Raw genomic sequence first — 43,362 nt, forward strand, 5'->3', positions numbered from 1 at the left:
GCCTTAACCGTCACGGTTTCGAACAAGGGTTACCGCTTCTTAGCGGAGACGATGAGATCTCCTTGGGTCACGTCAACCGACTTTCCCCCGAAACCAGTCCTCCTAACTTCCAGAGCCACTGGTGGTATTGGACCTCCCCTTCTTTTGCAGGGTTATCCGGCTCTGTCAGCCAACTTGGTATGCCGCCTGTTCCGGGTTTTGCCTTCGCATCCTCCGCACCTCTCCTCGCGGACAAAGCACTATGCGTCAGCTATGCACTTCCGCCACCTCGCGGTGTGCTAGAGACTTTCACTCCTTAGTCGATTGCGCTGCCAAGCGCACAAAAGGCCGTCCCGCATGTAACGGAACGGCCGGTGCTGCCATTGCCAGTCGAAGAGAACTTAGAGCTCGAACTTCTCGGACTGACGCGCTTCTTCTTTCAGCAAAGTATACATACCGCTAGCCTCGTCCTTCTTGGTCGTCTCCACAATCCGTTCAACACGAACGGTGACGATTTTCTGGCCGTACCCAATCTTCAGCTCGTCGCCGACTTTGACGGTGCTGCTTGCTTTGGCTTCACGATCGTTGATCCAGACGCGCCCTTGCTCGGAGACGTCCTTCGCGACGGTACGCCGCTTGATCAAACGCGATACTTTGAGAAATTTATCAAGACGCATGATTACTTAATTGCGTCCTTCAGTTTATTGCCGGCTTTGAACGCTGGAACCTTGGATTCTGCAATTGTGATCGGGTTGCCTGTTTGCGGGTTACGGCCAGTACGACCGGAACGCTTACGCGTTTCGAATGTGCCGAAGCCGATCAGTTGTACTTTGTCGCCGCTTGCAAGTGCATCTGTAACTTCACCCAGGAAGCCGTTCAATACGGATTCCACGTCACGCTTAGTGAGTCCGCTCTTAGATGCAATGTTGTTGATCAAGTCAGTCTTGTTCATTCTTCAATTACCTCCTAAATGAATTATACTTTTAGGCAGCTAAACGCCGCCGCATAGCTGATTCCCTCAAGTGGTACTATTCTGCAGTTAGCAAATAAATCCTGCTTTTTGGAAAATATTTTCGGAGTTTGTGAGGAAAAAAGCCGAAATTTGACGAATCTCTTTCTCTATTTACTAGGGAAGCCGTTTTGCTTCTTCCCAGTAACGATCCATCTCTGTTAAATCAGTGTGGTCAAAGGTTCGGCCGCTTATACGAAGCTGTTCCTCAATATATGAAAATCGTTTCTTAAATTTTTGATTCGTACGTGCTAGAGCCTCTTCGGGATCTGCTTTTATGAATCGCGCCGCATTTACAGCTGCAAATAATAGATCTCCAAGCTCACCCGCTTGTTCCTCCGCATCCTTGCTAGCGATCGCTTCACGCAGTTCAGCAAGCTCCTCGGCAATCTTGTCCAGCATCGGACCTGCCGTATCCCAATCGAATCCAACCTTCGCCGCTTTCTTCTGAAGCTTATAAGCTTTCATCAGTTCTGGCAGACCTGGCGGAATGCCGTCCAGCTGCGACGCTTGGGACACATCGATGCCTTTGCGCTGCTTCTCCTCGGCTTTCATCTGATCCCAATTCGCAAGCGCTTCGGCTGCGTTATTGGCGTCGGTATCGCCAAATACATGAGGATGGCGGAACAGCAGCTTCTCATTGAGCGACTGAATGACATCATAGACGGAAAAGGTTCCTACTTCCTCTTCCATCTGGCTGTGCAGCATCACCTGCAAAATGACATCGCCGAACTCTTCGCGCATGCCGTCAGGATCGTCGTTATCGATGGCTTCGATCGCTTCATACGTCTCTTCGATGAAGTTCTTGCGGATCGAGAGATGCGTCTGCTCATGGTCCCACGGGCAGCCTTCCGGACTGCGAAGAATCGCAACGATCTCATGCAGCCGTTCAAACGTGCGGTTGCGAAGGGCGTCGTCGGACGAACGAGGCAAGTAAATCAGAGAAAGATTACCGTAGCCGGGTGTGCGGTCCAGTTCGTACAACGGCACCGTCAGGATCTGCTCCTCGCCGGGAACGCCAAGCGCATGACCAATTACGATCGGATGATCGTCAGGCAGCAGCTCCATTAGCGAAAGCTTGACGTCAGAGGCGGTGTACTCGTCGTACACTTGTCCAATAACGGTGTGCAGATCAGTCCGGATCAGCGAAGACTTCAGCTCAGCCGCGTCCAGCAGCTGAAAACCTTCGATCGGGTCAAATCCGAGCCTTGTAAAAGCTTGATCGAGGAAGCTCTCGCCGCCGAGAATGTGCAGTTCAATGTCGTGCTCCGGGCATCGCTCCCGCAGCAGCTGCACGCTTCGCTCCGCCACCATCGGATGTCCAGGAACGGCGTAAATGACATTACCCTTGGTTGCAGCATTCTCAATCAGCTGTGTGGTAATCGCTTCGTAGACGTCCGGGAACGAATCCATCTGCTCGTAGATGGTGTCGAACGACTCGTAGCTCAGCTTGTTGTCGTGGAACAAGCGCATCATCGGATGCTTGTCCGTACGCACATAGCGGTGCTCCGCTTCCTGCAGCCGGCGCCAAACGCCCAGCGTCAGCTGATCTTCGTCCCCGGAGCCGAGTCCGACGACGGTAATGGTTGTTGGCATATGTATTCCTCCTTGGAAGGTTGGTGATGATCGATTGCGTGTATGATATTAGGATAAAACCTAAGCTAGTCGCGCGGGAGCAGCCGCAAGGCCTGCAGCTTGGCGGCGAGCGCGCCGCCGCCCGGGAGCGCGCGCAGCTCGCGCGCGGTGATGCCGCCGAAGCGAAGCACGGCGGCGAGGAACACCGCTCCGCCGAGGGCGACGCCCCCGAGCGCGAGCGCAGCCGCCGCCGCACGCGGCGGCAATGGGCCGAGCAGCGAGGCTGCGCCGCGCTCGGCCGGAACGAGCACCGCGGCCATGACCGCGAGTGCGAGTGCGATGCCCGCGGTGCGCCGCGCGGGCATGGCCGCGCCGGCGGCGCGGCGGACGGCGCCCGTGCCGAGCAGGGCGGCCGCCATGAGCGCCGCGATTCCGGCGCAGGCGGCGCCGGCGATGCCAAACGCCGGCACGAGGGCGGCGTTGAGCGCCGCCTTCAGCGCTGCCGCGGCGAGCATGAACAGGGCGGGGGCGCGAACCGCCCCGAGCCCTTGCAGCACCGCCGCGGTTAGCGCACTGACGGTGCCGGCCAGCGCCGTGCACCCGACAAGGGCGAACGTACGCGTGCCTTCATCGTCCGCGTACAGCATCACATTGATGGGCTCGGCCAGCGCCGCGAGCCCGATTGCCGCGGCTGCGCCGAGCGCCCACGCGAAGCGCAGCACGAAGGTCGCGTGCTCCCGCATCGCAGCCTTGTCGCCGTGCAAGCGCGCGGCCGCAAGCGCGGGAATGAGCGCGGTGCCCATCGCGCCAGCAACCATGACGACCAGCTGCACAAGCGGCTGGCCCCGGCTATAGAGGCCGAAGAGCGCCATCGCTTCGGCCTGTTCATCGCCCGCGGCGCGCAGAAGCCGCGGCACTGTAAAAGAATCGACGACGCCTAGCATCGGCACGGCAAGCGCCCCGAGCGTCACCGGTATTGCAAGCATAATGAGTCGGCGCATTAAGGCTTGAAGGCTCGTCCATTCGCCAGAGGCTTGACCACCGAGACTTCCAAGCCGTCTCACGACCTGAACGCCACGCCGCTCCCGCAGCCATATCCCAACCATGACCGCAAGCCCGGCCGTCCCTCCGATTGCCGAGCCTGCTGTCGCACCGGCGGCGAGCTTCGCATCGCCCCAGCCGTAATGCCAGCCGATCGCCAGCAGCGTCAGCATGCCCGCAACGCGAACGGTCTGCTCCGACAGCTGCGAAGCAGCGGACGGCAGCATTTCATTCCGTCCCTGATAATAGCCGCGCAGTGCAGCCATAACAGGCACAACCCACAGCGCGAGCGCAGACATTCGGATCGCCTGCGCCGCTTCCGTATCGCCCATCCATGCGGCGACCACGTCAGCCCCGCCCCACATCGGGACAAAGAGCACCGCGCCGTAGCCGAACAACAACATGGCGCTGGCCCTTAATATTCGCCCCGCCCCGCTGTGATCGCCATGCACCTCCCGCTCGGCAACAAGAATCGATATCGCAACCGGGAACCCGGACGACACAATCGCCAGCAGCAGCTGGTAGAGCGGAGCTACCGCGTTATAAATGCCGAACACGCGGTCACCGGCTATATTTTGCAGCGGAATCTTCTGGAGCGTCCCGAGCGCTTTGCTAATGAGCGCCGCGGCCCCCATAAGCGCGGCTCCCTTAAACACGACTGCCCGTCCACCGCCGAAGCCCGCACTCCTGCTCGAGCTTGCTCCAATCTCCTGCCTATATTTCAACAACCTGCACCTGCCTATCTCTTCTCCTGCTCCCATTATACCCCAAAGTGCAATGATACAGAAAAAAGCTCCCAAGAAGACCGCTCTTCAAGGAAGCTTATTATGTGCTACTGCTCCATTTGCTTCGCGAGGAAACCGGCTGCCGTTTCTGCCATCTTCGTTTCCATCTGCGACATCTTCGTATTCTCATCCTTGCTCAGCAGGACGACTGTACCGATTGGATCGCCGCCCGCCACGATAGGCGCAGCCACGAAGGAGCTGAACGTCTCGCCGATATCCTTCACCACTTCAAACGAGCCGCCGCCCGCTTCCATCACGGTCTTGCGGTTTTCCATACAGTTTTCCAGCATCGATCCGATCTGCTTCTCGAGGTAGTCCTTCTTGGACGCTCCCGCTACTGCAATAATGTTATCCCTGTCTGTAATCAAGGTAATATGACTCGTGCTCTCCGAGAGAGACTCCGCATATTCCTTGGCAAAGTCGCCAAGCTCCCCGATCGGGGAGTATTTCTTCAAAATCACTTCTCCATCGCGATCAACGAATATTTCCAGCGGGTCGCCCTCGCGTATACGCAGTGTTCGGCGAATTTCCTTCGGGATAACGACCCGGCCGAGATCATCGATACGACGGACAATTCCAGTTGCTTTCATGTTCTAGTTGCCCCACTTTCCTTGAAGGTTTTGAATTGGACTGGAGTTAACGCGCTTGCTGCAATTTCTATGGTTCAAGAGGAGAGGATCCTTGAATAAGGTGATTATCGATCTGACCATAGTATTCATCCCCTCCCAATTTCTTATGCACGTGGAAAAGGGGCTAAAGCCTTGATTCACCGCGGCTGGAGAGATCTACCACTTCAGTCCTGGATGCAAGTGCGCGGCCTCCATTAACAGCTAGCCTGCACTAATTAGTTGGAAATATCCAAAGAGGTGGCTAAAAACGAAAAAACTGCCGCTCGAATGAGAGCGGCAGCCCGGTGCGCCTAGTTTCTAATGCCGATTATGGGGCGCGAACTCACGAACGCCGGATTCGATCCGTTGGATTCGATCCGGCAGCTTGAGCCACAATGGATATATCCATTATAGAAGGCCGAAATCGGCTTGATTTGTGGTCTATAATGGAAAAATCCACTCATTTCTGCTTAAAAGCGGCTATAATCGCCCTTTCAGCCAAAAATGAGTAGAAAAATCCAATATAGCTTCGGAGAAGCAGCTATTTTGGAGAAAATGAGTGGATTTATCCAATATAGCGGGTGGGGTGGGGCCGTTGTGCTGGATCCGGCAGTCGCCGCAGCGAGGCCACGCGGCCAATCCCCCTTTGCGGAGCGCGCTCCTGCGGCGGTCGCTGTGCTGTGCTCCGGCAGTCGCCGCAGGCGGCGCTGAGCCGTGATCCGGCCAATCGCTCCGGCCTGTCCCCGCAGCGATACCACGCGGCGAATCCGCCTACCAGTTTCACTGCTCTTTCGGCACCTTCTGCGATCGCTACAGGGGCAACACCCTCATCCCCCGACGCTCTAACGAAGCGCGGCAGAATGCCGGAAAAACATAATCCTCACGATATGACCGAACAGCCCCAGCAATCGTTTATTGAAGTTACTTCGCGGATTTGCGTCTTGATGACTTGAAGCATTTTTCGTTCTCGTAGCGGTCCCTGTCTTCGTCTCCTTCGGCATCCTTCGGTCACTCCCCCGTGTTTAATGCTTCAACAACAGCCCAAGCTCCCGCTTCAGCGCCAGAAATTCCGGCAGCTCGCGCACCTCCGGTGTCCGCTGAGCCGGCAGCATAACATCAAATGTCTTCAAGATCCGCCCGGGACCTGCTCCCATGACGACGACTCGCTGCGACAGGAATACCGCCTCGTCGATGTCGTGAGTGATGAAGAGAACGGTCGTCTTCTCTTTCTCCCACACCTCAAGCAGCATCTCCTGCATTTCAAGCTTTGTCTGCGCATCAAGCGCGCCGAATGGCTCATCCATAAGCAGCACCTTCGGCCGATTGGCAAGCGCCCTTGCGATGGCAACCCGCTGCTTCATGCCGCCGGACAGCTGCTTCGGGTACGCATTGGCGAACGACTCCAGCTTGATCACTTTCAGAAAATGATTGCTGATCGCCCGGCGCTCCAGCGTCGATATGCCCTTCAGCTTCGGGCCGTACTCGATGTTCTCGCGCACTGTGAGCCACGGGAACAGCGTGTAGCCCTGGAACACCATGCCCCGCTCCGCTCCCGGACCGATAACCTCTTCACCGTCCAGTGTCACCAAGCCTTCGCTCAGCTCATCGAGCCCTGCCACAATGCGGAGCAGCGTTGATTTGCCGCAGCCGGATGGGCCGACGATCGTCACGAACTCGTTCGTCCGCACGTTCAAATCGATGCCGCGCAGCGCTTCAAACCGGCTTTTCTTCGTTTCGTACACTTTGCTTAGGCCGCTAATCGCAATCTCGCCCCGCTGCGCCGACGCTTTGTCTGTCTCTACCGCGCGGACGCTTCTTCCCGCTTTATCCTGCAGCGGAGCAGCCTCCGCTGTCCGTTTTGCCGCTTCCATGGCACTCACTCCTTAATCAGTCGCTATCGTTTAATGCGGAATGACGGGCTTCTAAGCTTCTAAGCTTCTGCTTCTATGCCCAAGGGAACAGCCGGCGGTTCAAGAACGCGAAAATCCGGTCGCTGATAAGCCCGAGCAGCCCGATGACGATGATGCCGACGAAGATTTGATCGGTGTTGAGGAACCGCTGCGCCTTCATAATGGCGTAGCCGAGACCGCTATTGACCGCGACAAGCTCCGCGACGACGAGGTACGTCCATGCCCAGCCAAGGATGAGCCGGAGTGTGTTCATAAGCTGCGGCTGAATAGCCGGGATAAGCACCGTTTCGATCGCCTTCCACCGCCCGGCACCAAGTGTGAACGAAGCTTGCAGCAGATCATGTGAGACGCGCCTAGTATTGTCGGCCACCATCAGCACGAGCTGGAAGAAGCAGCCGATGAAGATGAGGAGGATTTTCGCCCATTCCCCGATACCTGCCCATACCATGATGAGCGGAATGAACGCGACAGCCGGCATGTAGCGAATGAACTCCATCGGCGGCTCGACGAATGCCTCGCCGTACTTGAACGTCCCGGCGAAGATGCCGATCGGAATGCCGATGACACAAGCGAGCAGGAAGCCCGCCGATACACGGAAAACGCTGATGCCGATGTGATGCCAATACTCGCTGGTGCCGAGCATATGGAACATCTCGACGAACACTTTATCCGGCGTCGGCAGGAAGACCGGATTGACCGATTCTGTATAGCTGAGCAGCGACCAGACCGCGAACAGCAGGAGGAAGGAGAAGCCTGCCGTGAATGCAAAAGGCCGGTTGCCAATATCTTTGAAGATTTGAAGCCGGTCCGGCTTTCTCTTCTTCGCTCTCGTTGCAGTTGCTGGTGCAGCCGCTGATGCGGTAGTTGTCGTCGTTGTCGTTGGCGCGGTCATAGCGCTCACTCCTTCGCTGCTTTTTCAACAAACGATGAATCGAAGAGGGCGTCAAAATCTTTAATTTCATCGACCATATCGAGGTTCTTCAGGAAGTCCGCCGTCTTCTGCGCCGTGTAAGGTAGCGAAGTGTACTCTTCGCGCTTGCCGAACGCCGTAACGTTGTCTTCCTTCGTGAACAGCTTGATGCTCTCAAGTCCAAGCTTGAAGTCTTCCGGCGTTGTCTCCGCCTTCTTCGCCATGAGCTCGATCGCTTCATCTTGGTGTGTCTTGAAGTACTCCAACGCATCGAACCATGCGTCAACGATCTTCTGGATGTCATCCGGGCGATTCTTCACGACATCATCGCGGAACACGAGCAGATCGGGAATAAGTCCCGGCGTATCCTTCGAGGAGAAGAGCACCTTGCCCTTGCCTTCCTTCACCGCTTTGGTCTGGAACGGCTCCCATAGGACGGATGCGTCTGTTTTGCCGGAGATAAACGCTGGACCTGCATCGTTAACCGTCATATTGACGTAATTGACATCCTTCTCGGACAATCCGTTCTGCGCGAGAGCCGTCAAAAGGAGAAGATGATCGACTGTACCAAGCTCGGTCGCTACCGTCTTGCCTTTCAAATCCTTGATCGACGTGATGTCAGGCTTGCTTACAATTGCATCGCCGCCGAAAGAGTTATCGTTGACGAGTACCGCTTTAAGACCAATGCCCTTCGATGCCGGAGCTAACGTATCGCTCAGCGTCTGGCTGTTGGCGTCCACCTTGCCCGTCGAGAGCGCTTGGAGGGAATCGCTGTAGACCGGGAACCACTTGAGATCGACTTTGACGCCATGCTTGTCGAAGAAGCCTTTCTCATCGACGAGGAACCAGAAGAACCAGCCCGGCCATGGGCTGAGCGCAATCGTAATCGGTGAATCATCCACGCCTGTCGAAGCGTCTTTCGAGCCCCCGCAGCCAGCGAGCGTAATAAGCATTGCAGCAAGTACAGCTACCGTAACCGTTCGTTTCATCCTTCTCTTCATTCGTCCCCACTCCCATCGTTTTCTCTATTGCACCTCAAGGCAGCCCCGCAGCAGGCGGGAACCTTTGTACAAGAATAGAAAAAGCCTAAGGAGAGTTCATCTCCCAGGCTTTTATCCTTCCGTGTATATGAAGCGAGGGCTTCATACGCCATCTCTCGGACCAGCTAGCACTTTAGCGCAGTGCTACGGAACCCTAGACAGCTTGTTGTTCCCTATCGGAATGCGGGGAACCGATATTTTGTTTGTTAGATTATCTAACATCTATCTGTATAATAAAAGGATGGTTATGGGTATGTCAACACTTGTGTTAGGTTTTATTACACATTTACATGAGCTACACAGTCAAGTAATGCCGGATGACCTCATCATTCAAGTCGGAGAGACCGCCTTCCCAGGCGATCGAACCTTTCTCGATGATGTAGAAATAGTCGCCGACGCTCTTCACGAACTCCAAGCTTTGCTCCGCAAGCAGAATCGACATCTCCCCGCCCGACTTGATCGAGCGGATCACATCGCGGATATCCTCCACGATGGACGGCTGAATGCCTTCGCATGGCTCGTCGAGCAGCAGCAGCTCCGGTCCCGCTGCGAGCGCTCTGGCAAAAGCAAGCTGCTGCTGCTGGCCGCCGCTCAAATCCCCGCCCCTGCGGTCATACATCGCAGGAAGCACCGGAAACTTGGCGATCGCGGACTCCGGTATCGCGAGGTGCCGCTTCTTCCCCTTGGCTGCTTCCAGTCCGAGCAGCACATTCTCGAACACCGTCAGCTGCGGGAATATCTCACGCCCCTGCGGCACGTAGCCGATCCCTTTCTTCGCCCGCTCACCCGGCGGCCGCTTCGTGAGATCATTGCCTTTGAAAGTCACCGTTCCCCGGCGCGCCTTGAGCACGCCCATGATGCTCTTCATGAGCGTCGTCTTGCCGACTCCGTTGCGCCCGAGCAGGCAGACAACCTGCCCCGGCTTCACCTGGAGCGTCACCTGCCTTAAGATGACGCTCTCTCCGTATCCCGCTTCAAGCTGTTGAACGGCTAGCATCGGCATCCCGCCTTTTCCCTAAATACACTTCTGCCACGCGGTCATCGCGCTGCACCTCTTCCATCGACCCTTCCTTCAGCAGCCGCCCTTCGTGCATGACCGTCACCTTGCTCGCGAAGCTGCGCACGAATTCCATATCGTGCTCGACCACGACAATCGACTGCGTCTTGCGGATATGCTGCAGCAGCTCGCCGGTTTTCTCCGTCTCCCGGTCGGTCATGCCTGCAACAGGCTCATCGAGCAGCAAAATCTCCGGCTCCTGCAGCAGCATCATGCCGATCTCGAGCCACTGCTTCTCGCCATGCGACAGCCCGCCTGCCCGCCAGTCTGCTTTCCCTTGCAGACCGACCATCTCCAGCTGCGCCGCTAACCGATCCGTTTCTCCCGATCGCAGCTTGGCGCGCAGTGCGGCGAAGACGCTTCGATTCTGCTTCATCGCGATTTCGAGATTGTCATAGACGGTCAGCGATGGGAAGATCGACGGTGTCTGAAACTTCCGGCCAATGCCTAGCTCCGCAATCTGATGCTCCCGCTTGCGCGTAATATCCACGCCGCCTCGCAGCATCACTTTGCCCGAAGCCGGCTTCACTTTGCCGCAGATCACGTCCAGCATGGTCGTTTTGCCAGCGCCGTTCGGCCCGATGAGAAACCGCAGCTCGCCGCGCGTCAGCGTCAGGTCCATCCCTTGTACCGCCTTGAAGCCGTCGAAATCAACGGTCACACCGTCACACTGCAGGATTACGGACTCCACTCGTTCGCTCATCCGACTCCCTCCCCTTTCTTCTTCCAATCCCTCTTAACTGGCCGATCAGCCCGGCAGCGCCTTTTGGCAGGAACACGACAACAACGACAAACAATGCACCAAGGAATAACGTCCACATATCCGGATAAGACTCGCTGAACGTACTCTTCGCAGAGTTGAGCAGCACCGCTCCAAGAACAGCACCGCCAAGCGTGCCCCGACCGCCAATAGCTACCCAGAGCACCATCTCGATCGACGGCACGATGCCCATCATCGACGGCGAGATAATGCCGACATGCAGCACGAACAGCATACCCGCAAGACCTGCGAGCCCAGCCGATATTGCAAAAGCGACCATCTGGTAGATCGCCGGATTGTATCCGATGAAGCGCACCCGGTTCTCGCCGTCCCTGATCGCGCGGAGCACTTTGCCGAAGCGGCTCTTAACAAGGAATCGACAGAGCAGGAAAGCGCCAATGAGCACCCCCACGGTTACAAAATACAACCAGCGTTTCGTTTCCGGAGATGCGAGCGAATAGCCGAACAGCTTGCTGTAGCCCGTCACGCCGTTGGTTCCGCCCGTGTACGCTTGCTGCCCGACGAACAGCGTCGTCGTGATGATAACAAGCGCCTGCGTGAGGATTGTAAAGTAGACGCCGCGAATTCGGTTGCGAAACGTCACATAGCCGAGGATAAGCGCAAGCAGTGCCGGCAGCAGAATGCCTGCGGCAATCGCGAAGCCAATGGACTCGAAGGGCTTCCAAAACCATGGCAGCACGGTTAGGCCGCTCCAATCCATGAAGTCCGGCAGCCTGCCTCCGCTCGCCGCAAGCTTCAAGTACATCGCCATCGCATAGCCGCCCAAGCCGAAGAATACGCCGTGGCCGAGGCTGAGTATGCCCGTATAGCCCCAAATCAGGTCGAGCCCCAATGCAACAATGGCATACGCCAGAAATTTAGCCAGCAGGTTAAGCCGGAAGTCGCTTAGCATAAGCGGCGCGCAGAAGAGAACGGCCGCCGATGCAGCATAAACCGCCAAGAGCCATAGCCGCCGGGATGTCCATGTTCGTAGCTGCATGCCCACACCACCTTTCGCCGAGGATCGCATGTCGCAACCTCCGCTTATTAGTTATCAAGCGATCGTGAACGCATCGCCACAAGCCCGCTTGGCTTCCACTGCAGGAATGCAACGATGCACAAGAACACAAGCACCTTCCCGAGCGAAGCCGTCGTCCAATATTCGAACAACGTATTCGACAAGCCGATTCCGACCGCGCCGAACACGGTGCCGACGAGCTTGCCTACGCCTCCAAGCACGACGACCATAAAGGCGTCGACAATATAATAAGTGCCGATAGACGGCCCGATTGGTCCAATGAGCGTTAGCGCGCAGCCCGCAATTCCGGCGATGCCCGAGCCGATCGCGAAGGTTACCGCATCGACGCGGCGCGTCGAGATGCCGAGGCAGGCCGCCATCTCCCGGTTCTGCATGACCGCCCGCATCCTACGTCCGGAGTGACTACGGTAGATGTACACATACATGAGGAACAAGCAGACGAGCACGAGACCGAGAATAAACAACCTTTTGTATGGTAAGACAACATCACCGAGCACTGTCATACCGCCGTTCAGCCACTCCGGACTCGTGACGCCGACATTCGGCGCGCCGAAGATGCTGCGTGCAATCTGCTGGAGCATGAGACCGACGCCCCAAGTGGCAAGCAGGCTGTCGAGCGGGCGCCCATATAAGAAGCGGATGAGACCCATTTCGAGGACAAGACCGAATAAGAAAGCGACGATGAAGCTCGCAGGGATAGCGAGAACGAAGTACCAGCCGAAGAGCGAGGCTGGCATGTAGGAGGTGAACAGATTTTGCACAACGTAGGCGGTGTACGCCCCGATCATAATGAGCTCGCCATGCGCCATATTAATGACCTTCATGAGCCCGAACGTAATGGATAACCCCAGCGCAATCAGCAGCAAAATCGAGCTGACGCTAATTCCGTTAAACAGCTGCAGTACGACAACGTCCATGCACCCACCCCTTATCGTCCAACAAGCGAAAACGGCCGCACCGCCGGGCAGCGGCGGCACGGCACGATTTTCATCATGGAGGGATTCTTACTTGCCTTCGCTGAGGCTAGCCGCCCACGTGTAACCTTTCAGGAACGGATCCGGCTTCACCGGGTCGCCTGAATTCCACACTTCCTTGAACTGGCCGTCCGTCTGCACCTCGCCGATACGGACTGTTTTGTACAAGTGCTGGGTATCGCCGTCAATCTTCACTTTACCTTCCGGCGCGTCCCACTCGAGGCCTTTCGCCGCGTTTTTCACTTTCTCGACGTCCGTGGAGCCCGCCTTCTCAACTGCTGCAGCCCACAGGTAAACGGCATCGTAGCCCGCTTCAATCGGGTCGGCCGTCACGCGGTCCTCGCCGTATTTCTTCTTATAGTTCTCAACGAATGTTTTGTTGGCAGGGGTGTCTGTCGTTTGGTAGTAGTTCCATGCGGCGTATGTACCTGCGAGGACGTCTGTGCCGATACCGCGAATTTCTTCTTCCGCAACGGAAACGGACAAGGTCGTGAGGTCTTTGGAGGTAATGCCGGCATCCTTCAGCTGTTTGAAGAACGCGACGTTGCTGTCGCCGTTCAGCGTGTTGAACACGACATCCGGCTTCGCTTCTTTAATCTTGGCGATGACTGTGGCGTAATCGGTATGGCCGAGCGGCGTATACTCTTCGCCTGCGAGCTCTCCGCCTTCGACCTTAAGCTGTTCTTTGATGATTTTGTTTGCTGTGCGCGGGAATACGTAGTCTGAACCAAGGAGGAAAAATTTCTTGCCTTTGTTCTGGAGGAGCCAGCTGACTGCGGGCACGATCTGTTGGTTCGTTGTAGCGCCTGTGTACATGATGTACGGTGATTGCTCCAGTCCTTCATACTGCACCGGATACCAGAGCAAGCCCTTCAGTTCCTCGAATACGGGCAGCATCGCTTTGCGGCTCGAGGACGTCCATCCGCCGAACACCGTCGCGACTTTATCTTCGGAGATGAGCTTTCGCGCCTTCTCCGCAAAGGTCGGCCAATCCGATGCGCCGTCTTCGACGACCGGCACGATCTTCTTCCCGAGCACGCCGCCTTTGGCATTGATTTCGTCGATCGCCATCATTTCCGAGTCTTTCACAGACACCTCGCTGATCGCCATCGTGCCGCTGAGAGAATGAAGAATGCCGACTTTAATTTCCCCGCCGCTGCTTGAGCTCGCCGAATCTGTCGTCTGTGCGGCCTCATCCGTTGATGCGGCTTTATTATTGTCTGTACCGCACCCCGCAAGCGCCAAGCATAATGCAATAAGCACTGCCGCACCGCTTTTAGCCTTCCTACTCTTCATTCTCCCACTCCCAATCCCTATTTTTTCTCTATTCCGAACGTTTTACTGGATATGGCTTCCAACGTTCGTGGTCTCATTATAGAATCCGGTTTAGATTCATGTCAATAAACTTTACACAAAAGAGCTAAATATTTCTTTTGTTGCGGATGTGCCGAGACGGAATATCATATTTATGTTAGATTTAATTACATATAATTTGATTAGAAAAGCATTGAGTTATCGACTGACATAACTCAAACCTAACATGTGCGTCCTCCTCAGAAATGCGAAAAGCCGGACAAGCAAGTTGTGCAATTTATTCCATTTCCCTGTTGCCATCCATGCTGCCTCGCCAATTGGAAAACCAAAGCGCACAAAAAAACGGACAAGCAGATCCCTCTGCTCATCCGGCTCCACTTTCCACTTCTGCTTCTGCCTTACTTACTTCACGAATGCAATGCAAACTGGCTTGTTCGTCTCGATGCTGTACCCTGTCGGCTGCAGCTCGCCTGTCGCCTGATCGATGCGATACGTGACGATATTGCTCGATTCCTGATTCGCTGCCACCAAATACTCCCCATCCGGCGAAATCGCGAAGTTACGCGGCGTCTGCCCGCCGCTTGGCGCGAACTGCACGAGCTCAAGCGTACCACCCGCATCCACTCGATAAACCGCGATGCTGTCATGCCCACGGTTCGATGCATATAGGAAGCGTCCGTCAGCAGTCACGTGGATATCTGCGCAAGTTGTCGCATCCGTGAACGACTCCGTCAGCGTCGAGATGACCTGCTTCAGCGTCAGCTGCGACTGCTCCGCTTCATAACTATAGACAGCAACGGTGCAGTCGAGCTCATTGATAACATACAGAATCGGCTGCTGCGGATGGAACGCCATATGCCTTGGACCCGCTCCCGGTGCTGCAGCTGTCGCCCCTTGCTTCACCAGTTTCTTCGCTTCCTGGTCGATACGGTACGAGACAACTTCGTCTGTGCCGAGGTCAGCTACAAGCACATAACGTCCTGCCGGATCGACTGTCGCCGAGTGCGGATGCGGCGCTTCTTGGCGATCGTCGCGCGGGCCGCGGCCTGAATGCACAATATGATCGGCAAGCTCTACCGAGCCGTCCTCTCCGATTGCATACAAACAGAAATTGCCGCCTGTATAGTTCGTCGCGACAAGCAGCCGCTCGCTTGGATGCAATTCGACATGACATGGCGAGCCGCCGAGTGTGGATGCGTCATTAATCGACGTAAGTCCGCCGGTATCGCCTGTCAGCGCGTAGCTCAGCACGCTGCCCGGCTCCGCGCCAGTCTCGCTTACTACATAGAGATGAGTGCCTGCTTTATTTACTCGTAAGAAGGATGGATTAAGAACGCCCGCCAAACCGGACAACCGGCTGATCGCGCCAGTCTCCGTATCAAGCAGCATGGCCGAAATGCCTTCCTGCTCCGCTGAGGTATAGGAACCTACAAAGAAAAGCTGCTGCGCCACTGTATGACCTCCCAAGAAATAGTTGTATAAAAGTCAAAACAAGCCCAGCCCTTGAATGCGCAGGCTGAGCTTGTCTTGTTGTTACCGGAAGCTTCTAGGATCGCCCTATATTACTTCGTTTCTGTTTTTGTGCTGTTATTCGTAGTAGCGTCTTTGTTCGTGTTCGTTGTGCCGCCCGAGTTCGTTGTACCCGAATTCGTGCCGCCGGCATTATTACCCGTACCAGCCGCTGGTGTTTCTGCCTTCGGCAGATCGATCTTCGTAATTTGCTTCGGAAGCTCGTCCGTCATGAACTTGTTCAAGTTCGTGGATGCGAGCGAGGACTTGAGTTCTTCCTTATCCGCAGCCGTCAGCTTATCGAACGCAGTCGGTGTACGCTTCTCAACCTTCATGACATGGTAGCCGTACTCCGTCTTCACAGGATCGCCGATTTTGCCGATTGGCTGTTTGTTCGCCGCATCTTTGAATTCCGCTACCCAGCTCTTCGCTTGTTGGTCTTCATACAGACCGCCGTTATCCTTGGAGCCTGGATCTTCGGAGTATTTCTTCGCAAGTGTTGTCCAGTCGCCGCCCGCATCCAGCTGTGCTTTTACTTCTTTTGCAAGCTTAAGCGCATCTGCATCTTTACGCTTCTCTGCGCCTGTTGTTGTATCGACAGTCGTAATCAGAATATGACGAACGCTGATAACGTTATAGTCGTCTTTTACCGTGTCGAATTGCTTCTTCACTTGATCGTCCGTAATCTTGCTCTCTTGGTCCTTCATGATCGTCGAAATCATCGTGAAGAAGTAACGGATGTCTTTCTCCGTAAGTCCTGCATCGTCCACTTTCTTCTTCGTTGCCTCGTCCGCATCTACCGCTTGCTTCAGCTGCGTATAGAAGGTATCGACATTTTTCTTTTCTTCATCTGTCTGTTTCTTATCAGCAAGTGGCTTGTACAAAATTTTGTACCCGATATATTCACGCAAGAACTGCTCCTGCAGCTGCGGAATGCTTAAGTACATTTCCGTCTGCGGTTGAACGACGCCGAAGAACGTGGAGTAGAGCTTGAACTCCTTGTCCGTAACGGTACCGTCCTTATACGTTGCAATCGTCTTGCCTTCGCCGGCTCCTGGAACTCCGCCGCTTGCCTCCTCGTTCTTCTTGCCGCAGCTTGCCATCAGCGTGATGACAAGAACGCCGGCAAGGACAAGCAGGAGCGATTTTCTCCATCCTTTAGTGCGTAGCATTCTGTAGTTCCCCTTTCGATTGAATGGTGTCTTTATAATGCGTCAAAAATCGTTCCAGCAGCTCCAGCTTTTGCTCCACCTGAAGCCCTTTGCCCCTTAATTGCATAAGAGGATAAGGCTCTTGTCCGGTCGAGCGCTTGAATCTGTTCTCCAGCTGCAAGCAAAGCATGTCAACCTTCTTGTTGTCGAACCGCTGCTTCTCCCGTTCAGCGAATTTCAACGAGACATCGTCGCCTTTTCCGCTAATTTGTTCGATTCCGCATGCAGCACCGAACACTTTCAGACGGGCAACGGACAGTAAATTGTCGACCGCCTGCGGCAAATCGCCGAACCGGTCCACAAGCTCCTCGCGCAAATCGTCAATTTCCTCCAATGCACGCACCGCAGCCACTTTCTTATAAATCTCTATCTTCTGTATGCTATCGTAAATATAGGAAGACGGCAAGTAGGCATCGATGCTCATATCGATGACCGTGCTTACTTCCTTCACCGGCGCTTCGACTTCGCCGTCCATGCCGGCCTTGCGCTTGGCAATCTCATCGGCGAGCATTTGCGAGTACAGGTCGAAGCCGACGGACGCAATGAAGCCGTGCTGCTCCGCACCGAGCAGGTTGCCCGCTCCGCGGATGGACAAGTCGCGCATCGCGATCTTGAAGCCGGAGCCCAGCTCCGTGAACTCCTTAATCGACTGCAGCCGCTTCTCGGCCACCTCAGTCAGCACTTTATCCCGCTGATACGTGAAATACGCGTAAGCGATCCGATTCGATCGGCCGACCCGTCCGCGCAGCTGATACAGCTGGGACAAGCCCATCTTGTCCGCATCGTGGACGATGAGCGTATTCACGTTCGGAATATCAACGCCTGTCTCAATGATGCTGGTGCTGACAAGCACATCCGACTCCCCGTCCAGGAAGTCCAGAATCGTCTTCTCGAGCTCCTGCTCGGACATTTGGCCATGGCCGACAGCGACGCGCGCATCCGGCACGAGTCCGTTGATCTGCTCCGCGATTTGATGGATGCCCTGCACGCGGTTATAGAGGTAGTACACCTGGCCGCCTCGCGCCAGCTCGCGCTCGATCGACTCCCGGACGAGCGACGGACTATACTCGACGACATACGTCTGAACCGGGAACCGGTTCTCCGGCGGCGTCTCGATGACCGACAGGTCGCGCACGCCGAGCATTGACATATGGAGCGTCCGCGGAATCGGCGTTGCCGTCAGCGTCAGCACGTCGACGTTCGTCTTCAGCCGCTTCAGCTTCTCTTTGTGCGACACGCCGAAACGCTGCTCCTCATCGACAATAAGCAGCCCCAAATCTTTAAAGATAATATCCTGCGACAGCAGACGGTGCGTGCCAATAACAACGTCGACCGTACCTGCCTTCAGCCCTTTCATCGTCGCGGTCTGATCCTTCTTCGAACGGAATCGGCTCAGCACCTGCACGTTGAACGGGAAGCCCGAGAACCGCTCGCGGAACGTCTCATAGTGCTGCTGCGCGAGAATCGTCGTCGGCACAAGAATCGCGACCTGCTTGCCCTCGATTGCCGCTTTGAACGCCGCACGCACCGCTACCTCCGTTTTGCCGTAGCCCACGTCGCCGCAGAGCAGCCGGTCCATCGGACGCGCCGTCTGCATATCCTTCTTGATCTCGCTGATCGCGCGAAGCTGATCCGTCGTCTCATCGTACGGGAACATGGCTTCAAATTCATTCTGATAGGACGTATCCTGGCCAAAAGCAAAACCCGTCGTCGCTTGCCGCTCCGCATACAGCTTAATGAGCTCATCAGCAATATCCTTGACGGACGACTGCGCTTTGCTCTTCACCCGTGTCCATTCGCTGCCGCCAAGCTTATAGACCTTCGGCTCTTTCTCTTCGTTGCCGACATACTTCTGAATCAGGTCAATCTGTTCGATCGGAACGGACAGCTTGTCGCCGCCCGCGTACATAATATGCATGTAGTCCTTATGAATACCGGCAATTTCAAGCGTGCCGATGCCCATATATTTGCCGATGCCGTGGTTCTGATGAACGACGTAATCGCCAACCTTCAGCTCCGTATAGCTCTTAATGCGCTCCGCATTGTCGATCTTCTTGTCGAGGCGGCGCGCCTTGCGCTGCTTCTGCGAGAACATCTCGCCCTCGGTAATGACGATCAGATGAATGGACGGCAGCTCAAAACCGCTCTGGAGGTTCCCCTCGAGGAGCGTAGGCGGTTCAATGCCATAGTCGTGCAGCACCCGGCGCATCCGGTCCATCCGCTCGGCGTTGCCAGCTAGCATAATGACAGTCGCGCCTGTTTTGCGCCAGCGCTCCATCTCCGCCTTCAGCACGTTCATTTGGCCATGGAAATTCTGCATGGAGCGGCAGACGACGTTCAGGATATTTTGCGGCTGTGTATGCGGTATTTGCCTTAAGAACAAGGATAAGAACAACGTTTGGAACGGACGATGGAACAGGACGTCATCCGCTGGGCGCGCCAAAGCAAGCGCAGGCAGCGCCTTGCCATGCGTCATCAGATGCGTCGCCCACTCCGCTTCATCCCGCTCCAGCTGGCGGCCCGTCTCAATCAGGCGCGTCGGCTCGTCATAGATGAGCAGCGTGTCCTTCGGCATATAATCGAATAAGGTTTGCCGCTCCGGATAGAGCAGCGAAATATATTTATAGATTTCCGGAAAATAATGATGCTCCCGCAGCTTCTCGATCTCCGAGCCGATCTCCGACCGCAGCCGGTCCTTCGCCGTCCGGTCCGTCATCTTCGCCAGCTGCTGCTCAAGCAGCGACGCAGCATGTTCCGCGGCATTCTCGAAACGGCGTCGATCGGCCATTAACTCTTGGCATGGCGGCACGCTATAATGCTGCAGCTTCTCAATCGACCGCTGATCGGTCTGATCGAACGTACGGATCGAATCGATCTCGTCGTCGAACCATTCGATCCGGTACGGATGCGGCGAAGTCAGCGGGAACAGGTCGACGATACCGCCCCGGACACTCATTTCCCCTTTGCCTTCCACCTTATCGACACGCTCGTAGCCGAGCTCTACCAATTGCCGTAAGAACGCTTCCAATGATAGCGTCTCGCCTACGCGCAGCTCCGCCCGCGCGGACGCCATTACGCTGCTAAGCGGCAGGTAGCGACGGACGCCGGAGAACGGCACGACAACAATCCCGCGAAACCCTTGGGACAGCCGGATCAATACATCCATCCGCTGAGCCAACGTTTCCGGGCTCGATATAGCTGCTTCCGCAGCGACTAATTCATTGGCTGGATAGAGCAGCACCTCGTCCTCGGATAAGCACTCCACCAAGTCTTCCGCGATCTTCTGTGCCGCGAACATGTTGTGGGTGACGACCAGCATCGGGCGATCGAACTCATGCTTCAGCGCCGCGATCATCACTTGCCTTGATGAGCCTGCCAGCCCGGAAATGAGCTGCTCCTGCATCCCTTTCTTGATCCCGGATACGATGGATCCAAAGTCCGTATCCGCAGTGTAAGCTTCCAGTAATGCTTTCAACTTCAGCGGCACCTCGTTTCTTTCAAAAAAACCAATCCCATCAGTAGGTTCACGCAGGAACCTTAGGAACCGTATGAATAGTTAAAAAAAGAAGCCTCAGCCATGCGCCAAGGCTCTTAAAGTCCCGCACTAACCGTGCAAACCCGCCTGCTATTGCAGCGGATTCGATACAAGCAGCAGCTCCGGGTTGTTATCAATTGCCTCGCGACAGTAGTCGCAAACCACGTTGACCGTAACGTCCCCGTTTGGATTATAGGCTATTATATCGCTGCGCTCTTCGGGGGTCAAGAAATGGAAACCGAGTTGAATCTCCGACACATGGTCGCTGTTGATCGACCCCATGGCCGATTTACAGTGCCGGCAAACGTAATTTACAGCCATATGTATGCCTCCTGAGTAGTTGTTATACCCTGGCCCTCGAACTTTCTCTAAACAGTGAGCCTCTCTCACTGTTCAGTTGTACTTCCAAGTTCGCTGCCCTTGGTATGCATTCTACCCTCAGTATGCCCGCATACGGCGATATTTAACGGTTATATTTGGCCATCGTCCGCTCGAATGAATTCGTCAGCGCGAACTCTGCGGCATCGCAGGACTCTTCCACCATGCTCTTCAGCAGATCGGCTTCGCTCTTCGGGAAATTCGAGAGGACATAGTCCGATATGCTCATGCCCGGCTGTGGGCGCGAGATACCTACGCGAATCCGATTGAAGTTCTGTGTGCCCGTATGTTGAATAATCGATTTAATGCCGTTATGGCCGCCTGCGCTGCCTTGGTAACGAAGACGGATCTTGCCCGTCGCTGTATCCATATCATCATAAACAATAATGGCATCCTCGAGATCGGCTTTAAAATAATCCATGAAGCCTCGTACCGTCTCACCGGACAGATTCATATAGGTCATCGGTTTAATAAGCGCGACCTTCGTGCCGCCCACGTTGCCTTCACCGATCAAGCCCTTACATTTGCTCTGCGTTACATTGATGCCCCAGCGCTTCGCGAGCATATCTACAACCATAAACCCGACGTTATGCCGCGTCCCTTGATAGGCGGTGCCGGGGTTGCCGAGTCCGACAATCCATTTCATGCTGAACCTTCACTCCTGCTCTGCTACAAAATATTCATGCTGCTTGCGCAGCGATACTACCTGCTGTCCAATATTTTCTACAGACCGAGGCGAATTACCTGCGACTTTACATAGAAAAAAGTAAAAAAGGGCTGCTTCTTGCCTGCAGCCCTTGATCCTTATTTTTCAAATCTGACTGCGTGCATCTCTGCTTCATGCGAGCGCTGCTCGGCTTCGTGTGCTTCCACGGCCTCGTCGTGCGCTTCCTCTGCTGTAAGCTCGAGCTGAGGCGCCAGAATCGTTACGATCACTTGGTCGCTGTCCATCTTCGTCGTTACGCCCTCCGGCAGCTGGATGTCCGACAGCAGCAAGTTCTCGCCAATGCCGAGGCTTGCTACGTTGATCTCAATCTGCTCCGGAATACGATCCGGCAAGCATTGAATTTCCAGCTCATGCAGCATCGGCTGCAGAATGCCGCCCTCGCGAACGCCGACGGAATCGCCGACAAGTTCAAGGCGTACCGGTGTCTTAATCATTTCATTCATGTTCACTTGATGGAAGTCTACGTGAATGACATGGCGCGAGACCGGCTCCCGCTGTACTTCATTCAGCATCACAGGCTGCTTGCCTGCGCCAGGGATATCGAGCTCCAGCAGCGAGTGCGGGTGGGAGCGTAGCAGCGCAGCCAGCTCCTTCTCATTCACTGTTACCGTAATCGGCTTGCTCAGCTTCGTTCCATATACGACGCCAGGTACATTGCCCTGCTGTCTCATTTGTCTCAATTGGCCTTGGGTCGAAACCGTCCGTTCTTGTGCACGAAATGGTATTGCCATGTGGAACCCTCCTTGCGAAATAGATTCCATATATTCATACCCATTCCTGACCTGAAATAAACGAACGCCGTTATCCCTTGGACTGGCTTTCCTTGCGCGCCTTGGCACGTCCGCGCAGCTTCTCCGCGTAGCCCGGCTTGTTCACCTGACGCTCGCGGGCGATTGCTACGTCGTTCTCCGGCACGTCCTGCGTAATCGTCGAACCTGCTACCACATATGCGCCGTCGCCAATTTTCACAGGTGCAATGAGGTTAACGTTGCTGCCGACGAATGCACGGTCGCCGATCTCTGTGAGCGACTTGTTATATCCATCATAATTGACTGTGATGGCGCCGCAGCCGATATTCACGTCTTTGCCGACCTTCGCGTCACCCACGTAAGCCAGATGAGATACTTTCGTGCCTTCGCCAAGCTCTGCATTCTTGATTTCGACGAAATCGCCGATTTTCACGCCAGTACCAAGCTTCGCACCCGGACGCAAATAAGCAAATGGACCTACGGCACACTCATCGCCGATGAACGCTTCTGTCGTGACCGATTGCTTCACCGTTACGCCGTTGCCAACCTTCGTATCCGTCAGATCCGCGTTTGGTCCGATGATGCAGTCTTCCCCGATTACCGTACTGCCGCGAAGAACCGAGCCCGGATAAATGACCGTATCCGAACCGATCTCGACATCTGCTTCAATATAAGTCGCTGCAGCATCGATAATCGTTACGCCGTTAATTTGGTGCTTACGCACGATACGCGCGCGCATCAGCGCTTCTGCTTCGCCGAGGCCGACGCGGTCGTTCACGCCGATACCTTCGGAGTAGTCCGGCGTGCAGTATGCACCTACCGTTTCGCCTGCTTCACGCAGAATTTCCATGACATCCGTCAGGTAGTACTCGCCCTGCGCGTTCTGGTTCGTCACCTTCGCCAGCGCTTGGAACAACTTCTTATTGTCGAAGCAGTACATGCCCGTGTTAATCTCCGTAATTGCCGCCTGCTCCGGCGTGCAATCCTTCTGCTCCACAATGCGCAGCACATTGCCCGCTTCGTCGCGGATAATGCGGCCAAGGCCTTGCGGATTCGGCACTACAGCCGTCAACACGGTAGCTGCCGCTTCATTCTTCGTATGAATCTCGAGCAGCGACTTGATGGTGTCCGCTGTAACAAGCGGCGTATCCCCATACAAAATAACCGTCGTTCCGGACTCTTCGCCAAGCAGCGGCTCTGCCATACGCACGGCGTGGCCTGTACCGAGCTGCTGCGCCTGAAGCACGAACTCTGCGCCGTCGCCCAGATACGATTGGACCGTTTCCGCACCGTGGCCAACAACAACGACGGTACGCTCACAATTTGCTTCTTTGACCGTTTGCAGCACATGCCCAACCATCGGCTTGCCGCATACCGGGTGAAGTACTTTATATAATTTCGATTTCATTCGTTTGCCTTGGCCTGCTGCGAGAACAATTGCCATTACTTTCAAAGGAACTCCTCCTCCTATAAATAGGGAGTTTAACTGGAGGTTAAACTCTCCCTCTTCCGAAACGCTCACCTTATCTGTTTAACCTTAATTGGCTATTATACGCAAATTCGATAAATGCTCTACTGATGATAGCGTATTACAAGGCAAAAGAAAAGAGAGCCCCGCAAGGCTCTCTTCACTTATTCGAAGTACTCTGTTGCTTACGCGCCTTCTTCGATTACGTCTTCTTCTGTTGCAGCACGCTCGTATTCAGCGAGTACGGCAGCTTGAATCTTCTCCCGTGTCGTCGATGAAATCGGGTGAGCGATATCGCGGAACTCTCCATCAGGAGTACGCTTGCTTGGCATTGCCACAAACATTCCATTGTTACCGTCTATCACGCGAATATCGTGAACGACAAATTCATTGTCAATGGTAATCGAGGCGATTGCCTTCATCCGACCTTCGGAATTAACGCGGCGGAGTCTAACATCGGTTATTTGCATCTGTGTTCACCACCTTTATCCATCTAAGACTTGGTGTAGTACTTCCACATCTCAATGCAAAATCCTTCACAAATACGGAAAATATTTGATAAGATTTGAAGTTTTTTTCTGGAAAAAATATTATCTCACACGATTCGACTTATATCGATACGATGAGCTCGATTTCGACAAGGACATCCTTCGGAAGCCGCGCCACTTCTACGGTCGAGCGTGCTGGCTTATGATCGCCGAAGTACGATGCATAGATGCTGTTCAGCGCAGCGAACTGGTTCATATCTTTAATAAACACCGTTGCCTTCACAACATCTGCGAACGTTGCACCCGCTTCTGCGAGCACCGCCTCCAGGTTGCGGAACACTTGATGCGTTTGTTCCTCGATGCCGCCTTCTACGAGCACGCCTTCTGCGGTAAGCGGGATTTGGCCGGATGTGAACAGCATGTTGCCGAGCTTCACGGCTTGGGAGTAAGGACCGATCGCGGCTGGCGCTTTATCGGTTGCAATCATTTGCGGCTGTGCTTTCATGTGCAAGAAATCCTCCTCTAGTTTACGTGTTCTGCAAAATAGTTCCCCGGTATAACCGTCGTCTGCTTCGACTTCATATCGACAGCGGTCAGCTTCGCCAGCGACACATAGTCTTCGAACAGCCGTTCTTCGCTCTCCAGCTCGCCGGACTCGACGAAGACGCCGACTCCCGCTACTTTCGCGTTAAATTCAAAGAGCAGATCCATCATGCCCTGAATCGTTCCGCCGGCCTTCATGAAATCATCAATAATGAGCACGCGGGCATGCTCCTTCAGCGCGCGCCGCGCAAGCGACATCGTCTGAATCCGTTTATTCGATCCCGAGACGTAGTTAATACTCACCGCGGAGCCCTCGGTCACCTTGTTATCTCGGCGCACGATGACGACCGGCAAGTTCATGCATGCCGCAGTCGCGTGTGCGAGCGGAATACCCTTCGTCTCGACGGTCATAATAACATCAATATCTAAGTGGGCAAAAGCGGTAGCGAACATGCGGCCCACATCCGACAGCAGTCCTGGCTGGCCAAGCATATCGGTCATGTACAAATACCCGCCTGCGAGCACACGCTCCGGCTGTTCCAGCTGCCTGCAAATGTTATTCATAATGGAGAGCGCCTCTGCGCTGCCCATCTTCGGAAAATACTTCACACCGCCAGCCGCACCGGCCAGCGTATGCAGCTCACCCAAACCTTCTTCCTCGAACACTTCTTTAATAATCGCCAAATCCTCGCTGATGGATGACTTGGCAGACTGATAGCGATCAGCAAATGCTGTTAGAGAAATTAACGTATGGGGGCGAGTAAGTAGGTATTGCGTCATTTCTACTAACCTTGCACTTCGTTTCAATTTCTTCAAAGCGTCCTCACCCCTTGCTAAATCCGAATATTATAATGACAATATACCATTTTCATACGGATTTAATCAAGACGCATGTAGGGCTCATGTCAGCATTCTTACCACGTATACTTCTTTGCAGAAACCGCGGAGTCCATTATAGATCCGTGACACCTTCGCTTCCTTGCTCACAAGGCCGAAAACCGTCGGTCCGCTGCCTGACATCAGCACGCCGTCCGCACCAAGACGCTGCATAATCTCCTTCATCTGAAGCACTTCCGGATGGAGCTGCAGCGTTACCGTCTCCAGCACATTGCCGAGATGCGCGCACACGTCTGCGAACGAGCCGTTCGAAATCGCCGACAGCATGTCCTTCGTCGACGGATGATGTTTCAGCTCATTGGCACGCAGCTTGCCATAGACGTCTGCCGTCGAGACGTTAATAGGCGGCTTCGCTAGAATAACCCAGCACTGCGGCGGATTGCTGATCCGCTCAAGCTTCTCCCCGCGGCCGCGGGCGATTGCCGTTCCGCCTGTGACGCAGAACGGAACGTCGGAGCCGAGCTCCGCACCAAGCTCGCACAGCTCCTCTTCCGAAATACCAAGACCCCATAGCCGGTTCAGCCCGCGCAGTGTTGCCGCTGCATCGCTGCTGCCTCCGGCAAGACCCGCTGCAACCGGAATATTTTTATCCAAGTGGATATAGACGCCCTTGCGCACGTTGTAGCGGTCCTTAATCAGCCTTGCAGCCTGGAACGCCAAGTTCTTCTCATCCAGCGGTATGTATCCGGCCTGACTCGATATGATAATCGTATCCCGCGGCAGCTCCTCCATCTCGAGCCGGTCCGCCAGGTCGACCATCGTCATAATCATCTCCACCTCATGGAAGCCATCCTCTCGCTTGCGCATTACGTCCAGCAGGAGATTGATTTTGGCCGGCGCTTTCTCATAAATCTTCATAATATGCTCACCCGTTCATCTTCGTTAGAAAACTGATATATCTCTATATTTTATCAAAAGGTCATAAGAAAAGCTAAGATGCGTTTTTAGGCTCATCTTAGCTTCTTTCGAAATCGCTTATTAATGCGGATAGTGGTTTGGCTGCTGCTGCGCCGGCTGCGCCGCTTGGTGCATGTACGCCGGGACGGTTACGCGGCTGGCCGGAGACTCCGTGCGCGAATTAGCGGCATAGGACTGCTGCTGCGGCATATAAGTCGTTCTGCCTGTCTGCTGATTCTGAGGCTGATAGGCGGCGGTATACGCGGCTGACTGTTGCCCTTGCTGCTGTGCTTGGTACTGCTTCGCTACAGCCTGCTCAGCGAGCTGAATCGCGCGCTTCACCATGTTGCCGGCATCCTTCGCTTTAATCGCTCCCCAGCCTTCCTTCTGGACGGTGTCGTAGAAGCCCAGCTCCTTCGCCAGCTCCTTCTTCATCTCCTCGCTCATCATACGGTTTCTGCGGGACACACAATCGCCTCCTGTAAGATTGCTCGTTCAAATGCGCTGAGCCCATTCTCGGATCGTATCTTTAGTATGTGTACCTGCCGGACCTTCTCATACAGCCGTATGTATATAAAAAAAGTGCAGATGCTGCCAGGTTGGAGCAAGCCCGCTCCTACTGGCGACATCTGCACATGTACTGCAATTGCAATTTTGTATTTCAGCTGCAATTCACTGTATATACGTAATGCGTACCTGACCATCATCGCTGTCGACCGTCACTTCAACGGACTCCGTCAAAATGTCAGCGTAGCTGTAGGAGACACGCTTGAATGCATGCTGATCCTGATCAAGCCTGACAATAAATACAGAAGGGTAGATTTCTTCTAACACACCGGTCCGTTCAATAGTCTTTCGACGACCACCGTTTGCACGAAGACGTATTTTGGATCCGACATGGGTTTCCAAACTGCGTTTGATTTCCAATAGCGCATTTTTTGCCATTGTGCACTACCACCTCTTTCCTTGTCCATTATAACCAATGAGAGGTGGTTTGTCAAAAAATAATAATTATAACAGCGGTCTTAACACCGTGTCAATAATTATTAAGTTTGTTTTAGCAACTCATGTATATTTTATCCTTGCACAGCCATATTATACGGTTGGCTTCACGCCAACAAGCGCTTTCGGCTTCGGCATGCCCACTCTAAACTTGCCGAGTGTCTCAATGCCTCCAACGCCGTCGATGCCGCTAATCGTGCCATGGATGACGTCAGAGAGGTTGATGGTTTCCCGGATGGACGTGTAGCTCGCTTTAATGGCGACATAGACCGGGTCAAGCGCGTGAATGAGCACGCGGCCTGGCGAGCTCGCGAAGTTCGAGCCGGACTGCAGCAGCGCCTCGTAATGGGACTGGCAGGCGCCGGCGATGACGATCAGATTGTCTCTGCTCTTCTCATACTGACGGGCAATACGGACGGCGTCGACAAAGTTCTGCGAATTCTTGTAGCTGGCGAGGTTGTGCAGCTCATCGCGATTGCTTGTTTTGAGCACGCCGTCATGGCCTGTAATGACGATAATATCCGGCTTGATTTGCGGGAGCAGGCGGTATACGACATCGGCCATCTGCGACTCGTGCACATAAACGCCATAAGCAGGCACTCGCATCTGTGTATACAGTTGCATGCTCTTCTTCATATAATTATTGTCCCCATCGAGATGAAGGACTTTTCCGGGCACCTCAAAATAAGGGTGGTTTTCACTCTGCGCGCGTGCAAGCTCGCGCTCAAGCGCCTGCCGCTCTCGCTGCTCCTGCATCCGCAGTGTCGACTCATTTGCTTTGATGCGAGCCTGCCTGGCGGCGCCTGACGATTCCGGATCGTTCACTACCGATAAATCGACAATAGGCGCGTCTGCAAGCAGACGATAGTCGGTTCCCTTCAAAACGGCCGTTTGTTCTAGCATTGTCGCAACACGAAAAAGGACGTCCCCGCCATAGGATTTGCGGACGACCAGGTCCCCTTGCTTCATGGGCAAATCACCTCTTCGTCTATCCTATGGGGAGACGCCCTTGAAGGTGCGCTTCCGATTAACTTTTTAGCCTTTAAATCCGGCCGCCAATAATGCCTTGCTGAGCGCCGCGAATTCCTCCAGCGACAGCGTCTCGCCGCGGCGTATTGGATCGATACCGCAGCTGTTCAGCAGCGGTCCAAGCTGCTCGCGGTTCGCCTTGCCGACGAAGGCGGTCAGATTGTTCGCCAGCGTCTTGCGGCGCTGCGCGAAGCTGGCCTGTACCGTGCGGAAGAAGTGATCCTCATCCTCCACGTCAACAGCCGGCTTCTCGCGCACCGACAGCTTAATAACAGCCGAATCGACATTCGGCTGCGGAATAAACACCGTGTGCGGCACGATGCAGACAAGCTCAGGCACGCAGTAGTATTGCACGGCGACGCTGAGACTTCCGTAATCCTTGCCGCCTGGTTTCGCAGCCATCCGCTGCGCGACTTCCTTCTGGATCATAACGACGATATTCTCGAGCGGCAGCTTCTCTTCAAGCAGCTTCATCAGAATTGGCGTCGTTACATAGTACGGCAGGTTCGCAACGACGCTGACGCCGGACAGGCCGGCGAACTGCTTCTCCATCAGCTCGGACAGATTCAGCTTCAATACATCGCCATGCTCGACATGTACGTTCGGCGAGTCCGCAAACACATCCTGCAGAATCGGAATGAGCCGGTTATCGATCTCGATCGCCGTAACACGCCCCGCTTCCTGCGACAGCTGCTGCGTGAGCGCACCGATGCCCGGTCCGATTTCCAGCGCTCCTTTCGTCTTATCGAGCTCCGCTGCACCGACGATTTTGCGCAAAATATTTTGATCGATCAGGAAGTTCTGACCGAGACTCTTCTTAAATGTAAACCCGTACTTCGCGATAATGTCCTTCGTCCGCTTCGGCGAACCGACATCGACGCTCGTTCTTGTTCCCTCTGTCATGGCTGATCTCCTTCGCCTTCGTTAGACTGCTCCATCGTCGCGAGCGCCTGGTCAAACTCCTGATGCGTAATTCGGAACATCTGGCAGCGCTTGAAGAACTGCTTTCCGTTCGCGTATCCGATGCCGAGCAGATTGCCCATTGCAAGCCGCCGCTCCGATGCCTGCGGGTGTACAAGCAGCCCTGCACGCATCAGATCGTCCATCGTCACTTCCGCCAGCGTGCCCGTTCCAGGGGCAGCTTCCGTGCGCAGATTCGCCAGCGCGCGCCGAATCGCTTCAGGCGACGCATTCTCGACGCCAATGTCGCCCTTGTACAGCGCCTCCTCCTGCGGGAGAAAGGCATGCTTGCAGCCAGGCACGTGCTGCGCGACGATCTTGCGGATTCTCTCACCAGCATGGTCAGGATCCGTGAATATAATAACGCCGCGACGCTCCATCGCCAGCTTCACGCGCTTCAGCACCGCTTCGCCGATCGCGGAGCCGCCGGTCTCGATCGTCTCCGCCTCAACGGCGCGCTTGATCGCGACTGTATCGTCTTTTCCCTCTACGACAATGATTTCTTTAATCATAGGGTCCTCGTTCATTCCTTCCCTTCAAACAACATACAAAAAGAAGAGGCATCGCCTCTTCTTATGATGGCATATTTACGTGCAAAATACGATATGAATGAAGAAGAAATACCCATACACTGCTGGCCGTATCTCTTCTTACAGCGCTTCTGGCTTCTTTGGTCCTAGTATGTAGACCGTGTAACCACGCTTCAAACCGAATCTGTCGGCATACGACTCGCTGTCGAAGTAAACATCGATCTTGTTTCCTTTGACCGCACTGCCCGTATCTTCCGCACGACGGAAGCCGATGCCCTCGATATATACCCACCAGCCGATTGGAATGACCTTCGGATCAACCGCAATTGTCCGGCCTTCCTGTACACGTGCGCCTGATGCGGTAATACCGTATTCCGGATGGTTCTTCCCTTTGCCTGTCGATGCGACGCCGGCCGAATAGGCCGTCAGTGTCACGTTGCGAAGTACCTTCTTCGAACTGAACGTAACTCCACGCTTCGTCATCGTTGTAACGGCTGGCGATTTGGCCGACAGCATCGTTACCTTCGGCTCAGGCTTTTTCGTGCCTATGGCTACGATTTGATTCACGGCAGAAGACTTCGTCATCTTCTCCACGAGTGTCTGTGATACAAGAACGCCGTCCTGGAACACTCTCTCGTACCGTTTCACAATCGCGCCTTGCTTACCCGTCTGGACAAGCTTTTCTTTCCCAAGTGCCAGCTTCGGATCATCCTGTTTCACAACTGTGAAAGGAACAGGGATCGTACTCTCGGAGTACGCCTTCGAGATCCGAGTAACTGTAATTACCATATTTGGCTTTAGCGAAGACGTTAATGGAGGTACGACTTTATCTTGATTGCGTACCGTTATGTTAGCCTGATCCATCACCGCGGCTACCGTTTTTTCTGTCGTGTACAACGTCTTTGCTTTGCCGTCTGCCCTTACAACTAAAGGTACCGCTTGATCGATTACGACGCGGTCGCCATCTTCAATTCCGCCTTCCAGCGGCATCGACACTTTATCATAAGCGCCGACAGTAATGGCTTGTTCATCCAGTAGGCGTTGAAGGGACCATTGTTTTGTCGAAACAATCGTTTCTCGTCCATTCACTACTACGGATACGTGCTTATCAGCCGTCCCGTGCAACAACACCAAAAACATGAAAGTCATAGCGATTGAGATCAGAGCGCTTAGAACAATTAAACGCACGTTCTCATGCTTCCATCGCAATGCGAAAGACATGCTGGATGATCGTTTCCCATGGGTGTCCTTCATCTGGAGTGCTCCCATTTCTTCGGTCCTCCTTACATAGCCCCGCCGCCTTGTTACGCATGATACTTAGACGCGACTATTGAGATTTGGCGTGCGAGCCGCACGCATTTCCAATCTATCTTCACCTCCGTGCCCGTTCCATGATACGCCCTGTGTCGTCACATTATGCTTTCTTTCAAACAAAAAAGAAGCCCGACGACAGAGGATCTGTTTCGTGGCTTCCCATTTCGACACGGGTAGCATGGATTGCATGCACGAGGTTGATCTCTCTTCATTACGCTGGCGAGGTTAGCTGTCGGATTCGGGCGTGAGAGTCGCCCTATTCGCTCGTGACGTGTTAATAATGCTTTCAAACACGTCAGTCGCAAAATTCACCCCTAGAAGAATTCATGTTGACCACTGCCTGCATCTTAGCGCAATTCAATTCACCTAAGGTGGTGAGATGATTTCGCTTTCGCGCAAAATGATTGTCGCCAATTCGGCGTCATTCATTTTCGCTTGCTACAATCAGTTTCAACAATTGGTTCCCCCGCTCTCCACATCGGTGGAGATTAAGCGCTTATTGGAAAAGGAATACAAGTTTTGTTGCTCTGAAATGAATCATACAGTCTATCGCCGCACATTGTAAAGAACTGATTAATGACGATTTTAACGAATTTTTAGGAAAATCCCGTGAATTCTGCTTGATTTCTGGAGCGAAAGTTAGTTTTTTCACCGAAATGGTCCCAAATACTTACTTTCACTCTCATTTTCACTACATTCCAAAACATTTCAGTGCATTTTCGGTCGTGATTTTTTCGATTTCCTCCACTGATTTGCCCGTTAGCTCCGCCATCGTATTTGCTACGAGACGGACGAAAACCGATTCATTTCGCTTCCCTCTATGGGGATGCGGGGCCAGATACGGGGCATCTGTCTCGATTAGCAGCCGGTCGAGCGGAACATGCGCAAGCACCTCTTTCGGCACTCGTGCATTTTGGAATGTAAGCGGTCCCCCGAACGATATATAGAAGTTCATATCGAGGCATTGCTTCGCCGTTTCCCAGCTTCCAGAGAAGCAGTGCATGACGCCGCCGACCTCTTTGGCCCCCTCTTCGCGAAGCAGCCTGACGACATCCTCGTGCGCATCACGGTTATGGATGACAATTGGCATCTTCTTCTCTTTCGCAAGCCCGATCTGCTGCCGGAATACACGCTGCTGCACATCCTTCGGCGACGTATCCCAGTGATAGTCGAGACCGATTTCTCCAATCGCGACAACCTTCGGATGATCGCATAAAGATGCAATCCATTCCAGATCCTCCGGCAGCATGTCGATGCTGTCCACGGGATGCCAGCCGACCGCGGCATAGATGAATGAATATTGCTCCGCCAGCGCAATGGTCGTCGGAATCGTCTCCCGGTTAAAACCGATATTGATCAGCTTATGTACACCTGCAGCTTGTGCTCTTTCGATAACTTCCGCACGGTCCTCGTCGAATTTTGGCGAGTCTAAATGGGTATGTGTGTCGATTAACATGGGTACCAAAGTAACTCCTTTCTACATTAAAGCAAATATTTCGCGCAAATTCGCAGGGAGCTTCGAAACTGATTCACGAAGCGGTTCCTCCGGGTAATAGAGATGGTACTTGCCTTGATGGATACCTGTGATGGACCGAATGATATCGGAACGCTCGGATATTTCCGACAACTGGTCGTCAGGTCCCAACAGCAGAATCGGCGGTTTTTCTTCTTTGCCTGCAGCCTGTGCCGCGTCAGGTCGATAAACATCGTAGGGCATGTCGTAAGGAAAGTCAATTTCCAGATGATAATCCGGATTGAGCCCAATCGCTCGGAAATGCTTGCGGATGTCTTGCCACAATCCCTCATCGCCATAGTCCATCGTTACATATTTATACAGCTTCCGGTTCAGGAATCGGCGGCATAGATCAGCAAGCACCTCATCCTGCTCCTTCACCCACTGGCTAAAGGCGGTCTGAACGAGCGCCTCGTCTAGAGCCAAGTAACCTTCAAGATCAATCGTTCCCTTAATTAGGTGCTTCAGCGGATCGATCATCCAATTAAATGTAAAGCCAGCCGCATACAGCTCCTTCGCCCTGCGAAAGATTTGCCTTAGAATAATCTCCGAACTGCGCGTCACAGGATGAAAGTACACCTGCCAATACATCTGATACCGCGACATGAGATAGTCCTCGACCGCGTGCATGCCGCTCTCTTTCACTACAATTCTTCCCTGATAGGGGCGAAGTACTCGCAATATCCGCTCAAGGTCAAAAGTGCCGTAGTTTACGCCCGTAAAATACGCATCCCGGAGCAGATAATCCATTCGGTCCGCATCCATTTGGCTCGACACGAGACTGATAACAATGGGCTCATGATACGTCTTGCAGATGACCGCCGCAATCCGCTCCGGATAGGAAGGATCATAGGCTCTGAGCACGGCGTTAATTTCTGTTTCTTCTAATAATAGGCGGCAAGTCCACTCCTCATGATTCGTATCGAAAATCTCTTCTATAGAATGCGAGAAGGGACCATGGCCAATGTCGTGCAGCAGTGCCGCACATAGTGCAACAAGCTTCTCCTCCGTCGGCCAATCCGCGTAGCCGCCGCGTTCGAACTGGGATATGATCTTGCGGGTAATTTCATAGACCCCTAGTGAATGGGAGAATCGACTATGCTCTGCGCCATGAAAGGTCAAGTAGGAGGTGCCAAGCTGGCGAATACGCCGCAGCCGCTGAAATTCTCTCGTATTGATCAGATCCCAGATCAGGTGATCCTGCACGTAAATGTACTTATGAACCGGATCCTTAAATACTTTCTCCTCCGCCAATCGCTCCTTGCGCTTACGAGCTGCCATTTCCAAATCACTCCTTTTAGTGTTCATGGTTTCGACACAATAGTCAGAGTTTTGTCGAATGTTGTCGCAATTTCATTTCCAATCTCGTTTCAAATATTGTACGATAGAAATCGTAAGTATAACTAGCATTAAAGCTATACCTGACGTCACTGGTCATATTTACCGTCAAATCGTCGTTGACTATTTTGGGAAACGTTGGTATTATAAAAGCATTAATTGATGGATTTTGTCGAATCGTGACGATATATACTAGTACGAGGGGAAATGATAGATCATGATGAAATCGACAGGCATTGTACGTAAAGTAGATGAGCTCGGACGTGTTGTAATTCCTATCGAGTTGCGCCGTACGCTTGGTATTGGCGAGAAGGACGCACTCGAGATTTATGTAGACGGCGAACGGATTATGCTGAAGAAGTATGAACCTGCTTGTATCTTCTGCGGCAATGCAGAGAACGTAGCTTACTTCAAGGGCAAAATCGTTTGCAACGCTTGTTTGACTGAAATGCCGTCTCCTGTTACAAAATAAGAGACAAACTGAGAATTATAGGTTATAATACAATTATCCGATATGTTAATTCTAACCTTTTTATACTCCTTGATGCCCCCCTTAAGCCTATACGGCCAGGGGGGTCTTTTTTTGTCTCGCCAATCTCGCCAACCTCGCATCAAGGACTCATGCTAACACGGTACCATGCCTTATTTCTTCATTACTTCATTATAAACATCCCGCTTCTGCAGGCCGCGATCCTGTGCCGTTCGTTTGATCGCTTCCTTGCGGTCCTCTCCCTGCTCCTCATAACGGCTTACATGCTCCTCCAGACTTAGCGTCTCCCACCAATTCTGCTCGCTTTGTCTGAGCTCCGCCGCTTCTTCCTTGCTCACGCCTGCAATCACAAGACAATATTCGCCTAGCGGCGGATGCTCCTCCAGCCAGCTGATGCATTCGGAGATTGTGCCGCGAGCGATCTCTTCATGGCGCTTCGTCAGCTCGCGCACCATCGCCATGCGGCGGTCGCCCCACTGCTCGAACATCACTGGCAGTGTCTTCGTAATCCGGTGCGGCGACTCATAGCACAGAATCGTCCCTTCCTGCCGCTGCAGCTGCTGGAGCCAATTCGTTAACGGCTTTCGGTCGCGCGGCGGAAAGCCCGCGAAGAAGAAATTATCGGTCGACAGCCCGGATACGATGAGCGCCGACAGCGCTGCGTTGGCGCCAGGAATCGGCACGACCGCTATCCCCCGCTCCGCTGCCGCGGCAGCAAGATCCGCGCCGGGGTCCGAGATTGCCGGAAGCCCGGCATCGCTGACGAGCGCGATCGATTGGCCGGTTTCCAGCAGCCGGATCAGCTCCGGTCCGCTCGCGTCCTTGTTATGCTCATGATAGCTGACGAGGCGCGTCGCGATTTCAAAATGCGCGAGAAGTTTGCGCGTCTGCCTTGTATCCTCCGCTGCGATCAGGTCTACTTCCTTCAGCGTCCGGATCGCGCGAAACGTCATGTCCTCCAGGTTCCCAATCGGCGTACCGACCAAGTAGAGAGTGCCGATATCACCGCGCTGTCCCTCTGTACTAAAACTACGTTGTACGATCATTTCTCCGTATTCCTCGTTTCCGCTTCCGCCATTGCAGCCTCTGCAGCTTTATCGCCATAGTAAATTCGAATTAATTCTTCATTATATTGCCGCTGATCGTTATATACGATTAGCGGTGGAAGCAGCTTAATGTCCGGCTTTCCATCCCGATGTGCTTCAATGAGCACCATATTTGCTTCCGCATCCTTATGCGGATGCACGAAACGAATGCGTTTCGGCTCCAGCTTCCACTTTCGCATCGTCTCCAATATTTCAATAAGACGTGACGGGCGATGAACCATGGCCACTCGGCCGCCCGTACGGACAAGCCGAGCGCATGCCATCACGATATCATTCAATGTGCCATTGCGCTCATGTCTCGCCATCGCAAAATGCTCATTCTCATTCGTATCGCCCGTTCCCGCTGGCATATAAGGCGGATTCACTGTCACCACATCGTACATGCCATGGCGCTGCTTATGGAACTCGCGCAGATCATCTTCATAGATCTTGATCTGCTCGTTCAGCCCATTGGCTTCCACGCTCCGTCTTGCCATATCCGCCAGACGCGGCTGAATCTCCACCGCATCGATCGTTGCTTTCGTCCGTGTCGTCAGAAGCAGCGGAATGACGCCATTGCCCGTGCACAGATCGATCATTTTCCCGCGCGGCGGAACCGCTGCGAATCGCGCCAGCAGTACCGCGTCCATGGAGAAGCTGAACACCTCGCGGCTTTGAATAATATGTAATTGATGTGTAAGTAAATCATCTAGCCGTTCGTTCGGCTCCAGTTTCACGTGGTTGTTGTTTATCACAGTTAGGCTCCTTCACCGGCTAATGCAAAACAAGACCCTATAGATAAGGGTCTTGTTTTTCAATCTTTATTGAGAAAGGAAAGGCAGAACAAACAGTCGCCTTCCGTACGCAAATGGCCATAATACAGATTGCATATATGAAATCCTTCATGATACAGTCTTGCCAAGTTGTCATAGCCTTGTCCGACACCGGCCGTATCACCAGTGCCGCTGCTCGGCTCTTCCACAGGCAACGTATAAATCTCCTCATCGACGACAACCGGAGCTGCCTCTTGCTTCTTCGGCGTATGAACCGCTGTCTCACGCTTTAATACTTTGCGCAGCTGCCCATTTTCTATACTGAGCCGGTTGTTCTCTTCGAGGAGCGATTTGATTTTCTCTTTCATTGCACCGATTTCTTGATGCAAACTTCCCAGATGGGATTCAAATTCGCTTATTTGACTAAAAATATCTCTTTTCAAGTCTTCACCCCAAGGCTGTGCAGCTTCGGATTTAGGATTATGCGCATTGTTACGTTTGTTCCAAGACTACTTCACTACAAATTACTTCACTACAACATCATCAAGCGGTAATTCCTTCGGCTTGCCGCCATCGAACAGCTGTACATATACCGTTTTGCTGCCCGCATTGATACCTGTTACTTTACCTTCTCCATAAGACGTGACCACGAGTTTGCCAACTGCCGGCAGCTCCTCGCGAATGCTCTCATAATTGTCGTGCTCATACTTCAGGCAGCACATCAACCGCCCGCATAGTCCAGAGATCTTCGTCGGATTGAGCGACAAGTTCTGATCCTTCGCCATCTTGATCGATACCGGCTCGAAATCGCCAAGCCAAGTGGAGCAGCACAGAATGCGTCCGCATGGTCCGATGCCGCCAAGCATCTTCGCTTCGTCACGCACGCCGATTTGTCTCAGCTCGATCCGCGTGCGGAACACGCTCGCGAGATCCTTAACGAGCTCACGGAAGTCAACCCGGCCTTCAGCTGTAAAATAAAAAATGATTTTGTTGCGGTCGAACGTAAATTCGACGTCGACAAGCTTCATTTTCAGCTGATGATCTCTTATTTTATCAAGACAAGTGGCAAAAGCGTTACGCGCCGCCGTCTTGTTCTCTTCGACTATTCTTGCGTCGTTGTCACCGGCAATTCGTATGACTTTCTTCAGCGGAAGGACAACATCCGATTCACCGACTTGCTTCTGTCCAACCACGACTTTCCCGTACTCGATCCCTCTTGCCGTTTCTACGATAACATGCTGCTCTTTATCGATTTGAAATTCGACCGGATCAAAGTAATAGATTTTGCCCGCCTTCTTGAAGCGGACGCCAACGACATTATACAATTCATCACCCCTCCTGTACACGGATTAGGAGCTGCTCAAGCGCGAGCTGCGGCGATACGTTCGAACGTATCCGTTTGCCAGCCTCAAGCGTATACTCCATGCATTTCACCCAGCCTTCCGCAGAGCGCGCATATGCATGTTTGCCAATCCAATCAAGCTGATCTATAAAAACAAGTGCTTCATGTCTTCCTGCCTGATAATGAATCATATCTTTATACCAAAGTACTAATAAAGATAATAGAAGCTGCGGCTGCTCACCGAGTTCTGTCTTGAAAATTTGCTGCTGTGCAGACATCATCGCCGCGGTGAATCGGGTCAGACTGTCCTTTCCTAATTGTATCACTACGTTTCTCATTTCTGCAAACCCATTCTGCTGGATAAGCGCCCGGCAAGCATCGACTCCAGATGCGAGATGGACGGCAGCACGGGCGGACAGCTGAGGAATTCCTTCGTCAGACAACGTCTGCAGCATGTCCTGAGGTGCGAGCGGCATGAATGGCACATGCTGTGTACGCGAACGAATCGTAGGCAGTACGGCTTGTCCATTCTCCGTTAACAAAATAGCAACGACCGGCGATTGCGGCTCCTCCAGAAATTTCAGCAGGCTGTTCGCCGCTTGGAGCGTCATCGTCTCGGCACGCTGCACAATGTAAACTTTGCGTTCGACGCTTATATTACGGTAAGCAAGCTCTCTCTGAAGCTCGCGGATTTGGTCGATTTTGATGGAATTGCCGTCAGGCGCAACCAGATGGAGATCCGGCTGATTGCCATGCTCGAATTTGCGGCATTCCAGGCAGTGACCGCAGGCGTCGTCGCCTTCGCCTTTGCAGAACAGCGCTTTGGCAAAAGCCATCGCCATCTGCATCCGTCCACTGCCTGAAGGACCGCTGAATAAATAGGCATGCGACACTTTGCCGCTAGCCAGCGCATATTGCAATATGCGTTTCGCCTTCGGTTGCCCGGCAAGCTCTGCGATGCTCATACTCGTCTAATCCTCTCTAGAAAAACAGGTTAATCAATATACCGCGAATATCGCCGATCTTCTGAAGCAGCTCAAGTCTGCCTTCTTCGGATTCAAGCAGCTCTTCGCCCATTAGGAGCAGATTCGAATCAAGCTCCTCGAGCAGTTTATATCGTTTCGTACGTCCACGGCGGTCGAAACCGCGCGTTTCCTTCATGCCAACGCCGCGCCGGACCGTGTCTTCGAGGAACTGCTTCACCATTTGACGGTAAAGACGCAGCTCTCTCACCGTCATCGATCGCGACAGTCGCTCGCCCTGATTATGAATATCTTGCAGCTTCAGCTGAAGCTCTTCAATCGTTCTTTGCTCATCTTGAAAATTCATCACATCAGCAAAGTTTTTTGGTGCCATCGGCTTAGCACCAAGATCCGGCCGTGCACGATCCTGTCCCAGTGGCCGCCAGCCCGGATTAATCTTCATTTATGCGTCACGCCCAATCAGAAATGTTCGAATCGTTCTACCGGTACGACGAATACGGCAGCGCCGCCGACTTGCACTTCGACCGGGAAAGGAATATATGCATCAGTCGTGCTGCCCATCGGAGATACTGGAGAAACCAGCTGATCGCGGACTTTACAATTGGATCGAATGACTGTGAGCACCTCATGTACCCGCTCATCCTCGATACCGATCATGAATGTTGTATTCCCTGCTCGCAGGAAACCGCCTGTACTGGCCAATTTAGTGGCACGGAAGCCCTCTCTTACTAGTGCATTCGATAACCGGTTGCTATCCTTATCTTGTACAATCGCAATAACTAATTTCATACCGATCCCTCCCAATAATAGTTCCTTTCTACGAAAGACATTTCATGCAGCACCTTAATTATTTTGACACCAGGAGCAATTAATCCTTTAAATTCGTCGATTTATTATATCAAGCACGTCACGAAGCACGTTTTCCGCCGTTTGTTCGGCATTTACGCGTATAATGCGATCCGGCTCATTCCCCATAAGCAGCCGATAGCCTTCGCGCACTCGTTCGTGAAATGCGAGCTCCTCCAGGTCCAACCGGTTTACCTCGCGATCCTTCGTACTATTAATACGAGCAAGGCCAGCTTCCGGCGAAATATCCATCCATATCGTCAAATTCGGCATGACACCATTAATCGCAAAATCATTAATGGAGCGCACCTCTGCTATGCCGAGTCCGCGTGCATGGCCTTGATACGCAAGGCTGCTGTCGACGAAACGGTCGCAGATGACGACATCGCCTCTGTCCAACGCGGGCAGCACAATTTCAACAAGATGCTGACGTCTTGCTGCCGCATAGAGCAGTGCTTCTGTTCGCGCGTCCATCGCTGTATTTTTCTTATCGAGAATAACCCCGCGGATCAGCTCCGCAATTGGGCTTCCGCCTGGCTCCCTTGTAGACAGCACGTTTCTTCCACGACCCTGAAGCGCTTCAACAATTCCGTTGATGAGTGTCGTTTTTCCTGCTCCTTCGCCGCCTTCTATCGTCAAAAATATTCCTTTTTCCACCAAAAGTTACTCCTCTTATCCGTTAATACCCTTATCATATCAAAGCCAATCAGGTGCGTAAACGATTAGCCCGTCCGCAGTACCGTAATCGTCCGCATCGTCTGGTCGGATGCTCCTTGGCATCTGGCTCCATGCTGGACTAGCCGCTGAATCATCGCGATGGCCCCAGCAGATATGCGCTCTCCCTCATAGAGCAGCGGTATTCCTGGCGGATAAGGAATGACTGCTTCAGCAGCGAGCCTGCCCTCCGCTTCTGACAGCTCAACTGCTTCTATGGCGTTCACGCCAGCAGCTGCCCCTCTTCGGGAGAATAACACAGGCTCCGACACCAGTTGACTGTAAGCTGCAGCGTCGATAATTTGCAAAGGCTCATCTGCTGTTTCTGCAGCCTCCTTCGCAATCGCCATTAACGCATGTTTCAGCCGCTCCATGTCCGAGGATTCGGCTCCCATCCCAAACAGCAGCACCACATAATGAATGTCAGCCATCTCCGCGTAACAGCCAAAGCTCTCCAGTTGCTTAAGCAGTTCGAAGCCTGATTGTCTGCCTGTCTTGCTTCTTAGTACAACTCGCAGCGGATCGACATGCGCATTCAGCTGATTTCCCTCTCGCAGCAAGGAAGAGGCGAGCTCATACTGAGCCGATTCCTCTGTGACCCATCTCCGAAAATCATCCGCTGCCGCAATCCCCCGCTCGAATAACTGTTCTCCTGTACTGTCTATAACAGCTCTCGCAACATCAAGCGATGCCATGATGGGATACGAAGGGCTTGAGCTCTGCACCATATGCAGCGCTTCCGCCAGCGAATTGCGGTCAATTCGCGGTCCTTGGATATGCAGCATCGCTCCCATTGTGAGCGCAGTGAGCGTCTTATGCGTAGATTGTACAACCGCATCTGCCCCCACCTGCAGCGCTGAGCGTGGAAACCTCTCGTGCAATCCGTAATGCGCGCCGTGCGCCTCATCGACGAGCAGCATTTTGCCGTAGCGGTGAACTAGCTCTACATATGGCTCCAGATCCACGCTGAGTCCGTAATAGCTCGGATTCGTCAGAAATACAGCCTTTGATTCCGGATATCGTATTAAAGCTTCCTCAATCTGCTCTAAGCTCGGCACAACATCAAGACCGCTTCCTGCTTCCTTTTGCGGCATAATGAATACGGCTCTAGCTCCGGCTAGCTTCAATCCATTCAGCACCGACTTATGGGCGTTGCGCTGAACAATGATAAGATCGTTCGAATCACACACAGCAAGCACCATAGCGAGATTCCCTGCCGTACTTCCTCCGACTAGGAAAAAGGTCTGTTCTGCTCCGAACGTTGCAGCGGCTAACTGCTGTGCCTCCTCTATAACACCAGAGGGACCATGCAAGTCATCGGTCATCGATAATTCCGTTACATCCAGCTGCATAATCGCCTGATAAGCTTGCAGCGCTTGCTCGTCTATCGTTCCTTTCAGCAAGGATAGGGATTGCCCATATTTATGGCCTGGTACATGGTAGCTGCTTGGTTGAGATGTATATAAAGACGTTAATAATTCGAATAATGGCGCTCGCAATTATAGATCCTCCTTGACTGACTGCTACTGCTTGTTCCTTTCATCATAATCGATGTTGGACAGGACTTGTAACAAAATGTTACACGTGAAACAAAATAACCCCTAACCTTCTCGGTTATTCGTCATGATCCGAGTCGATATAGGGATTACTTCGGCTGCATATGTTGCTGAAGAGGTCTATGCATTATTTTGAATCCAAATCCGCTTCAGTTGATGGATGAAGAATGGGTATTTGGCATCCTGCACGTCGGTACCCACCATCTCAATCTCGCAGCTTTCGCATATGAACCCGTCAATAATGCGAATACCTTCTTGCTTCTCATGACCGCAGATAATGCAAGCCTTGCTTGTATGTTCTTCCATACGTTTCACCTCATCTAAATGAGCTACGCCATCCTTCTAGTATGCCACAAACTCTAGCAATGTATACGACTTTCATAGCCCATTTCAAATAGTAATACAGTTTATGTCGAAACGCCCAGATTGGTGACGCACAGCTTGCACTTCTTTGGAGGGGAAGTCTACAGTATGAACCGAATTTAGCCGATAAAAGGGGGAGAAGAGAGAGAGGTGTTGAGCGCCTATGAGGGGTAAACTCGCCGAACAGGAGAAAGCAACAATCTATCAGTACCAGCTCATTCAAAAAATCACCGTTCGTGAAGAGCTGCTTCGAAGCCATATATGCGTTATTGCCATACTGGCCATCTTCCTTCTGCTTATGTACAGGGTCGATGGCGCCATCGCGTTAGGCTACGGTCTGCTTGGAACGCAGATCATTCATTACTTCATTATTCGTCTCACACTCATTCGTGTCGACGAACCGGATTACCGCCGCTGGGGCTGGCGCGTCATGACGCCGTGGATCGGCTATATCCCGACAGCCAATATTCAGCTTGAGCTATTCCGCCGGCTGCACCGTCATCTGTTCTGGCTCGGGCTATGCGCCATTGGCGTGTTCTACCCATGGGCGAACGAGGGCACCATGATCAGCCTTATTATGTGCCATCTCTGGCTCCTCGTTCCACGTATGCTCCTGATCCGCCGGCTGCGCAAAGCCAAACGCGACGGAGTGCTCCGCATCACAGCGACAGACGTCAGCTTCTATCATCGATAACCTGCTTCCTCGTGAAGCAGAACGATATGGCAGCTGACTTTTTTGTGCTCTAGAAACAACAAAAAACCGACCATATTCGTATGGTCGGTTATCTGTGCTTGGCGACGTTCTACTCTCCCAGGACCCTGCGGTCCAAGTACCATTGACGCTGAAGGGCTTAACGGTCGTGTTCGAGATGGGTACGCGTGGTTCCCCTTCGCCATTATCACCAAACTAGGCATTTTTGCTTTAGCAAAAGATGCGTCAAAGCTTGCGCTTTGAAAACTGGATACGAACCTTTGCGAAGTTCTTTGCTTGGATGAACTTGTTTAGGATAAGCCCTCGACCGATTAGTATTCGTCAGCTCCACACATTGCTGCGCTTCCACCTCGAACCTATCAACCTGATCGTCTTTCAGGGGTCTTACTAATTGGGAAATCTCATCTTG

At 53.3% G+C, this 43,362-nt stretch carries 43 protein-coding genes, 2 rRNA genes, 1 pseudogene and 2 riboswitches; of the genes and pseudogenes, 2 read left to right on the forward strand and 44 right to left on the reverse strand.

Features of this window, described 5'->3' with window-relative positions; all coding sequences use genetic code 11:
- Positions 1-380: 380 nt before the first annotated feature.
- The 32 genes and pseudogenes from A8990_RS27405 to A8990_RS27560 form a co-directional block, all read right to left on the reverse strand.
- Positions 381-656 (reverse strand): RNA-binding S4 domain-containing protein, encoded by a 276-nt coding sequence (locus A8990_RS27405; RefSeq protein WP_116192215.1) that lies wholly within the window; start codon positions 654-656, stop codon positions 381-383.
- A 2-nt stretch (positions 657-658) separates the two neighbouring features.
- A complete protein-coding gene (locus A8990_RS27410; RefSeq protein ID WP_116192216.1) occupies positions 659-931 on the reverse strand; it encodes an HU family DNA-binding protein in 273 nt (90 codons plus the stop codon).
- A 174-nt stretch (positions 932-1,105) separates the two neighbouring features.
- Positions 1,106-2,584 carry a bifunctional methyltransferase/pyrophosphohydrolase YabN gene (gene yabN / locus A8990_RS27415; RefSeq protein ID WP_116192217.1) on the reverse strand — a complete coding sequence of 493 codons (1,479 nt, stop codon included), beginning with the start codon at positions 2,582-2,584 and terminating at the stop codon, positions 1,106-1,108.
- A 65-nt stretch (positions 2,585-2,649) separates the two neighbouring features.
- A complete protein-coding gene (locus tag A8990_RS27420) occupies positions 2,650-4,365 on the reverse strand; it encodes a polysaccharide biosynthesis protein (protein WP_116192218.1) in 1,716 nt (571 codons plus the stop codon).
- Between the two features lie 71 nt (positions 4,366-4,436).
- Positions 4,437-4,979: a stage V sporulation protein T gene (spoVT, locus tag A8990_RS27425; protein WP_116192219.1), complete on the reverse strand. Its 543-nt coding sequence runs from the start codon at positions 4,977-4,979 to the stop codon at positions 4,437-4,439.
- A gap of 1,040 nt (positions 4,980-6,019) precedes the next feature.
- The gene (locus A8990_RS27430; protein WP_116192220.1) at positions 6,020-6,868 is read right to left on the reverse strand and encodes an ABC transporter ATP-binding protein; all 849 of its coding nucleotides are present in this window, start codon (positions 6,866-6,868) and stop codon (positions 6,020-6,022) included.
- Between the two features lie 73 nt (positions 6,869-6,941).
- Positions 6,942-7,799, reverse strand: a complete 858-nt coding sequence (locus tag A8990_RS27435; RefSeq protein ID WP_116192221.1) for an ABC transporter permease — start codon at positions 7,797-7,799, stop codon at positions 6,942-6,944.
- A gap of 5 nt (positions 7,800-7,804) precedes the next feature.
- Complete coding sequence (locus tag A8990_RS27440; RefSeq protein WP_116192222.1) at positions 7,805-8,818, reverse strand: ABC transporter substrate-binding protein; 1,014 nt, start codon at positions 8,816-8,818, stop codon at positions 7,805-7,807.
- Positions 8,819-8,916: 98 nt separating this feature from the next.
- Positions 8,917-9,026, reverse strand: a riboswitch (guanidine-I (ykkC/yxkD leader).
- 126 nt (positions 9,027-9,152) lie between these two features.
- A complete protein-coding gene (gene urtE / locus A8990_RS27445) occupies positions 9,153-9,860 on the reverse strand; it encodes an urea ABC transporter ATP-binding subunit UrtE (protein WP_425463937.1) in 708 nt (235 codons plus the stop codon).
- Positions 9,832-10,617 (reverse strand): urea ABC transporter ATP-binding protein UrtD, encoded by a 786-nt coding sequence (gene urtD, locus A8990_RS27450; protein WP_116192224.1) that lies wholly within the window; start codon positions 10,615-10,617, stop codon positions 9,832-9,834. The genes urtE and urtD overlap by 29 nt, the downstream gene beginning before the upstream one ends.
- Positions 10,580-11,674: an urea ABC transporter permease subunit UrtC gene (gene urtC, locus A8990_RS27455; protein ID WP_116192252.1), complete on the reverse strand. Its 1,095-nt coding sequence runs from the start codon at positions 11,672-11,674 to the stop codon at positions 10,580-10,582. Before urtC ends, urtD begins: the two co-directional genes overlap by 38 nt.
- A 47-nt stretch (positions 11,675-11,721) precedes the next feature.
- Positions 11,722-12,630, reverse strand: a complete 909-nt coding sequence (gene urtB / locus A8990_RS27460) for an urea ABC transporter permease subunit UrtB (RefSeq protein ID WP_116192225.1) — start codon at positions 12,628-12,630, stop codon at positions 11,722-11,724.
- Positions 12,631-12,717: 87 nt separating this feature from the next.
- Positions 12,718-13,983 carry an urea ABC transporter substrate-binding protein gene (gene urtA, locus A8990_RS27465; protein WP_116192226.1) on the reverse strand — a complete coding sequence of 422 codons (1,266 nt, stop codon included), beginning with the start codon at positions 13,981-13,983 and terminating at the stop codon, positions 12,718-12,720.
- Between the two features lie 420 nt (positions 13,984-14,403).
- Entirely contained in the window at positions 14,404-15,453 is a 1,050-nt protein-coding gene (locus A8990_RS27470; protein WP_181909809.1) for a lactonase family protein, read from the reverse strand.
- Positions 15,454-15,563: 110 nt separating this feature from the next.
- On the reverse strand, positions 15,564-16,682 hold the full coding sequence (locus tag A8990_RS27475; protein ID WP_116192228.1) for a peptidylprolyl isomerase: 1,119 nt from the start codon (positions 16,680-16,682) through the stop codon (positions 15,564-15,566).
- Positions 16,669-20,196, reverse strand: a complete 3,528-nt coding sequence (gene mfd, locus A8990_RS27480; protein ID WP_116192253.1) for a transcription-repair coupling factor — start codon at positions 20,194-20,196, stop codon at positions 16,669-16,671. Before mfd ends, A8990_RS27475 begins: the two co-directional genes overlap by 14 nt.
- 150 nt (positions 20,197-20,346) lie before the next feature.
- Positions 20,347-20,577 carry an anti-sigma-F factor Fin gene (gene fin / locus A8990_RS27485; RefSeq protein ID WP_116192229.1) on the reverse strand — a complete coding sequence of 77 codons (231 nt, stop codon included), beginning with the start codon at positions 20,575-20,577 and terminating at the stop codon, positions 20,347-20,349.
- 142 nt (positions 20,578-20,719) lie between these two features.
- A complete protein-coding gene (gene pth, locus A8990_RS27490) occupies positions 20,720-21,280 on the reverse strand; it encodes an aminoacyl-tRNA hydrolase (protein WP_116192230.1) in 561 nt (186 codons plus the stop codon).
- 158 nt (positions 21,281-21,438) lie between these two features.
- Entirely contained in the window at positions 21,439-22,092 is a 654-nt protein-coding gene (locus A8990_RS27495) for a 50S ribosomal protein L25 (protein WP_116192231.1), read from the reverse strand.
- A 70-nt stretch (positions 22,093-22,162) separates the two neighbouring features.
- Entirely contained in the window at positions 22,163-23,563 is a 1,401-nt protein-coding gene (gene glmU, locus A8990_RS27500) for a bifunctional UDP-N-acetylglucosamine diphosphorylase/glucosamine-1-phosphate N-acetyltransferase GlmU (RefSeq protein WP_116192232.1), read from the reverse strand.
- Between the two features lie 200 nt (positions 23,564-23,763).
- Complete coding sequence (gene spoVG / locus A8990_RS27505; RefSeq protein WP_116192233.1) at positions 23,764-24,048, reverse strand: septation regulator SpoVG; 285 nt, start codon at positions 24,046-24,048, stop codon at positions 23,764-23,766.
- Between the two features lie 139 nt (positions 24,049-24,187).
- Entirely contained in the window at positions 24,188-24,571 is a 384-nt protein-coding gene (locus tag A8990_RS27510) for a RidA family protein (protein ID WP_116192234.1), read from the reverse strand.
- Positions 24,572-24,588: 17 nt separating this feature from the next.
- Positions 24,589-25,425, reverse strand: coding sequence for a pur operon repressor (gene purR / locus A8990_RS27515; protein WP_116192235.1), 837 nt, complete (start codon positions 25,423-25,425; stop codon positions 24,589-24,591).
- 84 nt (positions 25,426-25,509) lie between these two features.
- Positions 25,510-26,364 (reverse strand): 4-(cytidine 5'-diphospho)-2-C-methyl-D-erythritol kinase, encoded by an 855-nt coding sequence (ispE, locus tag A8990_RS27520; protein WP_116192236.1) that lies wholly within the window; start codon positions 26,362-26,364, stop codon positions 25,510-25,512.
- A 333-nt stretch (positions 26,365-26,697) separates the two neighbouring features.
- A pseudogene (locus A8990_RS27525) lies at positions 26,698-26,871 on the reverse strand (small, acid-soluble spore protein, alpha/beta type); the annotation flags it as partial.
- Between the two features lie 204 nt (positions 26,872-27,075).
- The gene (gene veg / locus A8990_RS27530; protein ID WP_090583107.1) at positions 27,076-27,348 is read right to left on the reverse strand and encodes a biofilm formation stimulator Veg; all 273 of its coding nucleotides are present in this window, start codon (positions 27,346-27,348) and stop codon (positions 27,076-27,078) included.
- A 150-nt stretch (positions 27,349-27,498) separates the two neighbouring features.
- Positions 27,499-28,374: a sporulation peptidase YabG gene (gene yabG, locus A8990_RS27535; protein WP_116192237.1), complete on the reverse strand. Its 876-nt coding sequence runs from the start codon at positions 28,372-28,374 to the stop codon at positions 27,499-27,501.
- Between the two features lie 66 nt (positions 28,375-28,440).
- Positions 28,441-29,337 (reverse strand): 16S rRNA (adenine(1518)-N(6)/adenine(1519)-N(6))-dimethyltransferase RsmA, encoded by an 897-nt coding sequence (rsmA, locus tag A8990_RS27540; RefSeq protein WP_116192238.1) that lies wholly within the window; start codon positions 29,335-29,337, stop codon positions 28,441-28,443.
- Positions 29,334-29,906 carry a ribonuclease M5 gene (gene rnmV, locus A8990_RS27545; RefSeq protein ID WP_116192254.1) on the reverse strand — a complete coding sequence of 191 codons (573 nt, stop codon included), beginning with the start codon at positions 29,904-29,906 and terminating at the stop codon, positions 29,334-29,336. Before rnmV ends, rsmA begins: the two co-directional genes overlap by 4 nt.
- 138 nt (positions 29,907-30,044) lie before the next feature.
- Positions 30,045-31,193: a resuscitation-promoting factor gene (locus tag A8990_RS27550; protein ID WP_116192239.1), complete on the reverse strand. Its 1,149-nt coding sequence runs from the start codon at positions 31,191-31,193 to the stop codon at positions 30,045-30,047.
- A 244-nt stretch (positions 31,194-31,437) separates the two neighbouring features.
- Positions 31,438-31,743: riboswitch (cyclic di-AMP (ydaO/yuaA leader) on the reverse strand.
- A 186-nt stretch (positions 31,744-31,929) separates the two neighbouring features.
- A complete protein-coding gene (locus tag A8990_RS27555) occupies positions 31,930-32,694 on the reverse strand; it encodes a TatD family hydrolase (protein ID WP_116192240.1) in 765 nt (254 codons plus the stop codon).
- A 21-nt stretch (positions 32,695-32,715) separates the two neighbouring features.
- Positions 32,716-34,032, reverse strand: a complete 1,317-nt coding sequence (locus A8990_RS27560) for an HD domain-containing protein (RefSeq protein ID WP_116192241.1) — start codon at positions 34,030-34,032, stop codon at positions 32,716-32,718.
- A gap of 274 nt (positions 34,033-34,306) precedes the next feature.
- Between A8990_RS27560 and A8990_RS27565 the strand changes: the two genes are divergently transcribed.
- Positions 34,307-34,561 carry an AbrB/MazE/SpoVT family DNA-binding domain-containing protein gene (locus A8990_RS27565; protein ID WP_116192242.1) on the forward strand — a complete coding sequence of 85 codons (255 nt, stop codon included), beginning with the start codon at positions 34,307-34,309 and terminating at the stop codon, positions 34,559-34,561.
- A 170-nt stretch (positions 34,562-34,731) separates the two neighbouring features.
- Here A8990_RS27565 and rsmI read toward each other — a convergent pair whose 3' ends face one another.
- The 10 genes from rsmI to A8990_RS27615 all read right to left on the reverse strand — a co-directional run bounded on the left by rsmI (position 34,732) and on the right by A8990_RS27615 (position 42,184).
- On the reverse strand, positions 34,732-35,625 hold the full coding sequence (gene rsmI, locus A8990_RS27570; protein ID WP_116192243.1) for a 16S rRNA (cytidine(1402)-2'-O)-methyltransferase: 894 nt from the start codon (positions 35,623-35,625) through the stop codon (positions 34,732-34,734).
- The gene (locus A8990_RS27575) at positions 35,622-36,416 is read right to left on the reverse strand and encodes a tRNA1(Val) (adenine(37)-N6)-methyltransferase (RefSeq protein WP_425463938.1); all 795 of its coding nucleotides are present in this window, start codon (positions 36,414-36,416) and stop codon (positions 35,622-35,624) included. The genes rsmI and A8990_RS27575 overlap by 4 nt, the downstream gene beginning before the upstream one ends.
- A gap of 62 nt (positions 36,417-36,478) precedes the next feature.
- A complete protein-coding gene (locus A8990_RS27580; protein ID WP_116192244.1) occupies positions 36,479-36,880 on the reverse strand; it encodes an initiation-control protein YabA in 402 nt (133 codons plus the stop codon).
- A gap of 81 nt (positions 36,881-36,961) precedes the next feature.
- Positions 36,962-37,762 (reverse strand): PSP1 domain-containing protein, encoded by an 801-nt coding sequence (locus tag A8990_RS27585; RefSeq protein ID WP_116192245.1) that lies wholly within the window; start codon positions 37,760-37,762, stop codon positions 36,962-36,964.
- A gap of 4 nt (positions 37,763-37,766) precedes the next feature.
- Positions 37,767-38,744: a DNA polymerase III subunit delta' gene (gene holB, locus A8990_RS27590; RefSeq protein ID WP_116192246.1), complete on the reverse strand. Its 978-nt coding sequence runs from the start codon at positions 38,742-38,744 to the stop codon at positions 37,767-37,769.
- A gap of 16 nt (positions 38,745-38,760) precedes the next feature.
- Positions 38,761-39,204 (reverse strand): YaaR family protein, encoded by a 444-nt coding sequence (locus A8990_RS27595; protein WP_116192247.1) that lies wholly within the window; start codon positions 39,202-39,204, stop codon positions 38,761-38,763.
- A 17-nt stretch (positions 39,205-39,221) separates the two neighbouring features.
- A complete protein-coding gene (locus A8990_RS27600; RefSeq protein WP_090583132.1) occupies positions 39,222-39,551 on the reverse strand; it encodes a cyclic-di-AMP receptor in 330 nt (109 codons plus the stop codon).
- 87 nt (positions 39,552-39,638) lie between these two features.
- The gene (tmk, locus tag A8990_RS27605; protein ID WP_116192248.1) at positions 39,639-40,265 is read right to left on the reverse strand and encodes a dTMP kinase; all 627 of its coding nucleotides are present in this window, start codon (positions 40,263-40,265) and stop codon (positions 39,639-39,641) included.
- A gap of 65 nt (positions 40,266-40,330) precedes the next feature.
- The gene (locus tag A8990_RS27610) at positions 40,331-41,821 is read right to left on the reverse strand and encodes an aminotransferase class I/II-fold pyridoxal phosphate-dependent enzyme (RefSeq protein WP_116192249.1); all 1,491 of its coding nucleotides are present in this window, start codon (positions 41,819-41,821) and stop codon (positions 40,331-40,333) included.
- A gap of 177 nt (positions 41,822-41,998) precedes the next feature.
- Positions 41,999-42,184 (reverse strand): sigma factor G inhibitor Gin, encoded by a 186-nt coding sequence (locus A8990_RS27615; RefSeq protein ID WP_116192250.1) that lies wholly within the window; start codon positions 42,182-42,184, stop codon positions 41,999-42,001.
- Between the two features lie 220 nt (positions 42,185-42,404).
- On the opposite strand from A8990_RS27615, the gene A8990_RS27620 reads away from it, so the two are divergent.
- On the forward strand, positions 42,405-42,935 hold the full coding sequence (locus A8990_RS27620) for a transposase (protein WP_116192251.1): 531 nt from the start codon (positions 42,405-42,407) through the stop codon (positions 42,933-42,935).
- 96 nt (positions 42,936-43,031) lie between these two features.
- Here the strand turns inward: A8990_RS27620 and rrf are convergent.
- Both rrf and A8990_RS27630 read right to left on the reverse strand, forming a co-directional pair.
- Positions 43,032-43,148: ribosomal RNA gene (gene rrf, locus A8990_RS27625) — 5S ribosomal RNA — on the reverse strand.
- Between the two features lie 96 nt (positions 43,149-43,244).
- A 23S ribosomal RNA gene (locus A8990_RS27630) occupies positions 43,245-43,362 on the reverse strand; the annotation flags it as partial.

The organism is Paenibacillus taihuensis (genome assembly GCF_003386535.1).
GTDB lineage: Bacteria > Bacillota > Bacilli > Paenibacillales > Paenibacillaceae > Paenibacillus_Z > Paenibacillus_Z taihuensis.

Coding starts and splice junctions, on each gene's coding strand:
- A8990_RS27405 (WP_116192215.1), bottom strand. CDS start 656: ATGCGTCTTGATAAATTTCTCAAAGTATCGCGTTTGATCAAGCGGCGT.
- A8990_RS27410 (WP_116192216.1), bottom strand. CDS start 931: ATGAACAAGACTGACTTGATCAACAACATTGCATCTAAGAGCGGACTC.
- yabN (WP_116192217.1), bottom strand. CDS start 2,584: ATGCCAACAACCATTACCGTCGTCGGACTCGGCTCCGGGGACGAAGAT.
- A8990_RS27420 (WP_116192218.1), bottom strand. CDS start 4,365: ATGGGAGCAGGAGAAGAGATAGGCAGGTGCAGGTTGTTGAAATATAGG.
- spoVT (WP_116192219.1), bottom strand. CDS start 4,979: ATGAAAGCAACTGGAATTGTCCGTCGTATCGATGATCTCGGCCGGGTC.
- A8990_RS27430 (WP_116192220.1), bottom strand. CDS start 6,868: ATGGAAGCGGCAAAACGGACAGCGGAGGCTGCTCCGCTGCAGGATAAA.
- A8990_RS27435 (WP_116192221.1), bottom strand. CDS start 7,799: ATGACCGCGCCAACGACAACGACGACAACTACCGCATCAGCGGCTGCA.
- A8990_RS27440 (WP_116192222.1), bottom strand. CDS start 8,818: ATGAAGAGAAGGATGAAACGAACGGTTACGGTAGCTGTACTTGCTGCA.
- urtE (WP_425463937.1), bottom strand. CDS start 9,860: ATGCCGATGCTAGCCGTTCAACAGCTTGAAGCGGGATACGGAGAGAGC.
- urtD (WP_116192224.1), bottom strand. CDS start 10,617: ATGAGCGAACGAGTGGAGTCCGTAATCCTGCAGTGTGACGGTGTGACC.
- urtC (WP_116192252.1), bottom strand. CDS start 11,674: ATGCAGCTACGAACATGGACATCCCGGCGGCTATGGCTCTTGGCGGTT.
- urtB (WP_116192225.1), bottom strand. CDS start 12,630: ATGGACGTTGTCGTACTGCAGCTGTTTAACGGAATTAGCGTCAGCTCG.
- urtA (WP_116192226.1), bottom strand. CDS start 13,983: ATGAAGAGTAGGAAGGCTAAAAGCGGTGCGGCAGTGCTTATTGCATTA.
- A8990_RS27475 (WP_116192228.1), bottom strand. CDS start 16,682: ATGCTACGCACTAAAGGATGGAGAAAATCGCTCCTGCTTGTCCTTGCC.
- fin (WP_116192229.1), bottom strand. CDS start 20,577: ATGGCTGTAAATTACGTTTGCCGGCACTGTAAATCGGCCATGGGGTCG.
- pth (WP_116192230.1), bottom strand. CDS start 21,280: ATGAAATGGATTGTCGGACTCGGCAACCCCGGCACCGCCTATCAAGGG.
- A8990_RS27495 (WP_116192231.1), bottom strand. CDS start 22,092: ATGGCAATACCATTTCGTGCACAAGAACGGACGGTTTCGACCCAAGGC.
- spoVG (WP_116192233.1), bottom strand. CDS start 24,048: ATGCAAATAACCGATGTTAGACTCCGCCGCGTTAATTCCGAAGGTCGG.
- A8990_RS27510 (WP_116192234.1), bottom strand. CDS start 24,571: ATGAAAGCACAGCCGCAAATGATTGCAACCGATAAAGCGCCAGCCGCG.
- ispE (WP_116192236.1), bottom strand. CDS start 26,364: ATGAAGATTTATGAGAAAGCGCCGGCCAAAATCAATCTCCTGCTGGAC.
- veg (WP_090583107.1), bottom strand. CDS start 27,348: ATGGCAAAAAATGCGCTATTGGAAATCAAACGCAGTTTGGAAACCCAT.
- yabG (WP_116192237.1), bottom strand. CDS start 28,374: ATGAAGCAAGGGGACCTGGTCGTCCGCAAATCCTATGGCGGGGACGTC.
- rsmA (WP_116192238.1), bottom strand. CDS start 29,337: ATGACAGAGGGAACAAGAACGAGCGTCGATGTCGGTTCGCCGAAGCGG.
- rnmV (WP_116192254.1), bottom strand. CDS start 29,906: ATGATTAAAGAAATCATTGTCGTAGAGGGAAAAGACGATACAGTCGCG.
- A8990_RS27550 (WP_116192239.1), bottom strand. CDS start 31,193: ATGGGAGCACTCCAGATGAAGGACACCCATGGGAAACGATCATCCAGC.
- A8990_RS27555 (WP_116192240.1), bottom strand. CDS start 32,694: ATGTTAATCGACACACATACCCATTTAGACTCGCCAAAATTCGACGAG.
- A8990_RS27560 (WP_116192241.1), bottom strand. CDS start 34,032: ATGGCAGCTCGTAAGCGCAAGGAGCGATTGGCGGAGGAGAAAGTATTT.
- A8990_RS27565 (WP_116192242.1), top strand. CDS start 34,307: ATGATGAAATCGACAGGCATTGTACGTAAAGTAGATGAGCTCGGACGT.
- rsmI (WP_116192243.1), bottom strand. CDS start 35,625: ATGATCGTACAACGTAGTTTTAGTACAGAGGGACAGCGCGGTGATATC.
- holB (WP_116192246.1), bottom strand. CDS start 38,744: ATGAGCATCGCAGAGCTTGCCGGGCAACCGAAGGCGAAACGCATATTG.
- A8990_RS27595 (WP_116192247.1), bottom strand. CDS start 39,204: ATGAAGATTAATCCGGGCTGGCGGCCACTGGGACAGGATCGTGCACGG.
- A8990_RS27600 (WP_090583132.1), bottom strand. CDS start 39,551: ATGAAATTAGTTATTGCGATTGTACAAGATAAGGATAGCAACCGGTTA.
- A8990_RS27615 (WP_116192250.1), bottom strand. CDS start 42,184: ATGGAAGAACATACAAGCAAGGCTTGCATTATCTGCGGTCATGAGAAG.
- A8990_RS27620 (WP_116192251.1), top strand. CDS start 42,405: ATGAGGGGTAAACTCGCCGAACAGGAGAAAGCAACAATCTATCAGTAC.